The sequence below is a fragment of the Synechococcus sp. MU1625 genome, assembly GCF_020514205.1.
Taxonomy (GTDB): Bacteria; Cyanobacteriota; Cyanobacteriia; order PCC-6307; family Cyanobiaceae; genus Parasynechococcus.
This window is the reverse complement of sequence record NZ_VTLA01000011.1, coordinates 1-56,827: the sequence shown is the minus strand read 5'-3', so window position 1 is coordinate 56,827 and position 56,827 is coordinate 1. Positions and strand designations below refer to the sequence as shown.

The window sequence follows — 56,827 nt, the reverse complement described above, 5'->3', positions numbered from 1 at the left end:
TTCTGGCTGGGTCATGTCCGCAGCAGTGCTCGAGCAAACCGTGCTCGGCTCCCGTCGTCTCTCGAATTATCTGGTGGCATCTGCCGTCACCATTGGCGGAGTGGGCTTCCTTCTGGCTTCGCTGTCGAGTTATCTCGGTCGTGATCTCCTGCCTCTGGGCCATCCGGCTGCTTTGGTGTTCGTGCCGCAGGGGCTGGTCATGGGGTTGTACAGCCTCGCTGCGGCGTTGCTGGCCACCTATCTGTGGTACGTCATCGGTGTGAATGTCGGCGGCGGCAGTAACCGGTTCGACAAGGACGCCGGTGTGGTGACGATTAGCCGTCGCGGTTTCCGCAAGCCCGTTCTGGTGGAGATCCCTCTCAAGGACGTGAAGGCCGTGAAAGTCGAGGTGCGTGATGGCTTTAATGCTCGACGTCGTGTTGCCCTGAGAATTCAGGGAAGGCGTGACATGCCACTGACCCGTGTCGGCGAACCGCTGCCTCTGGCGCAGTTGGAGCAGGACGGTGCTGAGCTGGCCCGCTTCCTTGGCGTCAATCTCGAGGGGCTCTGATCCGATGCGTCGTTTTCGTTTGTGGACGCTGCTGTTTCTCATCCCCCTGCTGGTGAGTTGCAGTCCCTCTCCGCGTGCCTCCGTCGTGACGGGCTGCGCTGATGCTCAGGCGGCCTGCCTCCAGGGGCTGGCCACCATCACCATGCAGACGAGCCAGGGCGAGTTCACGATTGAAGTGAACGGAGATGCTGCACCGCTCACCTCCGGAAATTTTGTTGATCTGGTGAGGCGCGGCACCTACGACGGAACGATGTTTCATCGTGTTGTTCGCGAGCCTGTTCCCTTTGTTGTGCAAGGGGGGGATCCGCAATCCAGCGATCGATCCGTTCCCTTGGGGCAGCTCGGAACGGGCAGCTTTGTTGACCCCGCCAATGGTCAAGCTCGGATGATCCCCCTCGAAATCAAGTTTCGATCGGAGACGCAGCCCCGATACAGCAGGGTCAGCACCAATCCCGCTGACCTCGATGGTCTGGAGCTGACCCATGAACGGGGGGCCGTGGCCATGGCCCGTTCCCAGGCGCCGGATTCCGCTAGTGCACAGTTTTATGTGGCTTTGCGCCCCTTGCCGGAACTGGATGGTCGTTACGCCGTCTTCGGCCGTGTCGTGGACGGCATGGATGTGGTGGATGCGATTCAGCAGGGAGATCGCATTACCAAGGCAGCGCTAAAGGAGTGAACTCAGGCCGGGACCCTGCTCTGGCTCGGGGACACCTTCAGCATTTCTGTGTTCACCCCTGAAGCCCGCTCGAGCGCCACCTTGCCGGTGCGGGCAATTTCGAGAATTCCGAAGGGAGCCATTAACCGTTCCAGGGCTACCAGTTTCCCGGGATCTCCCACCACTTCCAGGGTCATGGCCTCATCGGCCACATCCACGACCTTGGCCCTGAAGACCTGAACGAGTTCGAAAACAGCGCTCCGGGATGCTGCCGGTGCTGAGACTTTCAACAGCATCAACTCCCGTTCCACAGCGGGTCGCTGGGTGAGGTCCAACACCTGAAGCACATTCACCAGTTTGTCCAGCTGTTTGGTCATCTGCTGGAGCGTCTGGTCATCGCCTTCAACAACCATGGTCAGTCGAGACTGCCCTTCCGCCTCCGCTGGACCGACTGCCAGGCTGTCGATATTGAAACCGCGTCGGGCGAAGAGTCCTGCGATCCGGCTGAGTGCTCCGGATTCGTCCTCAACCACCACCGAGAGGGTGTGTTTCATCGCCGCTGGTCGTCCCCTGCCGGTCTGGTCCTCCCAAGTTACGGTCCAGCCAGGGCAACAACACAGAAAGGAAGCGATCGGGCGCTTCGTCATGGGGGCAGTGACCGCAGCGATCCAGCACGCGCAGTACGAGTTGTGGATGCGTGGCTGCCAGGGATTCCCCGATAGCCAGGGGCACAAATCGATCCTGACGTCCCCAGATCAGAAGCATGGGGGATTGGAGCTGCTCGAGCAGTGCGGGGGCAGTGGCTCCTCTGGGGCGCTTCGACATGCCCAGGCTCATGCCCCGGAGGGCCTGAGCTGCCGTGGGCCTTCGGGCAGGACGGGCAACCAGCTGAAGTAGTTCTTGATCGGATTGGATCGAACTCCAGTAGGCCCCCTGTAGCCCGGCTTTGAGCAAACCTGTGCGCGCGATCAAGGGCACCACAAGCTCAAGAGGCAGAAGGTGCAGAACCAGCCAAAGCAGGCGCCGCTGCCAGCGCCGTCGCCAGGGCGAGCGACGTTTCGGTAGCGGTTGGATCAGGGCGGGGTCCGGTAGCGGAGCTGCAACTACCGCTTGCACCCTGTCGGGCCGCAGCACCGCTGCGGTGAGCGCAGTCAGGCCCCCCAAGGAGTTGCCGATCACCACCGCTGGTCCTTGAACCACTTGATCGAGGAACGCGCAGACCTGCTGCGCCCAGAGCCGGTTGTCCATTGGCCGCGCCGGCTGGGCGGATTGGCCGAAACCCAGCAGATCCAGGCTGTAGACCCGCCAGCCATGTTCAGCCAATCGCGGCGCAAAGTGGCGCCAGTGTCCGCTGGCGGCGCCGAAGCCGTGCAACAGCAGCAGAGCGGGTCCCGCTTCAGGGCCGCTGACGCGCCAGTGGCAGGGCCAGCCTCTCCAGCACCAGGTGCTTGGAACTCCCCACTCGGCAGTCTGGATGGCAGCAGACGGCACCCTTCTGACCTCAACCGATCATCACTATCGCGAAGGTCTGGCTGAGTTCAGCCTTGGCCCAGGGTTTTTCAGGCCTGAGTCACGCCCGGCACGCGATCTGTCGGTGTTGCTGGCCCGCTACCAGAAGGCAAGCGCAACGCAACCACTCCGTTGGCTTGATCTGATGGCCGGTTGCGGGATCAGGGCGCTGCGCTGGGGCCTGGAGGCGTTGGGCAGCGATGCCGCTGAGACAGAGCTCTGGATCAACGATGGTGATCCGGATCGGCTGCCGCTGATCCAGTCCAATGTGCAGGCATTGGGGTGCTCAACGCGGCTCAGCGCGGAGGCGGCAGATTTGTTGCTTTATCGGTCGATCCTTCAGCGTCAGCGGTTCGATTTCATCGACCTCGATGCCTTTGGGGCTTCGGGGAGCTTGATTCAGCCGGTCCTTCAGGCTTTGCGCTTCGACGGCCTGTTGTTTCTGGCATCGACGGATGGCCGTTCCCCCACCGGTCATGACCGTGTTGGTGCGATTCGAAGCCTTGGTGCCGCAGCCCGCGTGCATCCCGCTAGCTGGGAAATGGCCCTGCGGCAGCAGATCGGCCTGGTGGCCCGGCAGGCCTGGCTTCTGGGCCACGGTGTGCAGCCCCTGTTCAGCTTCAGTGAAGGGCGCACCTTTCGCCTCGCCCTGCGCTTGCTGCGTCAGATCCCAGCGGGCGATGAGAAGAAGCTTGGGCTGGTGGCGCGTTGTGAACGATGCGGTGCTCAACGGGTGCAGCCTCTGCTGAAGCTCAGCGGCTGGCCTGCTTGTCATTGCGTGGACGGTCAGGGGAGGTGGAGCATCAGTGGCCCTTTGTGGATTGGTCCTCTGCAGGAAGAGCCTCTTTTGCAGCAGCTCATTGCCGATGCCCAAGACCTTGGTCTTCAGCAGATCAGCCCTGTCACCCTGCGCTTGTTACAGCGCCTGCAGGCGGATCCGGGGGATTGCCCTACGGTCTGGCCTACAGATGAGCTGGCCTCGCGATTGGGAGGCGGTGGGCCGCCAGCCCTCGCTCGACTGGTGCAGGCGCTCCATGCCGAGGGCTACCGCGCAAGTGCCAGTGGAGTCATGCCAGCACAGGTTCGAACCGATGCGGAATTGCCGCAGCTGTTACAGATCTGCACCAGCCTGCGGGGGGAAGGGATTTAAATGGGCGTGCGATCGCTTTGCCCAGACCATGGCTGCTGAGATTTTTGGAACTGCTGCGATCTTCTGGGTGTTGATTCCCATCGGCCTCGCTGGTGGTGCTCTGCTGCTGAAACTGCAGGGCGACGACTAAAGCAGTCGCTTTGAAGCGGGGGCCATTAGGCTCCCCTCTTCGCGAGGAAGGCGCCGATGCAAGTGCTTGTGGTGGGTGGCACGGGCACCCTGGGACGACAGATCGCCCGTCGTGCCATCGATGCCGGCCACCAGGTGCGTTGCATGGTGCGGGCGCCCCGCAAGGCAGCTTTTCTTCAGGAATGGGGTTGTGAGTTGACCCGTGGCGACCTGCTCGAACCAGACAGCCTGGATTACGCCCTTGAAGGCGTCGATGCAGTTATCGATGCGTCCACAAGTCGGCCCAACGATCCACGCAGCATCTACGAGACGGATTGGGACGGAAAGCTCAATCTGCTTCGTGCCTGCGAAAGGGCTGGTGTCAAGCGTTTTGTCTTTCTCTCCTTGCTGGGAGCCCATCAGCATCGCGATGTTCCATTGATGGACATCAAGGCCTGCACGGAGAAGCTGCTGGAGTCATCGGATCTGGATTACACGATCCTGCAGGGTGCTGCGTTCATGCAGGGGGTGATCAGCCAGTTCGCCATCCCTGTTTTGGAGAGCCAAACCGTTTGGGTCAGTGGCAGCCCTACGGCCATTGCCTACATGAACACCCAGGACATGGCTCGATTCGCTGTTGCGGCTCTCGAGAGGCCGGAGACCGTTCGCAGTACCTATCCGGTCGTCGGGCCTAAGCCCTGGAACACCGGTGAATTGGTGCAGCTGTGCGAACGCTGCAGTGGCAAGACGGCCAGGGTGTTTCGGGTTCAGCCCTTCTTGATCAACCTGATGCAGGGTGTGGCCTCCTTCTTTGAGCCTGCCGTCAACGTGGCGGAGCGGCTTGCATTTGCCGAGGTCACCGGTAGCGGTCAGACCCTCGACGCTCCGATGCAAACCAGCTACGCAGCGTTTGGTCTCGACGAATCCGAAACCACCGAGATGGAGAGTTACATCAGTGAGTACTACGACACGATCTTGAAGCGTTTGCGTGAGATGGAAGCGGATCTCGACAAGGACGCGAAGAAAAAGCTCCCCTTCTGAACCTTGATGCTTCTTGGTTCTTTTGTACTATCGCCTTAATTGATCCTTTTCTGATGGCTGTCGCTCAGCTCAAAAATCTGCAGCGGCGTCTGCAGTTGTTGTCGGATGAAGCAGAACAGGGTCTCAACCGTGTTTGCGGTCATGAGTTGTGGAAGTCGGTGGGGCCCGATGCGGTTGATGGTGTGGCGGATCCGGACCGTCGCGCCGAGGCCAACTACTGGTACGGCCAGTGGAATGTGGTGCGTGAGCTGCAGGAGGCCATCGGCTGATGGCTGAGTCGTGTTGTCCTCCCTCTCAGCCCCAGTCTCTGGATCAAACACAGGCTGTTGAAGCCCGTTACGGAGCCGCTGCACACGAGCAGGAAGCTTGCTTGTGCACCCCGGTTGGCTTCGACCCTGCCCTGCTGAGAGTGATTCCCGATGCTGTTGTCGAGCGTGATTACGGCTGCGGTGATCCCACCAGATGGGTGAAGCAGGGTGATCGTGTGCTCGACCTTGGCAGCGGCAGCGGTAAAAACGCCTTCATCTGCAGCCAAATTGTCGGAAAGTCCGGCAGCGTCACCGGTGTCGATCGCAATGACGACATGCTTGTCCTGTCGCGGTCGGCGATCCCGGTCGTGGCGTCAGCAGTGGGGTTCGACAACGTCCGTTTTGTTGATGGAGCCATCGAAGCCCTTGATGCGCCTGCTGCCGGGGGAGAGCCCCTGATTGCCGATGCCTCAATGGATGTTGTGCTGAGCAACTGTGTGCTCAATCTGGTGAATCCATCCTCCCGCGACAGGCTTCTGGCAAACATTCGCCGGGTTCTTGCTCCCGGCGGACGGGTTGCCATTAGCGACATCGTCTGCGATCAGGTTGTGCCCCTGCGTTTGCAGCAGGACCCTGATCTTTGGAGTGGGTGTATCAGTGGCGCCTGGCAGGAGCAGGATTTCTTGGAAGCCTTCGAGGCCCTTGGTTTTGAGCAGGTTCGCTATGCAGAGCGCAGCGAAAAGCCCTGGCGCGAGGTGGAGGGCATTGCGTTTCGCGCGGTCACCCTCGTCGGTTCCCTCCCCGACGAGGGCCAGAAGAGATCGGCTTGCTGCTGATGAGCTTGTTGAGCCGCTCCTGTTCAGCACCTGTCACTGCACGCCAGTCTCCGGCTTGAAGTTCTTTCAGGTCCAGCGCTGGTCCATTGTCCATCAAGTCAATGCAGCAGCGCACCAAACGCAATGTCGGTAGTCCGACGGCTGCAGTCATGCGTCGCACTTGCCGGTTGCGTCCTTCGGTAAGTGACAGCTGTAGCCAGCTGGTGGGGATCTTGGCGCGGTAACGAATGGGAGGCCTTCTATCGGGGAGTTGCGGTTGGTCGAGCCCTTGAAGCCACTGTGCTTTCGCCGGCAGGGTGCGACGGCCTTGAATGACAACACCATCCCGAAGCTGTTGCAGCTGTTCGATGGTGGGCGTGCCTTCGACTTGCGCCCAGTAGCTGCGCCAATGGCCAAAGCGTGGGTCGGTGAGGCGCTGTTGCAGGCGACCGTTGCTGGTGAGGATCAGCAGCCCCTCGCTGTCGGCATCAAGACGCCCAGCGGCGTAGACCTGGGGCACGTCAATAAAGTCGCTCAAGCACCCCCAACGGCTCCCTTCCTCCGGCGTGAATTGACTCAAGACCCCAAAGGGTTTGTTCAGCAGCAGCGTCGTCAAGTCAGCTCGCGTTCTCTCGCATCCTCCACAGGTTGACCACGCCGACGGAGATCAGCAGCAGACCGAGATCCATGCTCAACGGGGGAAGAATCACGGCAGGGGGAGAGGGGTCGGCGTTGGAGCTTAAGGGCTCTGTTCTCTCGGCGGGGCGCAAGTGGCCTTCTAAACTGATACCAGCAAGACAGAATTGGCTACCGACGCATGATCGAAACCTCGGGCGTGATCGAGAAGGAACAGGGCAACGGGTTCTATCTGGTCACCCTCGAGCAGCCTGCAGGCCACCAATGCCTTTGCAGAGCGGCTGGAAAGCTCACCAAGTTTCGAATCAAATTGCTCGCCGGTGACAAGGTTCTGGTGGAAATCAGCCCCTATGACCTCACCCGTGGCCGCATCACCTATCGGGAGCGCAATGCGGGTGCTCCTGGTGGTCGTCCCGGTGGAAACCGCCCTGGTGGACCTCGCCGTCGTTGATGTCCGCTGCCCTCAGGCGGCAGCCTGAAGGCAGGATTCAATCGCAGCCTTGAATTCGCTGCGCTGCTTGACGCCGCGCCATTGCTTCACCATCGCTTTCTGGTGGAACAGCTGAACTGTGGGTGTGCCATTGACCCCTGCCTGTTCAGCGATCTGCTGATCAGCTTCGATGTCGATGACAACAGCCTGGGCAGATCCATTCAGCTCTTCAATCACCCGTCGCAGCTGAGGCTTCAGCACGTGGCAAGGGCCGCAGCTTGGTGAGGTATAGATCACAAGCAGAGGCTTCGTGCTGTCGTGATAAAGCTTGCGCAGGGCAAAGCTTCCCTTCTGCCACAGACCTTGAGGGTCATAGGTGGCTTCTGTGGTGACCTCCACGTTGACCGGACGTTCCGCCACCGCTGGCTCCACGTCTTGGCGTTGCACCCGGGTTGCCAGGTTGTGATGGCTTAGCCAGCGCTCTGCTGCCAAGGCTGCTTTGCAGCCACTTCCGGCTGCGGTGATGCCCTGACGCCATTCAGCATCAGCCACATCGCCGGCAGCGAAGACGCCCTCCAAGGACGTTTCCGGACGCCCCACTTCCGTTTTCAGATAACCCTTCTCATCGAGATCAAGTTGCCCCTGAAGCAGATCAGTGTTGGGGGTGTGGCCAATGGCATAGAAGAGCCCTTTGACAGCAAGGCTCTGAGAACTGCCTTCATTGCGATCCCGCAGGGTCATCGACTGCATCCATTCATCTCCGCTGACGTCAACGATCTCGCTGTTCCAGTGCACGGTGATGGCGTCATTGGCCAAGACCCGATCAGCCATGGCTGCGCTGGCACGGAGCTTGTCCGAGCGCACCACCAAATGGACGTGGCTTCCGTATTTGGTGAGGTACACCGCTTCCTCGCAGGCGGAATCTCCGCCGCCGACCACGGCAAGCTCTTCGTTGCGGAACTGCGGCGTGGCCCCGTCACAGATCGCGCAGGCGCTGATGCCCTTGCTCCAAAAGGCACTCTCTGAGGGAAGTTTGAGACGGTTTGCACTGGCTCCGGTGGCGATCACCAGGGCATGGGTGTGGATGGTTTGACCGTCGACCTCAATGCGATAGGGCTTCGACGTCAGATCAATGCTGTCGGCATCGGCTTCCAGCAGGTGGGTGCCCCAACGAACAGCCTGGGACTTCATCAGATCCATCAGGTCAGGACCGAGAACACCATCCGGAAAACCGGGAAAATTCTCGACATGAGTCGTGGTCATCAACTGTCCGCCGGGGATACCCCCGCGTTGAAAGCCGGTGATCAGCAGCGGTTGGAGGTTGGCGCGTGCTGCATAGATGGCTGCCGTGTAACCGGCTGGGCCTGAACCGACGACAACCAGATTTTCGATGTGACCCGCACCGCCTTGAACCACCGCTAAAGCGAACTGACTATGAGTTAAATCTAAAGCCCTGCTTGAGTCAGTGGTGGATTGCAACCCGAAAAAAGATGTATCAGGCTTGAAGGAATTTAAGGTTGTTTTTAGATTTCAACCTGGGAATCGTTGGACGTTGGGTCGTGAATCGGCCGACGCTTGCTTGGATTGCGCGGAACGGCCAAAACATTGGCCTCAAGCATCTCCATGTTTTCTCCTATGCAAGTGATCCACTCGCAGAATTCTTGGGTGATGGCATAACTGTCTTCATAGCGCTCTTCCTTGTCCAGGACAGCGATGCGCGTGGATGCCCAGCCGCTTGCAACGATGACCCGGCGTTCCATTGCGGCATCCATAACTGACTCCTCGATGTTGATCAGGTTGACGGATCGGGGGTCCCATTCGGCCCACCTATTCGCACAAGTTCGCATTTTTCTCTGACCAAAGCTGTGTTCAGCGCTGCAAAAAAGTGGGCAATTCGGGTGTTTTCAGGCGGATCACCGCACCGGCTCCATCTTCAACCGCTTCGAGGGGAAGGCTGGGGCCGCGCCATGGCCCAACACCCTGCAGGTCATCCTGGGAGTCCTGGCCCTGAGGGCGCAGAACGTAAGGCTCTGCCACCGACCATGACCGTGCGTAGTCCATGAGCAGTGGGTCTGCCGGAGCGAAGACGAAGGAGGCTTCTCGGGGGATGGCTTCGCAGGCGGCCAGTTCTGGTGTCATCCGCACGGCCCGGGTGATGCCCTGCACAAAACGGCTGCGGGTCACAACGGTGGTCAGATAGGCAACCACCCTTAGGCGTGGTGCATCAAAGCCTTCCGCGCACATGTCAATGCTCACAAGCCAATCGGCACTTCCGCTTTGGAAGGCGTTCAAGCGTTCCGTCGCTTGGGGGCTCTGGGAATGAATCAGCTCCACCCGGTTGCCGTCTTCAATCAACACCCGGCTGATGGCCTCGGCGTGATTGATGTCGCGTGCGATGACAAGGCCAGCTGACTGTGGCTGACGCTCCTGAAGTTGATTCAGTTTCTGCTGCGCTCTCAATAGCACCTGCTGGCCAATGCTGCTGCTGTCGGCTAGGCGTATGGCACGACGCAGGTTGCGAGCACGCCAGCTTTCCCGCTGTTCGGACGAAAGGGGGGAAACGTTGCGATCGGGTAGTCCCTCGCGGCTGTGTTCCACCCAGCCGTCTTGAAAGCGGAACTCCAGGGGGCGGACATCCCCTGCCGCGATCAGGTCCCTTGGTTCCACGCAGAGATCCGGACGGATCTGCTCGACCCAGCCACCGTCGTCCAGTTGAACCCGGATTCGACGGGCGGCGCAGAACCCCAGGTTGTCGGCACGAAAGGGGGTTCCTGTGAGTCCCAGACGCAGGCTGACGGTGTTGGTCAGCTCCAGAAAGGTCTGCCCCCAGGCTGTTGCGTCCGGTTCGTCGGGATTGACGCCGAGATGGTGTGCCTCATCGGCGATCGCCATGCAGGCGCTTGTGCCCCATTCCTCAAGACGTGCTCGTAGCGCGTCGCGTTGACGACCCGCACCCTGATACGTCACCAAAAGACCGTCTGCTCCAAGGCTCTGTTCCGGCGTGCAGGGCCACTCCTCCAGCCGCAAGCCGAGACGAGCAGCGGCTGATTTCCATTGATTCAGGATTGAGGTCCGGTGGCAGAAGACCACGAAATGGTTCAGCCGGCCTAGATCCCGCATCGCGCGGAATCCCAGCAGGGCACCCAGTGTTTTCCCCGCTCCTGGGCCTGCAAACACAAGAAGGTCGCGGCTGCTGCCCTGAAGCTCAAGCCTGCGTCGCAGGAGTTGGATCAGCTGTTGCTGCCACTGTCTTGGTTGGACAGGTACTGGGTCCTGATCGGTGTTGACCTTGGACGGGAGGTTGAAGCTGACGGCTGAGATATCGCCCCCCCGGGAAGATGAGTCTTTTTAACCATTCTTTTGCGCCGTGGCATCTCTACCGTCCGGCCATCAGCTCCATCGGGATCGGGTCCCGCCCATCGCCATGGCCCAACGCTCCTTCTTCAGCAGCCCTCTCGATCAGCATCGCGATCAACTGGATGGCTGTTGGGAACTCGATTGCGACATCGACCCATTGATTCTTCGAGCGCGCGTTCTGCATCGCCGCGGAGAGCTGAGCTGGGCCCTTGGACTTGAACAGGAAGTGCTGCCGATCGTTTGATTCGGCAGCACGTTTTGGCGCCAGAGCCTTGCTTCAGAGCGCTTCAGCGTGGTTAACCACCAAGTGTTCCACTTCCATTAAGGCCTCTTCTGAGGCGGAGCGAGCGGCCTTGAAATCCCCCTTCGCTGAGTTCAGCATTTGCTCAGCGAGCCGATCCAGCAGCTCTTCCCGGCGTTCCTCAAGCATCGCCACGATTTCGGTTTCCACAAGCGTGCGGACCGCCTGGATGCGCAGGTCATCGTTCTCCGCTTCTGCAAATGTGCCCTGCACGAGTTCCTGGATGAACAGGCGGTGCACTTCGCTGCTGCGCAGAAAGCTTTCCGTGGCGTTGATCATCCCGTCAACCAGGGTTCGATCGGGCTCGCATTCGCCGTCATTCAACTTGAATTCCCAGTCGAGGTGCCGCCGCTGCCAGCCGGCTGTGTGCAGGCTGGGCATCACGCTTTGGGAGAAGGTGTCGACGGAGATTTCATAGATCCGCTCCGCCAGCCGTTCACACCAGTCCTTGCCGTGCAACTGGAGGGTGGACTGCATGGTTTCCCGTTCAACGGCGTGGCCGCCGTGGTGGCTGTGACAGAGGCCGTCGGGACACTCGATTGCGCTGAGACCCATGAGGAGCACAGAGGATGCACTTCACGTAGCAAGAGCAACAGAAGAGGGGGGCTTTCTTCAGGAAGCTTCCTGATGGCGAGAGGGTGACCCCGTAAGTAACCTCACTTGGGTCGGTGGTTGTGTTCCCCTTGCCCAGACTTCTGATACCGGTGGAGTCGACACCGGAAGAAACCCGGGTTGCGGCAACGCCCGACACGGTCAAAAAATTCATTTCGTTGGGCTGCAATGTGGCAGTCGAACGCGGAGCCGGTACAGCCTCCGGCTACCTCGATGAGGCTTATGCCGAGCAGGGTGCTGATTTGATCCATGCTGGAGATGCATCGGCCTGGAGTCAGGCGGATGTTCTGCTCTGTGTCCAATCGCCGAGCGAAGCCGGCCTAGCCCGCCTTCGCCACGGAGCGTTGGTGGTTGGTCTGCTCTCCCCCTACGCCAACGAAGACCTAACGGCAGGCCTTCAGCGCGGCGGTCTCTCTGCCATGGCGCTCGAACTGTTGCCGCGGATCAGCCGGGCTCAGTCTGCGGATGCTTTGTCCTCCCAGGCCAACATCGCTGGCTACAAGTCGGTGTTGCTGGCTTCCGCTGCTCTGGATCGTTACTTCCCGATGCTGATGACGGCAGCGGGCACCGTTCAACCTGCAAAGGTTGTGATTCTTGGAGCTGGTGTGGCGGGCCTTCAAGCGGTCGCCACAGCCCGCCGCCTTGGTGCAGTCGTCTATGTCAGTGACATCAGGCCGGCGGTCAAAGAGCAGGTTGAATCGCTCGGCGCCCGTTTCATTGAGCCACCTGAGTTGGAAGACAAGCCGGCTGAATCCGGCGGTTATGCCAAACAGGCCTCCGATGCATTCCTGGCTGCTCAGCGACAGCAGCTGTCTGATCAACTGGCTGAGGCCGATGTGGCCATCTGTACCGCCCAGGTGCCCGGTCGCCGGGCTCCGCGCCTGATCAGTGAAGACATGCTCGATCGGATGCGTCCAGGCGCTGTGGTGGTTGACCTGGCGGTGGCCCAGGGCGGTAACTGCGCCGACACCGTTCCTGGTCAGACCGTGGACCGTAAGGGTGTGAAGCTGATCGGTGGCAATGATCTGCCCTGCAGCGTTCCCAATCACGCCAGTGCGCTCTATGCCCGCAATCTCGTGGCTCTGTTGGAGCCCACCATGAAGGACGGTGTCCTTAGCATCAATCCCGAGGATGAACTGATCGCCGGCTGTCTGATCGCCCAGGACGGCAGCATCCGTCGTGGCGACGTCCTTACCCCAGGTGCCAACTGATGTTTGTTGAATTCCTTTGGGTTCTCCTGCTTGGCAGCCTGCTTGGGCTGGAGCTGATCGGCAAGGTCCCCCCCACCCTTCACACTCCGTTGATGAGTGGTGCCAATGCCATCTCGGGCATCACCGTCCTGGCAGCGCTCACCGCGATCATCAAGGCGGGCGATAACACCGTGGTATTGCTGCTCGGCTCCGTCTCGCTGGGCTTTGCCCTGTTCAACGTGATCGGGGGCTTCCTCGTGACCGACCGCATGCTGGCCATGTTCAGCCGCAAGCCTGCTCGCAAGGAGAACCGCTGATGTCTGACCTTCTGAAATACGCGATTGAGCTGGTTGCGGTTCTTTTGCTGGCCCTCGGCATCAAGGGGCTCTCCAAGGTGCGTTCAGCCCGGGGTGCCAATCAGCTGGCGGCTGTGGCCATGGGCCTAGCGGTGCTTGGTCTGCTGATCAACTATCTCGGCACCACCGGCATCAGCAGCGCGGCCTGGGTCTGGATCATTGCCGGCACGCTGGTGGGTGGTGTGCTCGGAGCCATCACCGCCCAGCGGGTGCCGATGACCTCGATGCCAGAGACCGTCGCCCTCTTCAACGGCTGCGGAGGCATGTCCTCGTTGCTGGTGGCATTGGCTGCTGCGCTTTATCCGGTGGCCCTTGATGCGGCGGGCCCTGTGGCCGTGGTGTCCATCGTTGTGTCTGTCTTCGTGGGTGCGATCACCTTCACAGGCTCCATCGTGGCCATGGCCAAGTTGCAGGGCTGGCTTTCCACGCCTGCTTGGATGCAAAGCAAGGGCCGGCATGTCGTCAACATCGCGCTGGCGGTGGCATCCCTCGTGGGTGCCATTGAGATGCTGCGCAACGCTGATTCAGGCACGGGCCTCTGGCTTCTGATGGCGGCCTCCGGCCTGCTGGGGATCGGTGTGACGCTGCCAATCGGCGGGGCTGATATGCCCGTGGTGATTTCGCTGCTGAACAGCTACTCGGGTGTGGCTGCGGCCGCCGCCGGTTTCGTGGTGGGAAGCCAGTTGCTGATCGTGGCGGGTGCCATGGTCGGTGCCGCCGGCCTGATCCTCACCCAGGTCATGTGCAACGGCATGAACCGTTCTCTGGTGTCTGTTCTGTTTGGTGGAGCTCTTGGTGCGACCACTGCCACAGGCGGTGGTGGTGGCGAATACACCAACATCACCAGCTGCAGCGTCGAGGAATGCGCCCTCACCCTGGAGGCTGCTGAACGGGTGGTGATTGTTCCTGGTTATGGCTTGGCTGTGGCCCAGGCGCAGCACACGCTGCGGGAAGTGACCCGTGTGCTGGAGAGCGCCGGCATTGATGTGGCCTATGCCATCCACCCTGTGGCTGGTCGCATGCCCGGCCACATGAACGTGCTCCTGGCTGAGGCGGATGTGCCTTACGAGCAGCTCCAGGAGATGGACCAGATCAATCCCGAGTTCCCTGCCACTGATGTGGTGCTGGTGTTGGGGGCGAATGACGTGGTCAACCCCCAGGCCAAGAGTGATCCCAATTCGCCGCTGTACGGCATGCCAGTGCTGGATGTGCAGGATGCACGCACGGTGTTCGTCGTGAAACGGGGTATGAGTGCCGGCTACTCCGGCATCAAGAACGATCTGTTCGAGCTCGCTAACACCTCGATGTTGTTTGGTGATGCGAAAAAGGTTCTTGGCGACCTCTTGGTGGAACTCAAAGATTTGGGTCTGGGCAAGAAGTGATGGGCCGCGGCGTGGATAACCCCCAGCTGCGTGAGCGGCTGGGTGTTGCTTCGTTTCAACAGCGCTGGCCTTGGATTGGTGGCGATCTGCAAACCCTGCGAGACACCCTGCGCGAGGTGGATCTTCCCCACGATCAAGGGGTTCCGATTCCAATCCCTGTGCCTGCCTTGCCCAGTGGGGCTGCCGCTGCTGGGGCCTTGTTGGCGCTGCTTGATCAGCCTGAAGGGGAAGCCAGAGGGCTGGTGTTGCTTCTGCACGGGCTGGGGGGATCCAGCTCTCGTGAAGGCCTAAGGCGGATGGGTGTGGCTTTGCAGGCTGCAGGTTTTGCAGTGCTGCGGCTGAATCTGCGCGGTGCTGATCCCGGCCGGCATCTGGCGGGTGGTACCTATGCAGCGCGCTGCAACAGTGATCTGCTGCCGGTGATTGCGCGGGCACGAGCGTTGGCGGCGGGACGCCCGCTGCTGGGGGCAGGCATCTCCTTGGGCGGCACGATGCTTCTCAATGCCTGTCTGGCATCGCCCGGTGTGCTCGATGGCCTTTTTTGTGCAAGCAGTCCGCTTGATCTGGCGGACTGCAGTGCCTCGATCGAACGCCCGCGCAATCGGATCTATCAACGCTGGCTGCTCAAGCGTTTGGTGCGACAGACCCTGGCAGATCCCTTTGGGGTGAGCAGCCAGGAGGAGTCCACGCTGCTGAAGTCGCCACCACGCTCAATCCGTGCCTTCGATAGCGCCGTGACAGCTCCACGTTGGGGATTCTCGGATGTGGAGGCGTACTACCGCGAGGCCTCACCTCTGCAGCATTTGGTGCTTGCCTGCAAAGCGATGCCGCCCACTTTGCTCCTGCAGGCCCTGGATGATCCCTGGGTCCCCGCCGACTCTGCGATGGATCTTGCTGAGGCGCTACCGCAGGAGGCTGCGATTCGCACGTTGTTCACGCCACGGGGAGGGCATAACGGCTTCCATGGCCGTAACGGCTGCTGGGGCGACCAGCTGGCGGCGGCCTGGCTCAGGGACGTTATTGCTCATTAAGCCGTGATCCCCTCGGGTTGTGGGTTTCTCGCTCGTCAGTAATAGAAGGCTCGATCGCTTGGGTTCTGATACACAGCCCCACCGCAACGTGTGGCAATCCTCCACAGCGCTTTGTGGATCGGTGTCGAGTCATAGCGCACCAGCTCAGGAAACCTCTGCTTCAGCAGCTGATTTCCCCGCCAGGCGTTGTAATGCGGAATCGATGAATTGACGTGATGGCACACGTGGGTTGAGCCAATTCCATGGTGCAGCAGGTTGAGGATGGGCCCGTAGGGACGATCAACCGTTTGCAGTGCTCCCTTCGACCAAGTCCAGGTTTCGTTCGAGAAGTGAGGGATATCTGTGTTGGTGTGCTGCAGCCAGGTGTAGGTCGTCAGCCACATGTTGATCACCATGTAGGGCAGGCCGTAGACACACAGCACACGGAGCAGGGAAAACTGCACTGAGGCGATGGTCAACAGGGCAACCATGGCGAGCAATCCCAGGTTGGATCGCACCATCCACTTGCTGAACGACTGAGGGAAAAGGCGGCGTTTGCCGTTGAAATTACGCTTGCGATTCCAAAAATGGGAGGTTGAGGAGTCGTAGTCTTCGCCACCAGTGGCGCCCAGAAAGAGATACAGCTGCCAGCCAATCACGAGGTGATTGAACAGAGAAATGATCCCGAAGATGGTGGGATTCAACGTCTGCTGGAGCTGTTCGGTGGTTCGCCCCATCGGCGATGTTGCCCGTGGCGGAACATGGGTTTCTCCTTGTTCCAGGTGATTGCAGTGGGCGTGGTGCACCGCGTGGCTATGGGCCCAGCTGTAATACGGCACAAGCAAAATGCTGTGCAGCACAAAACCCACAACGCCTTCAATGCGGCGGTTGGGGTGGAAGGCGTGATGGCCGCATTCATGGGCGATGACCCAGCAGCCCATCGCGATGGTGCCGGTGATCACGCCGTAGAGGAGCCAGAGGGGGGTGGCGACTGCCGAGAGCGGAATCAGGGTCCCGAGGCCGACGGCCAGAAGCGAAAGACCAGCAGACATGGCCAGGCTTGACCATGACTTCGCTGGGTTCAGCTTGGAGAGCTCTGCTGGCAAGGCGTTGAGCAGCTCAGCCTTGCTTGGATAGGAGATTGAATCAGCGCTGTCTTCAGGGGCTGGATTTGCTGGTCGGGTCGCTGTTGCAAATGCCAAATGGAAGCCTCAAGACAAGCGCTCAGCAATTGGCGCTTAAGGTTTTCATCATAATTGTTTGAGCTGCGTCCTGTGGGAGCCATGGTGCTGCAGAGCCCAATGGTAATTGTTCTAATTTTGTTGTTTGGAATTCAGGTTGACTTTCAAGCTGCTTTTGCTCGCGGTCCAAGCGCAAAGGTTTTATTTGAACCTTTTGGTGATAATTTCCTGCGTTTTTTGGGGATCAAATCTTGCCTGAAGGGGCACCATTGATTGTCTCGAATGGTGTTCTTTTGAAAATCCATTCTTCGACAGGTTGTTGGCCAATGATGTGCTGTTCAATGATTCTTTTGACGCGGTCGGGTGAAACGTCGGCGTACCAAATCCCGTCTGGCCAGACCAAAAGAATCGGCCCTCGTTCGCACACCCTGAGGCAATCGGCTTTGCTGCGCAGAACAATCCCCTCGGGGCGTTCCGCGTTTTCGAGATTCAGTTCACGAACAACGCTCTTCAGTTCATTCCAGGTTTGTGCCCCAAGCGCTGAATCGCAGCATTTGGATTTGGTGGCGGTTGCGCAGAGCAAGAGGTGATGGCTGACCCGTTGCATGCCTAGGCGGCGAGCGCTCCCATGGGCAAACGGGTCACCCCGCGATTCACCTGTTCCCGCACGGCGGTTCGCGCCCACTGATCCACCCGCAGCACGTCGTCCAATTGGGGTTGGGCCATCAGATCGGGTTTATGACGCTCGCAGGCGGCCTCGATCACTGTGGGGATGTCGAGGAAGTGAATCTTCTCCTCGAGGAACTGCGCCACGGCTTCCTCGTTGGCAGCATTCATCACCGCAGGCATGGTGCCGCCGGCGCGTCCAGCGGCGTAGGCCAGCTCCATGCAGGGGTACTTGGCTGGATCAGGGGCCCTGAAAGTGAGCTGGCCGATTTCGGTGAGATCCAGGCGTCGCCACGGCGTTTCCAGGCGAGACGGCCAGCTCAGGCAATAGAGGATGGGCAGTTTCATGTCGGGCCAGCCCAGTTGGGCAAGCACCGAGGAATCCGCCAGCTCGATCATCGAATGGATGATGCTCTGGGGATGGATGACGATCTCGATGTGGTCGTAATCCAGGCCGAACAAATAGTGGGCTTCGATCACCTCCAGGCCTTTGTTCATCAGGGAGGCTGAATCCACGGTGATCTTGCGGCCCATGCTCCAGTTGGGATGACTGGTGGCATCGGCCACGGTTGCCTTCTCCAGGTCAGCTGCCTTCCAGTCGCGGAAGGCGCCGCCGGATGCCGTTAGCTGAATCCGGCGCAGCCCCGGTGTGGGCACTCCTGTAGAAAGCCGTGCGTTTTCAGCCCAGGGGGTTCCCTGCAGGCATTGGAAAATGGCCGAGTGTTCCGAATCAGCTGGCAGCAGCCTGCTGCCGCTCTTCTTCAACTCCGGCAACACCACGGGTCCGGCAGCAATCAGTGTCTCTTTGTTGGCCAGGGCCAGGTCTTTGCCTGCTCGGACCGCCGCCAGGGTCGGTAACAATCCGGCGCAACCAACAATGCCCGTCACCACGAGGTCAGCGCTATCCCATGCGGCAGCGACATTGAGCCCGTCAGCGCCCCCAACCAGCTTCGGCGTATGGCTGGCTGCAACACCCGCATCCGTAAGACGCTCTTGCAGATCCGGCAGCAGATCGGCATCGGCCAGGGCCACCACTTCAGGGCGATGCCTCTGGATTTGTTGAACCAGAAGATTCAGGTTGCGGCCGGCCGTGAGTGCCACAACCCGGAACTGATCGGGGAATTCCTCAGCGATCTGAAGGGTCTGGGTGCCGATGGAGCCCGTGGATCCCAGCACGCTGATGGCTTTCACGCTGATCCGGCAGTTACGACAAGTCTCCCACCAGGACTGTTAATCGCTGGCAAGCTGGCGGACAGCTTGTTGAGAGCGCATGGCGAAGGAACAGTGGAGATCGGGACTGGGCTTTGTCTTGGCGGCTTCTGGTAGTGCCGTTGGGCTGGGCAACCTCTGGGGCTTTGCCTACCGCGCATCTCAGGGGGGTGGCGGCGCCTTTCTGTTCCTGTATGTAGTGATTGTGCTCTTGGTCTGCCTGCCGGTGCTGGTGGCAGAAATGGTGCTGGGTCGCAGCACCGGCCAGAGCCCTCTTCTTGCGCCGGTGACGGCGGCTGGTCGTCGCTGGCAGCCCATGGGCTGGCTGTTCGTGCTGGCTGCCAGTGGAATTCTTGCCTTCTACGCCGTGCTGATGGGCTGGACCGGGGCGACACTTGTGCAGACACTGACGCAGGGACTTCCTGCGGATATCGCCTCAGCTGAAGCATTTTTCGCGGGTCTCAGTGGCGGACGTTCCGCCTTGATCGGCCAGCTTCTGAGTCTTGTGGCGACTGCCGGCGTGGTGGCTGCCGGCGTGCGCGGGGGAATCGAGCGTTTGTCCCGTTGGGGCCTGCCACTGCTGTTTGTTCTGTTGATTGGCCTTGCGGTTTGGGCCGCTGGCCTTGAGGGTGCCTCGGAGGGCTACCGGACCTTCCTGCTGCGCTGGGATAACAGCCAGTTGCGTGACCCCACCACGATTCGCAATGCCTTTACGCAGGCCTTCTTCTCCATTGGGACGGGAATCGGTTGCATCCTTGCCTACTCGGCCTATCTGAGCAGGCACGCCCACCTGCCGCGGGAGGCCGTGGCAGTGGTTGGTATGGACACCGCTGTGGGATTGCTGGCCGGAATGGTCACCTTCCCCGTGGTGATGAGTTTTGGCCTTCAGGATGTGATCAGCGGCTCGACCCTGGGCACGATCTTTATCGCTTTGCCCACTGGCCTGGGGTCGCTCGGCTCCACAGGCCAGGTGGTGGCTGTGTTCTTTTTCGCCTTGGCCCTCATTGCTGCAATTACCTCAGCTGTGTCGCTACTGGAGGTGCCGGTGGCATGTCTGATCGATCGACTGGGTTGGAGTCGTCCGCGGGCCGTCTGGGTGTCCACAGCGTTGATCTTTGTGGCCGGTCTTCCAGCGGCCACCTCCATGGAGGTTCTCGGCTGGATGGATTCCGTCTTTGGGGGCCTGTTACTGATTCTGGGGGGCTTGCTCCTGGCTCTGTTGCTGGGTTGGGTGCTCCCAGCCCGTTTTCAGGAGGAGCTAGGCCATTCGGGGAGCCCGATCTGGCTGCAGCGCTTTCTGTTGGTGATGCTGCGCTGGATTTCGCCGCCGGTGATCGCTGTTGGTCTTGTGATCAGCGTGATTGATCTGATCCCCAGCTGAAGGGTTCGTCTCGCGAGTGCCTACTGCTGGTCCGAGGAATTGAGCATGGATTCCATCTTGCGGATCCTCTGCAGCATCTTGTTCCACACCTCTGCTTTCCAGGCTTGCTCCGCATCGCCCGTGGACGCGGCCAATTGCTTCTGAGCCGCGAGCTTCGCCTCAAGATCCTCGCCGGCATCGAGGGCCTTCATCAGCTCCATCTCGAGCTTGGCGGTTTCCATGAAGTTCAGCTTCTTCAGCCAGAGCATGGGGAGCGACAGTATTGGGGTCCAGTCTGCCGGGATCAGGCGCGGATCCACTCCGTCACCCCGCCGGGTTTGTCGATCAGCTCAACCCCTTGGGCGGCGAGCTCATCCCGGATCCGGTCGGCCTCCGCGTAATCCTTCGCTGCTTTCGATGCCTTGCGCGCCGCGATGGCTGCATCAATGGCGCCGTCGTCGAGGCTGGTGGCGGCTTCCGCTTCTGAGCGCAGTCCCAGCACCGCCGCCAGGTGTCGAAGCAGCCGCCAACGCTCCTCCAGACCCTTTAACTCCGGCTCAGGCAGGGCGGCGTCTTCCCCCCGTTCCAGCCGGTTGGCGAGGGCCCGCAGGGGCTTGGCCAGATCGAACAGCACGGCCAGTCCGCCCGAGCTGTTGAGGTCATCGTCCATGGCGCTGATGAAGCGTTGTTCGAGCTCCACCAGAGCGGTGTCGGCTGGACCTCCATCGGCCGTCATGGCGCCCTCTGTGAGCGGTGCGGCCGTGCTCCAGCCGAGGCTCTCGCCGTGGCGATCGCCAAGGCTCAGGGCTGCATTCAGACCCTTCCAGCCGGTGGCTGCGGCCTCAAGGGCCTCAGCGGTGAAGTCAATTGGTTTGCGGTAGTGGGCCTGCAGTACAAACAGGCGCAGGGTCATCGCTGAGACACCGCTCTCCAGCAGCGCACGGATGGTGGTGAAGTTGCCGAGCGACTTGCTCATCTTCTGCCCACCCACATTGACCATGCCGTTGTGCATCCACACCCGGGCCAGGTCCTGACCGGTGGCGGCTTCGGATTGGGCGATCTCGTTTTCGTGGTGCGGGAACACCAGGTCGGCACCACCCAGGTGGATGTCGATCGTGTCGCCGAGTTCCGCCCGCACCATGGCTGAACATTCGATATGCCAGCCGGGGCGTCCCTCACCCCAGGGGGAGGGGAAGCTGGGTTCTCCGGGTTTGGCCCCTTTCCAGAGCGCGAAATCGAAAGGGTGCTGCTTGCGGGCCTCTTCGGCATCGGCCACCCGCCCGGCGGCGTTGTCCTGCTGTTCGCTCAGGTCGCGGCCGCTGAGCTTGCCGTAACCGGCATGCTTCATCACCGCGAAATACACATCGCCCTCAGCGCTGTAGGCCGCTCCCTTGGCTTCCAGTTCGCCGATCAGTGCGCGGATGCCATCCAGGCACTGGGTGGCGCGGGGCATCCGGTCGGGCCGCAAGATCCCGATGGCGTCCATGTCCTGGTGGAACGAGGCAATGTTTCGCTCGCTGACCTCCGTCATCGAGGAGTTCTCCTCGCCGGCCCGTTTGAGGATCTTGTCGTCGATGTCGGTGAAGTTCTGAACGAAGGTCACCTCGAGGCCGTGCCAGATCAGATACCGCCGCAGCACATCCCAGTTGATGTAGCTGCGGGCATGGCCCAGGTGGCAGAGGTCATAGACCGTCACTCCGCAGCAATAGATGCTCGCCTTCCCTGGGGTTAGGGGTGTGAAGGGCTCGGTGCGGCGGGTGAGGGTGTTAGTGAGCCGCAACAAGAACAATTTTCGCTGAAGTAACACAGTTTATACACACGTGGCCGCATGTAAGAGAAGAAAGATATTTCGTTGCTATATGATTTTTGAGTATTCTGTAAAACTAGAGCAGTTTGTTCGAGATTCCAGCCCATTGAGAAGGGTTAGTGTCTTCTAGTGAGTGAATGGAGCTAACAAATTCAAGCAATTGATTGGGTTTGATCTCTGGTTTTAGCGAATGCAAAATTTGCAACACAATCATTGCATCAGGAGATTCGCTAATTTCCTGGGTATCTTGCTCTGGCAGTGGAAGATTAATTGGATTTTTCGAGACAATAGATTCAGGTTTGATCAAAGCGCCCCCTTTTATGCAGAAATTAATTATTACATTAATAAAAGCGGATTGATGTTGTATCTGGTTTTGCGGGGAGTTAACGGATAAATCATTGATTAAAACAATCGTTTCAGGTGACTTTGTAGATTTATTTAGTGCATCTATCAAAAATGATTTAATCAGCAACGAATTTTTTTCTGCATCATTGGCATTGTATTGATTCGTTTGAATCTGCTCGAATAAGCTTGAGATGGTAATTAAAATGATTCCGTGCAGGGCTAAATGTTTTGTATATTTAGTTAGTCTTTTATATGTATCAATAGAAGACAATGGTGCATCAATTTTTATACATTTAATTTGAGTGCCCTGGAAAAGGCATTTGAAATCCTGAGAGGATTCAAGGTCGATGCAACCAGGAATACGATTTTCCAAAGATTCATTGAAGTCTTTTAATTCTGAATCTATTTTAATTTCGGAAAATGATTGATCAAGAGACTGTAATGTATTTGACCACAGGTATTTTATAACACGTGACTCAGTAATACTTAAATCTTGAATTAATTTTGTGCACATACTAGTTTTTAGATACTGACATCGTGCTTTTAGGCTAGTTTCTAGCAATCTTGGTTTATTTATGAATGCTTTACCCATAAACTTTATATAGTAATTTTCTTCGATAAACTTGTCTATATTCCATGGACTGCGCATCATCGATGCATCTGTTTTGTCGTAGATGTAGAATTTTTTGTTGCAGACAGGTATTGATTCGGCAAAGTGGAGCAATTGTGAATTGAAAATCTGATCTTCGCCAATATTAATCTTCTCTATGCTCCTCAGGGAGTTAATTTCTGAAAAAGATTTTTTAAAGATAAAACAAAATATACTTCCACATCCGAATGATTGGACAAATTCTTCTGGGCTATATATTGATAAGGTGTTGGGCTCACTTTTAAGAGTATTTATACTATCTTTGATCCATGACGTAGGCAGGGTTTGTATGTATTTATTGATGAACAGAAAATTCAGGCTGTGGCTATTTAAAATTTGTGCAATTTCTCCAACCGTTGTCTCGCTAATGAGCATGTCATCTCCATCAATTTGCCAGACATAGTCACCCGTGGCAGCATCTAGTCCAGTATTCCTAACGGAAGACAGACCTCTATTTTTTAAGTGGGATATCACTTTTGTTCTTTTTTTGGGGTCTGTTCGCGATAAAAATATTGCTAATTCAAGAGTTAAATCGGTGCTCTTATCATTGACAATAATAATTTCAATATTTGAATAAGTTTGCGCCTGCAAGGATCTCACGCATCGGTGTAAACTATCCTCAAGATTGTAAGCCGCAACAATGATTGATAGCTTCATTATTTTTAAGCTCAATATCCGCCGAAAAGAGAGCTAAATCTCAGCAATAAAAAGCGCAGGATTTTATTTTGGCATTTTAATGGAAGTATTTTTAAAAGAATTTTATAGCTGTTTGTGAGGGCGTATGCATAGTTGAGATATTGAAGCGCTTCCTTATACCTACATTTCTTGATGCTATTTTCCGCCTCCGCTTGTATTTGTTGAATGGATAAATGTTGAAGATTTTTGAATCCAAATGTTACAGCTTTTGCTGATTTTATTTGTAATCGAAGCTTTTTGATCTCTTCTTTAAGAAAAGTATGTTCAAGTTGGATTGATTCTAAGTGTTGATTTTTTATTGCAAGAGATTCTTTTACTTTGTCGTTATCTTCTTTAAGAAAAGTATGTTCAAGTTGGATTGATTTTAAGTATTGATTTTTTATTGCAAGAGATTCAATGACTTTGTCGTTATCTATTAAAATTGCCTCCAGTTCTTGATTTCTTTTTTTCTTCAGTTTAAGCAAATGATCAAGTTCTTGATTTCTTTTTTTATTCAGTTCAAGCAAATGATCAAGTTCTTGATTTCTTTTTTCCTTCAGTTCAAGCAAATGATCAAGTTCTTGATTTCTTTTCTTTTTTGTCTCAACTAGATCCGACATTTCCCTGTTTAAGGCTCTTTTGTAGGTGACTAATCTCTCATTTGCATCTCTAAAGTATTTAATGCATTGTAGTTCAGTTGATGTGGGAGCTAGTTGAGTGTGATGTTCGACGGATGGCTTGCTGAAATCAAAAGTTGTGTAGTCGTCAAGATAATACATATAAAGTTCATTAAGAGTTTCCTTGCTTAAAAACTTTTGAGCATTGGATATTGGGCTTTCATTGATTTTTGGAAAACCTAGTATTTCAATGCTGCTATTTTGTTTTGCTAGGTGCTTATTTATTGTAAGGCATAGATCGTTGAATCCGCTTGCGGAATCTATGCATTCTATTTTGTTGAAGTGTCGAAACAAGTCCCTTGGCACCAATGATGTTATCGGTTTGGAGTGAGATGGATGTTTACCATTCTTAAGTTCTCTTTTTGTTAGTAAATGGGCTATTGAGTTGAACCATTGTACGAATTCATCTGGAGTTTGATATTCTTCATCAAGGCCAGATGCAAAGTCATCTAGTTCTTCATGAAAAGAGCTATTTCTAATTAAATATTTTGACATGATCGCCGAACACATTCTCTTCACCGGATCTTTGACCACCAACACTTTTAAATAGGATTCATCAATAAATATCTCTTCGTAACACGATCTTTGGTGTATGGGTTGATTTTTTAGATATTCATGGATGCAAAGATTATTTGAAAACTCCTCCGACGTGTTAGCGCTCCAAAGGGCTTGCGACGTTTGAGACAGTGTTTGCTCAAGCTCGGTAAATATTGATGTAGAAGCGCACTTTGGGGGTGCGACCACTAAAATTTTAAATTCTTGATTGATAAACGAGCAATACCCAAGTGTTTGCTCTAAAAATTTGTCAATTATGTGTGTCATTAGAATTAGATTTAATTAAAGTAATCGCCAAAAATCTTGTAGTCTTCCGCATAATATGCTTCCAGTTTTGTTATGTTCTTTCTCGACAGCTCGTCTTTCTTGAGCTTGGCCCCCCCTGCTTGCTTTCGGTGAGCGATTGATTGAAGTTCCAATCCTGTCCAATCGGACAGGTCTGAAATGAGAGAGGTATTAACCTCTGATATTGGGTATATTTTTGAGAAGGTGTCTCGATCTCTCCCCAAAAATTCGACGATCGGAAGGGTGTGGTGTCGAACGCTGGCCACGTGCATTGAGTAGAACTCTAAATTAGAGGCAAATGTGTTGATATCAGGTCGTGTAGGAAGTCCGGCTTCTGAAATGACTTCACTCACCTTTGCGTTTTTGCTGATGTCGTCATGGTACAAAATCCTGTTGCTGTAGCATGAAACAAATCGAGCAATTGGTTCTCTAACGACAGCGACCATAAATGGATTTGAATGGCGGTGCTTGGCAAGTTCATCCCTCCATGCAGCATATTCTTTTGTAGGCGCTAGATTATGGATATGAAAATGCTTTTTGCCTACGTCAAAAACCTGGAACAAAAACTTGTTTTGGATGTAGAAGAAGTATTCTTTTATTGATGTGCATGCAATTTTTGGAACGGGTGCGTAGCCAACATTCAGGGCTTTTGAGAACAGCATCTTGCTTATTATTTAGTCTATCATACCATATATGAAGTCGTTTAATTCTTCCCTTGGTTGTTGATGCTATCGCCGAAGCTCAGATCAAAATCGGCTAACTCTCTTTTTCCTACTTATTTCGCTTCCATCCAGTTCGCGCCGACGCCGGCCTCCACCACCAACGGCACACTCAGTTCGACAGCTTGTTCCATGGTCTGCACCACGAGATCTCGAGTGGCCTCAAGGGCATGCGGTGCCACCTCGAGAACCAGTTCGTCATGAACCTGCAGCAGTAGTTGGGCCGGTAGGCCCTGACGCCGCAGGGCGTCTTGCAGCTGCACCATCGCCACTTTGATGATGTCGGCACTCGACCCCTGAATCGGGGCATTGGCAGCCGCCCGCAGTTGCTGCGCCTCCATGCCGCCGCGGCGGGCCACATCCAGGTCGATCTCCAGGGGGTCCTTGCCCAGCAGCCGCCCAAGGCCGTTGCGATCGAAGTGGAACGGCCGCCGGCGGCCAAGGATCGTCTCCACGTAACCGCGGCTGAGGGCGAGCCGCTCCTGCAGCTCGAGGAAGGCGAATACCTTCGGGTAGCGCTGCTTGTACTTGGCCAGGAACTCCTTGGCTTCGCTCTGGTTCACGCCGGTTTCCCGGGCGAAGCGCTGGGCTCCCATGCCATAGATCACACCGAAGTTGATCGTTTTGCCGAGCCGACGCTCGTCCGGGCTGACCTCGTCTTTGTCCAGCAGCAGCCTGGCGGTCAGCGCGTGCACGTCGTCGCCGCTGCGGTAGGCCTCCTGCAGCACCTCTTCTCCCGAGAGGTGGGTGAGGATGCGAAGCTCGATCTGCGAGTAATCAGCGCTGAGCAGGGTCCAGCCCTCCTGCGGCAGGAAGGCCTTGCGGATCCGCCGGCTGTACTCGGTGCGCACCGGAATGTTTTGCAGGTTGGGGTTGCTGCTGCTCAGCCGACCCGTTGCCGTTACGGCCTGGTTGAAATCAGTATGGACCCGCCCGGTTTCCGCTTCTACCAGCTGCGGCAAGGCGTCGATGTATGTGCTCTTGAGCTTGCTGAGCACCCGGTGTTCCAGCACCAGGGGCACCACCGGGTGGTCGTTGCCGAGTTTTTCCAGCACGGTGGCGTCGGTGCTGAAGCCGGTTTTGGTGCGGCGGGATTTCTTGCGATCCAGCCCCAGGGTGTTGAACAGCAATTCCCCAAGCTGCTTGGGCGAGGCCAGGTTGAAATCCACCCCGGCGGCCTCTTTGGCTTCTGATTCCAGCCTCTGAAGGGTGGTTCCCATTTCTTCCGAGAGGCCCTTGAGATAGGGCACATCGACACGGATTCCGGTCGATTCCATGAGAGCCAGCACCGGTTCCAGCGGCTGTTCCACCTGTTGGAGCAGCGGCAGTAGCTGGGGACCCATGGCCTCCAGCTGACTGTGCAGCAGGGGTGCCAGGCGGCGGGTGACGTGTACGTCCATGCCGCAGTACAGGCTGGCGGGCTCCAGCGGGACATCGGCGAAGGTTTGCTTCTTGCCCACCAGATCGGTGAAGGCGGTGGGCTGGAAGCCGAACTCCCGTTCGGCCATCAGCTCCAGACCATGCTTGGCTGCGGCATCGCGCAGGTAATCGGCCAGCAGCGTGTCGATCACGACGCCCTCCAGGGCAACGCCATGCCTCAGCAGGATCAAACGGTCGTATTTGGCGTTCTGCAGGGTCTTGGGGTGGTTGCTGCTGGCCAGCCACGGGGCCAGGGCGGTGAGCACGGTTTCCAACGGCAGCTGCTCAGGGTTGCTGTCTTCGCTGCCCTTGTGTCCCAGCGGGATGTAGGCGAGATCGTCCAGGCCCTCCCCCCAGCAGATGCCGACGCCCACCAGTTCGGCGCGGAACGGGTTCAGGTCTGTGGTTTCGGTGTCGAAGGCGACAGGCAGGCTGCTGTCGGTGCAGGCCATCAGCCTTTGCACGAGCGCGTCCAGGGTCGTTTCGGTCTGGATCAGCTGCGGTTTCAGGGCCGGCAGCCCCACGTCGTCGTTGGTTACCGGTTCGGTTGCGGCTTCGGCAGCTGGCTGGTCCGAGCTGGCTGAGCGGCGGGGGGGCTTGGCTGCAGCGGCCTCCGCATTGGCCCCATAGCCGCCTTCGGAAAAGGCCGCCACGAAGCCCCCCACCTGGCGCAGCAGGCTGTTGAGCTCGAGGTCTTCCAGGCAGTTGCTCAGGCCGTCGGCATTCACCGACGACAGCGGCAGGCTGGGTTCCTTGGGCAGGGGAACATCCACGAGAATCTCGGCCAGCTTGCGGGACAGGTAGGCGTTGTCGCGGTCGTCGCGCAGCTTTCCTTTCAGAGCTCCTTTGATGGCGCCCCGGCTGGCTTTCGGCCCTTCGGCTTCCACTTCCTCGAGGGTGGCGTACACCGCGTCGAGGTCGCTGTTGTCTTTAAGCAGGTTGATGGCTGTTTTGGGGCCAACCCCGCGCACGCCGGGGATGTTGTCGGAGCTGTCACCGGTGAGGGCCTTGAGGTCCACCACCTTGTTGGGCATCACGCCGAGCTTGCCGAGCACCCCTTCTTCGCGGATCAGCGTTGGGCCACTGCTTTTGGCGTAGGGGCCGCCACCCATGTAGAGCACCGCGATGTCGCGGCTGTCATCCACCAGTTGAAACAAGTCGCGGTCGCCAGACAGAATCCGAACGCCCCAGCCCGTGTCGGCTGCTCGGTTTGCCAGGGTTCCCAGAACATCGTCAGCCTCGAAGCCCGGTGCGATGCAGAGGGGGAGCTGCAGATGTGTCTCGAGGATCTGCTGGAGCTGCTCAAGGTCCTGGAAGAACACCTCAGGTGCTACATCCCGATGGGCCTTGTAATTGGCGTCCGCCTTGTGGCGAAAGGTGGGCTCGGCTGTGTCGAAGGCGATCGCGACACCTTCGGGCTTCAGAGATTTGCTGTTGTCTAAAAGGGCTTTGAGAAAGCCATAGGTCACGCTGGTGGGTCGGCCATCTTTGGTGGCGAGGCCACCCTCCCCTCCCTTGCTAAAGGCGTAAAAGCTGCGGAATGCCAGGGAGTGGCCATCTACAAGCAGCAGGAGGGGCTTGGCGGTGGCCTCAGGCATGGCGGTGTTAAAAAGTTGGTGGATTAATCGCGGCGATCAGCCCAGGGAGGCAGATCGATGAACACGCGGGTTCCTGACTCGAGACCGTTCAGGATCGCAGTCTGGTCGCCGCTGCTGTTGCCCAGTTCCACCGGCTGGAAACGTGGTTTCTGGTTGTCATCGACCAGCAAAACGCCAGGTTTACCCTCCTCCGTCACGATTGCCACGGTGGGCACCAGGAGTTTCGGTGCACTGCGCCCGGTTTGAAAATTGATGTCGGCGGTCATGCCGATCAGCAGTTTTTTGGGCGGATTGACGAAGTTCAGCTTCACTTCGAAGGAGGTGACGTTGTCTTCTTTCTCAGCGCGGGGGGCAATTTCACTCACCTGTGCGGAGAAGCGTTCATCGGGGAAGGCGTCAACGCGGATCTCGGCGTTCTGGCCAGTCACGATGCGTCCGATATCGCTTTCCGGAACGCGGGCGCTGACTTCCAATCCCTGCGACAGCTCAACAATCGACGCGCTCGTGGCACCTGCGGTTGCCGAGGCGGCGGTGGTGGGGGTTACAAACGATCCAGGTTCGGTGTAGCGGGCGGTGATGGTGCCGGCGAAGGGCGCGCGGATTCTCTGCTCACGGCTCTCCTGTTCCAATTGCTCTAAACGTTCTCGAGCTGCAGTCAAGCCCGCCTGTCGGGCCAGCATCTCGAAGCGCACGTCGCTGAAGTCGTCAGCGCTGATCACGCCACTGGCATACAGCTGGCTACGACGGTCGAAATCCTCTTTTTTGGTCTGGAAGTTGGCCTCTGCCTGGCGCAGCAGCGCCTGCCTCTCTTGCAACCGATCCTCGAGATCCGCTTGATCCATCACCGCCAGCACCTGGCCTTCCTCCACAACATCGCCTTCATCCACCAGCAGTTCATCGAGCACCCCCTGCTTGCGCGGACTCACGTTCACCTTCTGCTGGGCCTGCAGTTCGCCGCTGGCAGTAATGACCCCGGAGAGAATTCCCCGCTCAGCGGTGGTGGTGAACGGCGTTAAGTCCCTCTGACGGTTGCTCCAGGGACCGAACCGCATCAGCAGGACTCCTCCACCGCAGAGGGCCAGCAACAGCAGCCCAACGATCGCGGCTTTGGGTCGTCTGGATCGCGCTTTCGTTACTGAAGCAAGCTCTGCCTCAGGCGATTGGGACGCAGGGGAGCGCAAGGACTGCAGCATGGACCCACAAAACTTCATAACAGTCTCGCCGTTGGCCGGTAGATTCCGCCGATGCTTAAAGCCGGAATTGTCGGATTGCCCAATGTGGGCAAGTCCACCTTGTTCAACGCATTGGTGGCCAACGCCCAGGCGCAGGCTGCCAATTTTCCGTTCTGCACGATCGAACCCAATGTCGGCAGCGTGGCAGTCCCAGATGAGCGGCTGGATCGGCTAACCGAACTCAGCAACAGTCAGAACACCATCCCGACCCGCATGGAGTTCGTGGATATTGCTGGATTGGTGAAAGGGGCCAGCCAGGGCGAAGGTCTGGGCAACAAGTTTCTGGCCAACATTCGTGAGGTGGACGCGATCGTTCACGTGATCCGTTGTTTCGAGGACGATGACGTCATCCACGTCTCGGGATCCGTTGGACCGTCCCGAGATGCGGAGGTGATCAACCTGGAGCTGGGTCTGTCTGACCTGGCCCAGATCGAAAAGCGACGGGAGCGTCTGAAGAAGCAGATGCGTACCAGCAAGGAAGCACAGCTCGAGGATGCTGCGTTGGGGCGGATTCAGGCTGTGCTTGAGAACGGTGGCGCGGCCCGCAGTGTCGAGCTGGCAGATGAGGAGGCTGCCTTGATCAAGCCCTTGGGGCTGTTAACGGCCAAGCCAATTATCTACGCCACCAATGTGAGCGAGGAGGATCTTGCCGATGGCAATGCCTTCTGCACCGAGGTGAATGAGCTGGCGGCCAAAGAAGGGGCCGAAACGGTGCGGATTTCAGCCCAGGTTGAAGCTGAGCTGGTCGAACTGGGTGACGACGAGCGCGCCGACTACCTCGAAGGTTTGGGGGTGACTGAAGGGGGTTTGCAAAGTCTGATCCGCGCCACCTATCGCTTGCTGGGTTTGCGCACCTACTTCACCACCGGTGAAAAGGAAACCCGGGCCTGGACGTTCAAGGCTGGGATGACCGCACCGCAAACCGCTGGGGTGATCCATACCGACTTTGAGCGAGGCTTCATCCGAGCTCAGACGATCGGTTGGGAGAAGCTCTTGGAAGCTGGATCACTGGCAGAAGCACGCAATAAGGGTTGGCTGCGCAGTGAAGGAAAGGAGTATGTGGTGGACGAAGGTGATGTAATGGAATTTTTGTTCAATGTCTAATCAAGATCTGCTTCGGATTTATGAATATCAGAGTAGAAATATGTGCGTGGAATTGGATTTTGCTTCTAGGTTTTAATGGCAATATGTTTTGCGATTTTAATGTGCTGGCAATTTTTTGATGGATAAGTATAACTTCATGATGGCAAAAATATCTTCGGAATTGTTTAGCGGTTTGGGAAGATTAGATCGATCAATCGTTTCGGGGGTGAAGATTTTTCAGCGGATTGTTGTCGCATGATGCGGCCAAGCAATCGTTGCGCAGAAGCATGCATGCGCATTTCAGTTTCTATGGATCCTGGGGTATAAACAGATCGTCTGCGATGTTCGGCTTTGTTGGGTTTGGAGAAAGCTTCGTCCCAGCTGCAGTTCCACGCTGCTTGGGCGAATTTCGCGTTATTTTTCTCGAAATGTCGCGTCACTTTTTTGGTCAGTTTGCGTGAGTATCCCCAGAAAGATGGATCGCGCCAAAGCTGTCGTTGCTCCTCTTTGAGAATGATCTGAGAGGAATTTTCAATCACTTTTGGGGAGATATTACGCTCCTTGAGGAGTTGGCTTAGTAACCTGGCCAGCCAAACGCCTCTGGTTCCTGGGCTGCGGTTGTAGTGGCGCTGGGGACAGGGTTTCCATGACAGTTCTGTCGAGAGGTTGATCGCGAAAATGAACTGCTCAAAAGGATCCAGGTCCCCTTGGCGGAACGGAAGAAAACTCACCTTTAGGCCCTTGTCTCTCGCTTTGAGTAAGGGCTGGAAATAGCTCCAGAAATCAAACACATCCTGGCGGCGTTCGATTTTGCCTCGCTTGGTTTTCTCGTTCTGGAGCCTTCCCTTTAAGGCATCGTCAACAAACTGCTCAAAGGTTTGGTGGTGGTAAAACCGCCGCAGTGAATAGATGTATCTCGAGTTGATGTAGTCGAGCTGGCTGCGGATGAAAATTACAATGTGAAGCTCATAGCCTGCTTCATCCGCCATCGCCTCAAGTTGCCGGATGCAGTCGGGATCGGTGAGGGGGACGGCGAATTGCTCCGCACTGAGAAGGCGATGCGATCCCTTCAATTGTTGCTTGAAGAAAGCCTTCCAGCGTCCGCTCCTCTGTTTGCACAGCTCAGCTGCGAGTTTTTTCGGTTTGGGCTTGCAGTCCACTGGGTCCTGCAGGCTGACGCCTTGGCTCTTTAGGAGATCACGATTGCGGTGCAGCCGTTCTTGGATGTACGTCGAGGCTGTTTTGTGCGTGCCGGCATGCACGATCAGCTGAGGCCGTTGGATCCCTCGGGGCTGGCTGGCCGCGCCTGATGTTTGTTCCGTCATGGCTGATCTCAATCCTTCGATTGCCCGATTGGTGGCCTTCGACCTTCGCTTGCGTTCATTGTCGCCTCGCTATTGAACGATCAGAGACGGTTGCCTTGACTACCGAAGATTGCCTGGACTGCCTGCCACGGCATCAATGCGCTGTTGCTTTTTTCCAGGTAGGTGCGCATCAGTATTGATTGCTGTCGCTCGATACCGCGGTTTCAGGCTGCGAAGGGTCGGTACCACGACAATGCAGGCTCCTCCCATCAACAACCAGAGCACGAGGCCGTTGCTCTGAAGATCCAATAAGGCTCCTCCAGCGAGGGGCGCCACGATGGCGCTGATGGCGAAGCACTGGGAAAACAGTGCCATGGCCAAACCCCGGTGTTCCGGTGGAGTCTCTTCAATGACCGCTTCTGTGGCTGTGGGAAGGAACGCTGCCTGAGCGAACGCCATCGGCAGCAGAGCTGCCAGCACGAGTGCTGTTCCGCTTTCAAAAAGGGACGAAAGCGCGATTAAACCGCAGCCAACACTGAATCCCGCAAGGCTCAGGCCCAGGCCGAAGGCAACGCTTCGCTCCGCCAGCCAACGACCCACCGGCCACTGCAGGCTCACCAGCAGGGTCAGCTGCAGAGCGATGAGGGCACTGCTATGGCTTTCGCTCAGGGCCGGTCTCAAGAGCCCCCCGCGCACTAAATCCAGGGGAAGTGCACTCTGCTGAAGGGCAAGAATTCCTGTCGCCACCACGCTGATCACCAGCACCGGCAAAAGGGGAAGCAACCAGGGCAGACGGGAGGTTGGCAGTTGATCTCCAGGTTCTGGGCTGTTACGGCTGAGGACGCGATACGGCGGGCCATCTTGGAGCGGATAAAGGCTGATCAGCACCAGGACGGCTCCCATGCACACCGCCTCAACGCTGTACACCGTCCGCAGGGTGCCCAGGGTTGCGGCAGCGGTTCCGATCAACGTTCCGATGCCGATGCCGAGAGCATCGGCGCTGCGCACCAGGGCGTACCCCTTGCCTGAAGGCAAGCTTCCGCAACTCAAGGGAACGGCCAATTCGATCGCAGGCCAATACAAACCAGCTGCACAACCGAGAAGAAGTTGTCCAACGAGGTAGCTGTTGTAGTTGTCGGCCTGCAGCAAGATCAGATCCGCCGCAATCGCCAACAGCGTTGTGCCCCTGACTGGCCACGAGCAACGGATGCCTCGATCGAGCAGTGCACCGCTCAGAAGACGCACCACTGTTCCAATCAGGGCTGAGACGGCCAGCCCACTGCCAACCTCACGCGCAGAGAAATCGATCGCATGAAAGATCAGTGGTGTCATAAACATCACTCCGCCTGCACCGATGGAGGCCAGGAACCTCAGTCGGGTGACATTTCTCAGAGGTGATGGAAACTGGTTCCACCACCGCAGAGGGTCAGGCGTTGCTGCGCGGACGCTTAACAGGACGATGCATCGCGATGGGCTTGCTGGGCAGTCTGCTGCTCAGCACGGGCGGATCGTGGCCTGTTCGCTCCACAGAACACGTGGAGGTCAAGATCGATGGCGTGGTTTTACCTGTTTCCGTTGAGGAACTCGGTGCCTTTGTGCGGTCACCAGAGGGTGATCCATCGCAGTTCTCCCGATCGGAGCTGTCCACCTGGATGCGTCTCCTCGCTCCAGAAAGTAAAGAAGGGCTGATTCGTCTGTTGAAGGCTCCGGTTCTCTCCCGGCGCAGCCTCGGACGTCAAATGCTCAGCAGCTGGGGTGCCGGCCCACTTCTGGATGCGCTGGGGGAATTGATTCGGGTGGAAGACGGTGGGCGTCTTAACAGTGCGTTGGTTCTTTCCACGCTCGAACTGCTGCTTGAACAGCAGGAGACCGTTTCGACATTGGATGTGCTGGATGCTTTGCCAACCCAGCAGCTGCGTCTGGATCTCGATGCGCTCGTGGGTGCCGCCAATCGCTGGAAGCTGGAACTGAAGCGACATCACAGGCTGATGAACTCGCTTGGCCTGGAAGAAGCGCGTTTGCAGCCTCTCCCCCCAGGTGAGCGTTCGCCCTTGTCAGACGGGTCCCGTCCGTCAACGCTGTCCGTCGGCCATCGTCAGCGTCCATTGCAACTGGAACGCTGGATCCCCCAGTCGCCCCGTGACGATCGCACCTGGGTCTTAATCATGCCCGGCCTTGGCGGCGATCCCAATCACTTCCACTGGCTCGCTCGCTCGCTGATGAAGGCGGGCTGGCCTGTGGCGTTGCTTGAGCATCCCGGCAGTGATGCCACTGCCGTTCAGGCTTTGCTCGAGGGGCGTCAGTCGTTTGACGGCGCTGAGGTGCTCCAGCAGCGGCTGGCTGATCTTGAGGCGGTGCTGGATGCGCAACGACAGGGCGACTTGAACATCCCCGGAGACGAGGTCGTGCTGATAGGGCACTCCCTGGGAGCTTTAACAGCGCTGCTGGCCAGTGGGGCGGCAGTGGTGCCTGGGATGGATCAGCGCTGTGAAGGGGCGTTGGCTGGCTTGCCCCTCACCAACCTCTCGGAATTGCTCCAGTGCGAACTCGCTGCAGGGCGAGTGCTCGAAGGCAATGCGATGCTTCCGCTCCCTCGGGCGGTGGTGGGGCTCAACAGCTTTGGTGGTTTGATCTGGCCCCACCGCTCCAGCCAGGCGTTGTCACTTCCCATGCTTCTGGTCGGTGGCACTCTCGATCTGATTACCCCTGCTTTGGATGAGCAGGTGGCTCTCATGGTTGGACTGTCGCAGCATCCCGCCAGCAGAGTGGTTGTTGTTGAGGGGGCCAGTCACTTTTCGCCGATTCGTGTGGATGGCCAGGAGTCGGCCTCGCAAGGTGACGATCTCTTTCGACTAGGTGAGGAGCTGGTGGGGGTGAATCCCCTCAGCGTGCAACGGGTGATTGCCTTTGAACTCATCGGCTTCCTCAATTCCCTCAGCGCCGGACCTTCCCGCCAGGATTCCCTCCACCTCAAGGATTCGACGTCAATGACGCGGTGGCATCGCTTGGAGCGTCGGCGGGCTTTGGAACTGATGGGTCAGTAACGCACGCGCGGATCGAGGGCTGCCACCAGCAGGTCAACGGCAACACTCACCAGCACCACCAAGGCGGCGATCACCACCACGATCCCTTGAACGACGGGGTAGTCCCTTTGGTTAATGGCTTCCTGCAGGCGTAGGGCGATGCCAGGCCAGGAAAAGGTGACTTCAATCAGCAGGGCTCCACCAATCAACGATGCCACGGTGATGCCGGCGATGGTGAGCACGGGTAGCAAGGCATTTGGGAGCCCGTGGCGCAGGATGACCTGACGCTCACTCAGACCACGGCTGCGCGCCGCTTCCACGTAGTCGCCGCGCAGGGTGCGTCGCAGGTTCAGACGCAACGCTGTTGTGAAGGTTCCGCTGAGAAGCAGTGCCAGGGTTCCTGCGGGCAGGATCAAGTGACGCAAGGTGCCCCGGAAGGCTGACCAGTTGCTCTGCAGCGCGCTGTCAAGCAGGAAAAAGCCGCTTCCATCAGGGGGAAGAAGACTGGGTGGGAATCGCCCGCCCACCGGCAGCCACCCCAAGCTGACGGCGAACACCAATTGCACCAGCATGGCGACCCAAAAGGGCGGCAGTGCATAGGTGCCCAGTCCGTAAAGGCGGCCGCCAAGATCAAGGTTTCCTTCCGGTCTGGCGATGCCGCTGAAGCCAACGCTCAGCCCGACCACAGCGGCCATCACCAGTGCAATGACGCTCAGCTCCAGGCTGGCGGGCAAAGTTTTGCCGATGATCGTCCGCACTGGCTCCTGGTTGATCAGGGCCTGTCCCAGGTCTCCATGGAGTAAACCGTTGAGATAGCTGAGGTACTGATCCAGCAACGACTGATCCAGTCCCAGCCGAGCCCTCATGGCAGCTTTGGCGGCAGCAGGTGCCCGGCTGCCGAGGACCGCATCCACCGGATCCCCAGGGGCGACGCGCAGCAGCAGGAACACCAGGCTGGCGATCAGCCACAACATCAGAGGCGCCAGAGCGAGGCGGGTGGCGCTGTAGCGGGCTAGGTCTCGGGCACGTCCCATTAGTTGTTTGTCGTTCCTTCGAATCGGCGCTCCAGTTCAGCGAGCATCAACTGACCACTGCCATCAAATTTTGGAGGGCTGAGGTTCAGTTGGGCCCAGGCTCGAGGTGAATCCAGCCAGACGGGGATGTAGGCGGCACCGTTGGCCGAGAGATGTTCCACGCGATCCAGGGCGTTCCGACGTGCGTCGCCAACCAGCGTGTCGGTTTCTAGAAGAGTGGTCTGCAGACCCGGTGCACTCCAGAAGCTGCCGCTGATCGCCGCTTCACCATCGACACAGTGGTCGCCCTTCACCGATGTGCAGCTCAATAGCGGCGTCAGATACGCCTCAGGGTCGGGGTAGCTGCCACGCCAATCCAGCATCACCGCTTTGAAGGCACCCTCCCCCAGTTGGCGGTAGATGGTTGTGGACTCAACGCCATCAAGCTCCAACACCAGGCAGTCGGGGAGGTCACGTTGCACCTGGGCCTGCCAGGTGAGGGCTAGCAGTTTGTCGGCGGGCACATTGGAGCGGAAGGTGAGCGGAAAGCGCAGGGGGCGGCCGTTGCAGTAGCCAGCAGCCCGGAGCAGTTCGCGGGCCTGGTTGGGGTTGTGTTTCGGCCATGAGGCCAGGGCTCCGCCGGGAAGGCTGGGGGGCACGAGCGCCCGAAGCGGACGGCGGAGGCCGTAGCTCACCCTCTCACTGATCTCAGTTCGGTTGAGACTGACGGCCAGGGCACGTCTCAGGTTGGGGTCCCGGAATGGATCCTGATTGCTCAGCAAGGTGATGTAGCCGATCTCCATCGCCGGGCCAACAGACTCGTGCAGGTCTCCTGCGATGGCCTGTTGATGCAGGGTATGGCGTTGGTCTTCGTCGATGGAGGCGGAGAGCAGCAGATCCACCTCACCACTGCGCAGAGCCCCATACAGCGCCGTGGAGTTGCTCAGCGTGATCAGATCCAGCCCGTTGTTGCGTGGTGCCTCCCCCCAGTACTGGGCAAAGGGTTCCAGCCTTTGCTGATGTTCGCTGAAGCGGGTCAGTTTGTAGGGGCCTGTTCCAACAAAGCGATCGTGCAGAAACCGGTCCTGGTGACTGCTGTAGGCCTTCGGTGAAATGGGGGTGAGGTTGATGGACGTCAGTAACCCACGCAGTGAAGTGGATGGGCGACTGAGGAGTAGACGCAAGGTATGAGTGTCCGCTTCCTCCACCGATGCGATGCGATCGCCCACCACGTAGCTGAGGGTTCCAATGTTGAGGAAGCGCCGCAGGCTGAAGGCCATGGCTGCGGCGTTAAACGGCGTTCCATCGTGGAAGCGCACATCGGTGCGCAGTGGAATCGTGACGGTGCGTCCGCCATCACTCAGAACTGGAGCCGATGCCGCCAGGCGTGGCTCCAAGGATCCATCACGCTTGAGGCGGTAAAGCGGATCCCCCAGGGCGCTGATCAGTTGCGTGGCACTGAGGGTACTGGCCTGAGCTGGATCGAGAGAACTGATTCGTCCTGCTGATCCCACCGTGATGCGGGTGCTCGGGGGTGGTGCTTGGCAGCCCATCTGAGCGAGGGCCAGAACGAACCCTATGAGCACCCCACCGCACGTCCGTGTCGTGGGGCGATCGGTGCGCTTCAAAGGGCCTCGGGCATCAACTGGTCGGCCTATTCAACAGCGAGTTAGCCGACCTGGCGAATCCGCTCCATGGAGATTTCGAACACCGGTGAACCCTCGCTTCTTTGAAGAGGCCAGCGGCGCACCCAGCACCGATCGTGATCGCCATCGACGCCGATGACCTGATACGTGTTGTCATCACTGTCCAGGCTGACGCAATCCCCTTGATGCACAGTCATCGGGTTGATCCCCTCCTGCAGAGAGCAGCCTTGACCCGGGACCGAACAGATGAGGTTCTGCATGAACCGTTTCGTGCACAAATCCGTGGATCCGGACCTGGGCTGTGAAAGTTCTTGACATTCTGGCGTATGCCCGAACCCATCCGCCAGTTCTATTTGTCTCCCTGGAGGCAGCCGAGGTGAGCGGCCAGGCCTAAAACCTCAGGAAGGGCCTGGATCGCTTGGAGGGCCTCATCCATCTGGCGTTGACTCACTTCATGGGTGATCACAACGATCTCGGCTCCGGCGTCACTCGCATTGAATTGCACGATCGACTGGATGGAGACTTTGCGTTGGCCGAAGCAGCCGCCGACATTGCCGATGACTCCCGGGGCATCTTTTGTCTTAAAACGCACGTAATGGCGTTGGCGAATGTCGCCTGACTCGACCAGGGCGCAGGGCCGCCAACTCCCCGCAGCCAGTAGGGGGTCCACCTTGCCGGGGCCGTCGCTGGCCTGGCGAATTCCGGCGATGTTGAGAATGTCGGCAACCACCGCGGAAGCCGTCGGGCCAGCCCCCGCTCCAGGGCCGTAGAACATCACCCGGCCGATCGGATCACCTTCCACAAGGATGGCGTTGTTCACACCGTTGACACCCGCTAGGGGGTGGTCCTTAGGAACGAGAGTCGGCTGCACGCGCAGAGAGAGCGGCAGCGGATCGCCACTTGCCGCCATGCGCTCAGCCACAGCCAGCAGCTTCACGCCATAGCCGAGCTGGTTGGCGTAATCCACATCCACACCCTGAAGGCCACTGATTCCTTCGGTGGGAACCGCGGCGCGCTCCACACTGCCGCCGAACGCAAGGGTGGCCAGGATCGCGATCTTGTCGGCTGCATCGAGGCCATCCACATCCGCTGCCGGGTCGGCTTCGGCATACCCGAGGTCTTGGGCATCCTTGAGCACCGCGTCGTAGGCGGCTCCCTCCTCAGCCATCCGGGTGAGGATGTAGTTGGTGGTGCCATTGATGATGCCGCTGACGCGGTTGATGCGGTTGCCACCAAGGGACTGCTTCAGCGGCTCAATGATGGGAATCCCCCCACCGACGGCGGCTTCGATCAGCACGTACACCCCGGCGGCTGCAGCGGCTTCAGCGATTTCCTGGCCGTGGCGTGCGATCACGGCCTTGTTGGCGGTCACCACGGATTTGCCTGCTGCGATTGCCTGAAGAATCAGGCTGCGGGCTGGTTCCAGGCCACCGATCACCTCCACCACAACGTCCACCGCCGGGTCCTGAATCACCGCCGATGGATCGGTGGTGAGCAGGCTCTCGTCCAGGACCACGGGGCGGGGCCGGTTCAGATCGCGGACGGCAACCCGGATCAGCTCCAGTTCATTGACCAGCGGGTGGCGTTCGCCGGGACTCTGGAGGATTGAAGCCACTCCACCGCCAACCGTGCCCAGCCCCAGCAGACCCACGCCGACCTTTGCTGCCATTCCCTCTGATCCGTGTTGGAACGATTTTGAGCGACTCTATGTATTGGCGTGATTTCGCTTCAGTTCTCCAACTGCCTGGCCTGTTCCTGCATGGCCAGAAGGATGTTGAGGAAGCCATTGGCGCGCGAAGGCGTCAGGCTGGCCTGAAGACCAGTCGCAGCAATAAAGGCCGGGTCCACCGCCTGCACCTCGGCCGGGGTCAGCCCATCCAGACCCTGGATCAACAAGGCCAGCAGCCCCTTGGTGATCAGAGCATCGGAGTCTCCCCGCCAGCGCATCACCTCGTCATCCAGGGCGCCCCGTACAAAAACCTGAGACACACACCCCTTCACTTTGATGTCTTCGGTTTGCTCTTCTGCCGGCATAGGAGCGAGCTTTTTTGCCAGCCAGAGCACGTATTCGTAGCGGCGTTTTGGATCAGCAGTGCCGCCCAATCGCTCCACCATCCGGTCGAGGGCATCACTGCCAGTGCTAGTGGCCATGGCGGGCTCAGTCGTTTCGACGTCGCACGCTAACCAGCAGCCCCACCAACACCAGGCTGAAGGGGAACACGACCACCTCGTTCAGATTCACGGCGCCATCTTGAACCGGGAGCTCCAGGTAGTCGCGGTGGCCCGGACCACCGTCCACCTGAAGATCGACGGTGCCGTTGACCACCGTGCTGAGATCGAGGCTGAGGCGTCCGTCTGCATCGGTGCGGCCCAGTTCTTGCCCAGGGGTGCCATCGGCATTGAGCAATCGCACAACGGCACCTTGGGTGGGTTCCCCGTTGGAAAAGTTGCTGCTCAGTTGCAGATCACCATCGAGATAGTGCAGAGCGCTTTCGATCTGATGGGCTTTGGCGGGAGCCAGAACCGTGCCTTGAAGAACCGCGCTGAGTAGGACCAGTGGAGCCAGCAGACGCAGCATGGAAGGGCGATCAATGGAGCCCATGATGCGGTGAGTCAGGTCGGCCGACCAGCACCCTGCTCCGTGATCCACCCTGTGAAAGGAAGATCCCAGGGATCGCGGGGCAGCAGTTCGGTCGCCATGCAGGCTGAGGGCAGCACCACCCAGGCTGGTGTGGTGGCCCAGGCGGGATCAGCCCTGAGACGGTCGTAGTAACCACCGCCATAGCCCAGGCGGATTCCATCACGGTCAATCGCTAGCGCCGGCACCAGCAGCAGCGCTAATTGATCGGGCCGAAGAGCCTCTCCCTCGGCGGGCGCAGGAATGCCGCAGCCATCCGGCTGAAGAGGTGCTTTGGTCCAGCTCCGATAGATGAGTCCTCCTTCGCCATCGGCAACCGGCAAGGCCAGCGGCGGATGGAGAACATCACGCAACGGACGTAAATCCGCCTCACCCGGTAGGGGCCAGTAGATCCCCACATATCCGTTGCCACAGATTGACCTGCCGACCAGGTTCACCACCGCTTCCTGGATGGCGCGGGTGGCAACCTCTCCCAATTGGCGCTGCTCTCTGAAGTGATGGCGCAGCATCTGCTTTGCGCTCATCGCTGCAGCCACGCTGTCAGAGCGACCGCCAAGGCATCGGCCGCATCATCCGGCCTTGGTGGTTCATTCAGATTCAACTCCCGCATCACCGCCTCCAGGACTTCGTCTTTCTCGGCATGCCCAAAACCCGCCACGGCGAGTTTGATTTGCATGGGGGGGAATTCCACCATCGGGATCTTGAAGCGGGCCAGCGTCATGACCACGACTCCGCGTGCCTGAACCACGTTGATGGTGTTGCTCGATCGGTAGAAGAAAAACTTCTCCACGGCGGCCAGATCCGGTCGCCAGATCCGGATGAGTTGGCGCAGGTCACCAGCGATTTCAACCATTCGGTCACCATCCGAGCGACCCGGGTCGGTCTGGATGATGCCGCAGTCGAGCATGCGCTGGCATCCGTCGTCGATGTCGATCACCCCATAGCCCACCCTGGCCAGGCCCGGGTCGATGCCGAGGATGCGCATGGGCTGATTGTGGTGGGATCAGGCGGCGAGGGCCAGTTCGAAATCAGCGCGATCGCTGCTCTCACTTCGTTCAAACACCTTGCAGAACACCTTGACCACACGGTCGCCGGAATCCACCTGTTCGAGGGGGTCTTTACGCAAACGGTGCCGCAGGCAGCAGGAGGCGACGCGGGCGACATCTTCTTCACTGACTTCGGTGCGCCCCTCGAAGGCGGCCAGGGCCCGGGCGGCTCGGTTGGTGACGATGTCACCCCGCAGGCCATCCACATCCAGCTCACCGCAGACGGCGGAAATGCGCAGGCGCAGATCGTCGTCGATGGTTACCTGGTCCAGGCGCTGCTGGGCTTCCACCACGCGTTGCTGAAGGGCATTCTGATTTCCCTCCACAGCTGTGCTGAAGCCATCGGGATCACCGTCAAAGGCGGTGCGTTGGTCCACCACCTGAACCCGCAGCTCTGGATCGCGCACGGTGCGCACCTCAACGCTCATCCCGAAGCGATCGAGCAGTTGGGGACGTAGCTCGCCTTCCTCCGGGTTGCCGGAGCCGATCAAGACAAAACGAGCGGGGTGGCGCACGGACACCCCTTCCCGTTCCACGGTGTTCCAGCCGGAGGCGGCCGAATCGAGCAGCACGTCGACAAGGTGATCGTCGAGCAGGTTCACCTCATCCACGTAGAGGAGGCCACGGTTGGCCTTGGCCAGCAAACCAGGCTCAAAGGCGCGAACACCTTCGCTCAGGGCTTTTTCGATGTCGATGGTGCCGCAAAGACGGTCTTCCGTCGCACCCAGGGGGAGGTCCACCATTGGCACCTGCCGCGGCTCGGTGCTCAGGGTTTCCCCCTGTTGCATTCGCTCGCGCACCTCACTGCTCTGGAGGTCGGGATCGGTGGACGAACTGTTGTAGGGGTCACCAGCCACCACCTCGATGTCGGGCAGCAGATCCGCTAGAGCTCGGATCGTGGTGGATTTACCGGTCCCGCGGTCCCCCATGATCATGACGCCACCGATGCGTGGGTCGATCACGTTGAGAAGCAGGGCCAGCTTCATCTCCTCCTGACCGATCACTGCAGTGAAGGGGAAGACCCTGCGCTTCCGGGGTGCAGTCACGAGCAATTCTGTAGGCGTGCTCAGGATTGTTTCACAGGCTGCACGGTGAGGACCTGCGGCGGTGTGGCATCAGCGGGATAGATCAAGCGAACGCGCACTTGCTTGCCTTCCCCTGGTTTGAGCATCACCTGTCCCAGGGACGATCCCTGCTGACCCTGGCGCAACACAAGATGCTGCGTCTGGCGTCCCTGGGGAACACCCTCTTGATCCTCTAGACCCGTGGTCTGGATGGGCCCCCGGAACATGACCGGTCCGTTGAGGTCATCGCGGAAGCGCAGGAAGGAGGTTTGGCTGTTGCCTTTGAGGGGTGAATCCAGAGACAGTTGCAGCTTCACAGGGGCTGAACCTGTGTTCTTCAGGGGCAGGGTGAGGTCGTATTCCACCCCATAGTTCCCATGGGCGGCCCAGGCTGTTCCGGGATAAAACCTCTCGAGCTCAGCGGTTTGAACCTGGTTGGTGGCGAGGGTTCCGCGTTCCAAACTGCTGATCGGCCATGAAATGGGTGCCTTAGGTGCGGCCAGAACAGTGCTCCCTGGGTCGGTTAGGCGCGCCCGCCAGCTGCTGCCGATCTGAACACCACTCACCCGTGAATAGATGATCTTGCCTTTGCTGCCCCGAGGGGTTGGTTGATGCTCCTTGCTGCTCAAGCGTCGGCTTTTCAGCAGCTGAAGCCAGTGCTGATCGTTCGGAGCCTGTCCATCGTTTCCATGGGCAGCCAAGGTGGCTATCGCTACGGGGGCGGAGCTGTGGAACCGCAGTTGCAGATTGCGACCATTCAGCAGTGGGTCGAGACCTGCCACTGGAATGGGCAACAGCATCAGCCGTGTGGGTGAGCCTGGAGGAAGGGTCCAGCGACGGCTGGAGAGTTCCGGTGCGCTTCGACTTGCCAACAGATCTCCGGCGACGCGGCTGCCAGGTCCAGCGGCCACAACCTCGGTGGTCTCCTGCATCAGGCTCGGCAAAGGCAGGAAGGGAGCTTGGGTTTGGCCTGGTTCCGTCGCTTGAGATAGTGAGGTGCTTCCCGAGAGCAGCTGCAGGGTCACCGGAGCGTCTCCCAGGGGAGCCGCTAGAACCGCCAGCCATAGAGTCGACGTTGGAGTGCCTTCCGCATCACCGGCATAGACGTGGTGGCTGAACAGGTCAAAGCGGCCGTTCAGCACAACGGGAACGGACGCTGCATCCCCATCTGGAAATGTTGAAATCAGGATGCCGTCGTTCTGAATGAGTTCGGGGTTGTTGTCGTTCACCATCAACACGCTGTCGAGGGCTCCCGGTAAGGGGCGAACGCTCTGCTGACGCTCAATCACCTCTGCAGAGACGGGCATCGCCGCAACACTCACCAAAGCGGCGGACAACAGAGCGGCGAGCTTCATGGTTGTGGAGGGGCAGGGTTGGGTTTCAGATGAGGTGCCATGGCGGCGGATAGCTGACGAATCAGTTCCGTGGATCTGGGGTCGTTGAAGGGGCCTTTCACCAGAAATCCCGCCACAGCGCGTCTGCCGTCCGGCAGTTCGATCAGACCGGCATCGGCGTAGGCAAGTCCGATGTCACCGGTTTTGTTGTAAACGCGGTAGCCCTTGCGGGCCAGGCTGTCGTCGGGTGCACCCTGAGCACCACCCAGGCCGCGCATCAAGCCCGTGGGTAGAAGGGTGTTGGTGACTGACGTCCCCATTACCTCGCGAAATAGATCCCGGCTTCGGGGACCCAGAACCTCGCCGCTATCCACCAAAGCGATGGCACGGCTTAGATCCCGTGCACTTGTGGTGTTGGTTCCATCGAGATCCGGCAGCCAGTTGTTTACGACGGTTGCTGGGAGGTCCAGCTCCTGAAAGCGGGCATTGATCTGCTCCATTCCCCCCGCCCTGGCAATCATCAGATTGGTGGCGGAGTTGTCGCTGACCCGGATCATTTCTGTGGCGACCTCATAGGTGGGAAAGCGGCTGCCCAGCGGACGGGAGGCCATCCATCCGGCGCCTCCACCCACCAGTTCTTGCGTCAGCGTGAGGGGCTCGTTCCACTGAAGCGTTCCTTGGTCCAGCAGTTCCAGCACTGCCAGAAGGATCGGTGTCTTGATTGAACTGGCCGCTGGCATGGGGCGCTCCGCCTGCATGGCTGCAAAGCGACCGTCGTCCAGGATGAGCATGTAGGCGCTGGCCTGCAGATCGGTCTGTTGGTCGGCCAGTTCCACCCAGCGCTGGGATAAGGCCTTGATTTCCTGCTTTGGAGCAAATCGTGCCTGCTTGAGGACGTTCGCTGCTATTGGCGCAAGCTTCTCGTCCTTAGAGGCCTCCTCAGTGGTTTGGGGCTCAACGGCTTCACCGAGCAGCGTTGTGATCACCGCTTGATCGGCCAGCCAGCTGGGCAGTGGAATCTCCTGCTGCTGCACGCGCGGTGCCAGGAGCCGGAGGCCCGTGCCTGTGAGCAGTCCCAGGCCGACTCCCATTAAGACAAGACGCAGGATGAGCCGAGCCGGCCCTCCCCAGCCTGCGGAGCGACGTGAAGAACGACTGTTGGTCAACCTTTCAGCCGTGACTATGCGGCAGAGATTAGGGGCGCTCGGTGCGGATGGCCCAGCGCAGTTGGCGCACCATGCCCCGCAGGAGAGCCACTTCCTCGGCGCGCACCGTCGCGCGTTGCAGCAGATCCTGCACTTTGGCCATGCGCGCTGAGGCGGTGTGCTCCAACAGAAAACCAGCCTCCAGCAGGAGGTCTGTTGCATCGTCCAGCAACGCCGACAGCGCTTTTGCGGCTGCCGGGTCAGGTGATGGGGGGGCGATGCTGCGAGCTTCTGTCTCTGCACTGTTGAGACGGGCTAACTCATGCAGAACCACAGCCACGGCATGGGACAGATTCAGGGAGGGATAGGCCTCACCGCTCTGTAAACACAGAACTTTCTGGCAGAGCCTCAGCTCACTGTTGCTAAGGCCGCGGTCCTCCCTCCCGAACACGAGGGCCACGGGCGCCTTTGCGCTGGATGCGCTGCCATCGCTGGCCAACAGCCATCCAAGGGCCTGTTCAGGATCTTGTAGAGGAATCTCGCCGTGGTCCAGACGTCCGCAACTACCTACGGCGCGTCGGCAGTCGTTGATGGCTGTGAGCAAGTCAGGAAACACCGCTGCGGCGTCAAGCAGCGATTGCCCGTGAACAGCCATTTGCATGGCCTGCTCGCAGAGATGGTCACAGCGGGGGGCCACGAGCCGCAGTTCGCTCACACCGAAATTGGCGCAGAGCCTGGCCACGCTTCCAATGTTCAGAGGGCCGGCAGGCTCGACCAGCACAACGACGGCATTCAAGGCACCGGCTCAGCTGAGTGTGTGCAGGTAGGCCAGTAGGTCGGCCATTGATTGCGGCTCCATCTCAAAACTCGGCATGGGTGGTGTTTCGCCGCTGATGATCTGGTGAACCAAGGCTGGGTCCTTCACGTTGTTGCTGACGCCCTGCAGAGAAGGTCCGACCAGTCCTTGGCCGGCAAGACCGTGACAGCCCGCGCAATTGATGCGGAACAGCTGTCCGCCGTGGTCAACGGCACCCTGCAGTTCAAGGCTGGCCTTGATGTAGGGATCTCGCTGGGCACTCCCAAGAACCCAGAGCACCAGTACGACGCAAGCGGTCGCGGCCGAGACCACAAGAGCGGCGATCAGGCCGCGCCCTCGATCGGCCGAATCAGCTGATGCTGATTCGGCCGCAATTCGTGACGGCTGGACCACAGACCTTGAGTTCCAATGAGAGAATTCTGCTCAATTCTGATTGTTGACGCGACACGATGATCGAACCTCTGCTCTGCGGCATCGTTCTTGGTTTGATTCCCGTCACCCTGATGGGTCTTTTTGTGGCAGCTTGGAACCAGTACCGCCGCGGTGGCAGCGCTCTGGGGGGCTGAGCAGCAGCACGCCGCTGATGCCGTATCGGCGCTGATCAAGAACAGACCAGCCTGAGCCCGGTACGGGATTCAGGTTCGATCTGTGTTCGCAAACCACGAGAGAGTCTTGGTGAAGCCAATTCCCTTGGGCGAGCGCATCAAGGCCCGGTTCATAGAGGCCTTGGTCGTAGGGAGGGTCGAAGTAGACGATGTCGAAGGGGTCTTGGCTCCAGCCTCTGCGCAGCCATCCGATCAGTTCCCTGCGTTCTGTGCGCACTTCGGGCGTCGGAGAACAAACAGCTGCAACCGTGCTGAGGTTGGCGCGAGTGATGCGGATGCACTGCGGGTCTTGATCGACGGCCACCACGCAGCGTGCACCCCGTTGCAGCGCCTCGCAGCCCATTACCCCACTGCCGCTGCATAGATCCAGCCAGCGGCAATCTTGCAAGCGCGGCGCGAGGATATTCATCACCGCCTCACGGACTCGGGAGGTGGTGGGTCTTGTGGCGCGTCCTCCAGGGCTTTGCAGACGTCGACCGCCGCTGAGCCGAAGTTGCCCGCCACCGCTCATCGGATGGGCTCGGCCCCGCGCTGCAGCCAGGTCAACCAGCGTCGCAGCATTTGTTCTCCGGCATCAGACGACTTCTCCGGATGGAACTGACAGGCTCCCAACCTGCCTTTCCAGACAACAGCAGTGACCTCCTGATCGCCGAAGGCGGCCGTGGCTTTCAAATCATTCCGATCGGTGGGAACTGCGGCGTAGCTATGGACGAAATACACCCATTCAGAGGGGACATCGCTGTTGAGCAGTGGGCAATTGCCGTGATGCCTTAACGGGGCCCAGCCCATGTGGGGGATCCGTTCGCCGCTGCCACTGGGGAGACGTTTCACCCGTCCGGCCAGGAGGCCGAGGCCGGGATCGCTTCCTTCGTCGCTGTGTTCGAACAGCAGCTGCAGCCCGAGACAGATCCCAAGCAAGGGGCGATTGTCATGACCCCAACGCAGCAAGTGGGGCACCAGCCCCGTGGCCCTGAGGTTGGCCATGGCGGGATCAAAAGCTCCTACCCCCGGCAGGATCAGAGCATCAATGCCATCGAGCTGGTCAGCGTCGTTGATCAGCCTGCAGCTTTCACCAAGACGCTCTAGGCACTTCTCCACTGAGTGGAGATTGCCCATGCCGTAATCGATCAACCCGAGGTTCAGACTCAACCGATCTCTCCGATCTGGAGACAGATTCAGAGGTATTTGGAGATGGTGCCCGACAGGGTTGCCTTGGGAACAGCGCCCACAACCGTGTCGACCTTCTGACCGCCCTTAAACACCATCAAGGTTGGAATGCTGCGGATTCCGTACTGGCTGGCAACGTTGGGATTTTCGTCAGTGTTGAGCTTGAAGACTTTGATCTGTCCGTCAAATTCTTTGGCGATCTCCTCGACGATCGGAGCCACCATCCGGCAGGGTCCGCACCAGGGCGCCCAGAAGTCGACAAGAACCGGCACGTCGCTCTGGAGTACGTCTTGCTCGAAGGAAGCATCGGTAACGGCAGCGGCGCTAGACATATGAGCAGGAAGATTTAGGGAGAATTTAGCAACCGTTTCGAGCGAAAACACGGCCCTTCCCTGTCAAGAAGGGAACTTGTGACAGTCGCTCTCCATCAAGAGTGAAAGCCCGATCGCGCCGGGCTGGGGGGTGTGAGGAGTGTGTGGGCCTAAGCCCGCACACGCTTCAGCCTAGCTCTGCTCTATTTGCCCATCCCGAGGTGCTGGGCCTTTTGGTAAACCTTCCCTTCCGTCAGCAATGACGGCGCAACGACCACCTCGACCTGCTGCATTTCTTTGATGGTCCGGGCGCCAAGGGTTCCCATGGATGTTTTGAGACACCCCAACAAGTTGTGGGTTCCGTCGTCCAACTTGGCAGGGCCGCGGAGAATTCGTTCGATGCTTCCTGTGCTCCCAACATTGATGCGGGTGCCGCGAGGCAGCACCGGGCTTGGCGTTGCCATCCCCCAGTGGAAGCCCCGGCCGGGGGCTTCGTCCGCACGGGCAATGGGCGATCCAATCATCACCGCGTCGGCCCCGCAGGCGATGCATTTGCAGATGTCACCACCGGTCACGATGCCACCGTCAGCAACGATCGGTACATAGCGACCGCTCTCCTTTTCGTAGTCGGCCCTGGCGGCCGCGCAGTCTGAAACCGCGGTGGCCTGTGGAATTCCAACACCGAGAACGCCGCGGGAGGTGCAGGCGGCACCCGGACCGATTCCCACCATCACGCCCGCCGCACCAGCACGCATCAGTTGCAGGGCTACGTCATAGGTGACGCAGTTGCCGATCACCACGGGGACGCCCATGTCGCGACAGAGGGCTTTGAGATCAAGGGTCTCCTGGCCTTCAGGACCGATGTGATCCGTCGAAACCACGGTGGCCTGCACAAAGAAGAGATCGGCTCCTGCTTCGGCGATGGCCTTGCCGAAACGCAGAGCAGCTACCGGGGTTCCGCTCACGGCGGCAATGCCTCCTTGGGCCTTGATGTCTTGGATGCGTTTGCGGATCAGCGCTTCTTGAACCGGTTGGCTGTAGATCTCCTGCATCAGTGGGACGAACTCGTCTTTGCCGACGGCTGCGATGCGATCCAGAACCTGGTTGGGATCCTCATATCGGGTTTGCACCCCCTCCAGATTGAGAACGCCAAGGGAGCCGAGCTGGGACAGACGGACGGCCATGTCCACATCCACCACGCCGTCCATGGCGCTGGCGATGATGGGGATCTCCCGCTCGATGCCCCCGAGTTTCCAACGGGTGTTGGTGACCTCGGGGTCAACCGTGCGACCCCCAGGCACCAGAGCGATTTCATCGATTCCGTAGGCCCGGCGAACGGTCTTTGAGCGTCCGAGCTGAATGTCCACCGCGCGACTTAATGAAGTCTGATCAAGCTACCAATCGGGATGATCGCTTCAGCTCGAGCGGCCCGTAATACGGCTCCAGGTTGACCGGGTGGCCGTGATGAATTTGTCCCGGTCGCTGTTCCTGATCAAGTTGCGAACAGCAAAATTCATCAACCAGATCAGGCCGGCGAGCTCTAGAAGGCCTGGAGCCAGAGGAAGGCTGTCAATGGTGTTGAGCACACCGGAGTACACCTTCGCCACCAGGGCGAAGGCAATCAACCCTCCAATCACCCGCAGCGGTAACTGGGCTTTGGTCCAGAGCTGAGCAAGATCGTTCTGCTCCACCCAGGCTTTGGCCTTGCCCACCAGCAGCTCCCATTCACCTCCGTCTTGATCTGAGCCGTCCTGATCTGAAGCGTCCTGCGCAGGGATGGAGACGGTGGAAGCGATCACAGGGTCCGGCGTAGGCGCGGGGGTTGGTGCCGGTGCTGGCGTGGGCTTAGGTGTTGGTGCTGGCGTAGGCGCGGGGGTTGGTGCCGGCTCCGGACTACTTACGGGGGTAGCAGCAGGAGTTGGCGTGGGGTCGCTGCCTGTGGTTTCGGCTTCAGGGCGAGGCTCGTCGACAGGACCCATCACGTCAGTGCAAAGCGGTTGGGATTTTATCCGGAGTTTTCCTGTTGCTTCCACTGTCCGAGATAGACTGTTAAAGGACGTCTGATGCACGTATGACGGATTCTGTGGGGCCTGTCGGCGGCGGTCCTGGCGGTTCCGACGATCGAATTATTCAGACGGACCTACGCAACGAGATGTCGCGCTCCTATTTGGAGTACGCGATGAGTGTGATCGTTGGCCGGGCCCTGCCCGATGCCCGCGATGGTCTCAAGCCCGTGCATCGACGGATTCTTTATGCGATGTATGAGCTGGGCCTCACCAGCGACAGGCCATATCGCAAATGCGCCCGTGTGGTGGGCGAAGTGCTCGGCAAATATCACCCCCACGGCGACACCGCTGTGTATGACGCCCTGGTGCGCATGGCCCAGGACTTCTCCATGTCGATGCCCCTGATTGATGGGCACGGCAATTTCGGCTCGGTGGACAACGATCCACCGGCAGCCATGCGTTACACCGAATCGCGGTTGCGGGCGCTGACCACCGACAGCCTGCTGGAGGACATCGAGGCGGAGACGGTTGATTTCGCCGATAACTTCGACGGCTCCCAGCAGGAGCCGACCGTGCTTCCTGCTCGCATCCCGCAGCTGCTGCTGAATGGTTCGGCAGGAATCGCGGTGGGGATGGCGACCAATATTCCGCCTCACAACCTCAATGAGCTGATTGATGGTTTACTCGCGTTGATCGCGAACCCGGAGATCACCGATCAGGAGTTAATCCAACTGATCCCTGGCCCGGATTTCCCCACCGGCGGTCAAATCCTGGGGCGTGAAGGCATCCGCGAGACATACCTGGGCGGCCGCGGCTCGGTGACCATGCGCGGAGTGGCCAATATTGAAACGCTCGAGGTGCCGGGACGCCCCGATCGCGATGCCGTGATCATCACGGAGTTGCCGTATCAGACCAACAAAGCGGCGCTGATCGAGCGCATCGCAGAGCTGGTCAACGACAAAAAGCTCGAGGGCATCTCGGACATCCGCGACGAAAGCGACCGCGATGGCATGCGGATCGTTGTGGAACTGCGCCGTGACGCCTACCCGCAGGTGGTGCTGAACAACCTGTTCAAGCTCACCCCGCTGCAGAGCAACTTCAGCGCCTACATGTTGGCGCTGGTGAATGGCGAGCCAATCCTGCTCACCCTGCGCAAGATGCTCGAGGTGTTCCTCGACTTCCGGGTCGAGACGATCGAGCGCCGCACCCGCTACCTGCTGCGCAAGGCCGAAGAGCGCGACCACATCCTGCTGGGCCTGCTGCTGGCGCTCGATCAGCTGGATCCGATCATTGCCTTGATCCGGGCTGCTCCCGATACGGCCACGGCACGCCAACAGCTGCAGGAGCGCCATGGCCTCTCCGACATCCAGGCCGACGCCATCCTGCAGATGCAGCTGCGTCGTCTGACGGCTCTGGAGGCCGACAAGATCCGTCTTGAACACGAGGATCTGGTCACCAAGATCGCCGACTACAAGGACATCCTTGGCCGCCGTGAGCGGGTGTTCGGCATCATCCAGGACGAGCTCGGTCAGCTGCAGGAGCGCTACCCCATCCCTCGTCGCACGGAGATCCTTGACCTCGGCGGTGGGCTCTCCGACATCGATCTGATCGCCAATGAGCGTTCGGTGGTGCTGCTCACTGAGACCGGTTACCTCAAGCGGATGCCGGTGAGCGAATTTGAGGCCACCAGCCGCGGCACCCGCGGCAAGGCCGGAACCCGCAGCCAGGGTGAGGATGCGGTGAAGCTGTTCATCAGCTGCAACGACCACGACACCTTGGTGCTGTTCAGCGACCGCGGTGTGTCGTACGCGCTTCCCGCCTACCGCGTGCCCCAGTGCAGCCGCACGGCAAAGGGCACCCCGGTGGTGCAGCTGTTGCCGATTCCCCGGGAAGAGGCGATCACCACGTTGATTCCGGTTTCGGAGTTCAGCGACGACACCGATCTGCTGATGCTTACCCGAGGCGGCTTCATCAAACGCACCCGCCTTTCGGCCTTCAGCAGCATCCGCTCCAATGGTCTGATCGCCATCAACCTGGAAGAGGGCGATGCCCTCACCTGGGTGCGCCTGGCGGTGCCCGGCGACAGCGTCTTGATCGGTTCCAAAGCCGGGATGACCATCCACTTCCGCCTCAGTGATGAGGAGTTGCGGCCCCTGGGCCGTACGGCCCGCGGCGTGCGCTCGATGAACCTCCGCGATGGCGATGCCCTGGTGAGCATGGATGTGCTTCCGGTGGAACTCGCCGATCAGGTGGCCGCCAGTGCAGAGGAAGAAGAGGATGCCGCCAGCGAGGGTCCCTGGGTGCTCGTGGCATCGGCTTCGGGTCTGGGCAAGCGGGTGCCGGTGACGCAATTCCGCTTGCAGAAGCGGGCCGGCATGGGCCTGCGGGCGATGAAGTTCCGCACCGATGCCGATCAGCTGGTGGGGCTGAGCGTGCTTGGCGCCGGTGAGGAGTTGTTGCTGGTGAGCGAGAAGGGGGTGATCGTGCGCACCAGCGCCGATGCCATTCCCCAGCAATCCCGTGCTGCTACGGGTGTGCGTCTGCAGAAGCTCGACAAGGGCGACCGGCTGCTGAAGGTGGTGCTGGTGCCGCCGGAGGCGGAAGACGACTCTGCTGACGGAGACACCGAAACGAGTGACACCGAAGCGATGAATCCTGAAAACAGCACGCAGGACAGCTGACCTTGGCTGAGCCGGTGGATGTGCTGGTGCTGGGGGGCGGTCCTGCCGCCCTTTGCATCGCTTCTGAACTGAATCAACGGGGAGTGGCTGTTGCCGGCATCGCTCCCGAATCGGTCGAAGCTCCTTGGCCAAACACCTACGGCATCTGGGCCGATGAACTCAAAGCGGTGGGACTCGAGCAGCTGCTCGAGCACCGCTGGAAAGACACCGTCAGTTATTTCGGCGCAGGCGGCACAACGGCTCAGGATCAGAGCTATGCCCACGGCATTGACTACGGCTTGTTCGATCGGGCTGCTTTACAGCACTACTGGCTGGAGCGGGCTCAAGGGGTGACATGGCGTCAGGACAGCGCAGAACGTCTGGAGGTGAGTGGACCAACAACCAGCGTCAGATGTGTATCGGGAGCCATGTTGACGGCGCGCTTGGTGATCGATGCCTCCGGCTCGCGCACACCCCACATTCGCCGCCCGGATCAGGGGCCGGTGGCGGGCCAGGCGGCCTATGGCGTGGTCGGGCGTTTCTCCAAGCCGCCCATTGAGCCGGGCCGGTTTGTGTTGATGGACTACCGCTGCAATCACCTCAGCGAAGCGCAGCGCAGCGAACCACCCACGTTCCTCTATGCGATGGATCTGGGTGATGGGGTGTTCTTCGTGGAAGAAACCTCGCTTGCCTTGGCCCCGGGCGTTCCCTACGACGTGCTCAAGCAACGGCTCCAGCAGCGTTTGGATCAGCGCGGTGTGGAGATCACCGAGGTGATCCATGAAGAGTTCTGCCTTTTCCCGATGAACCTGCCACTGCCGGATCGCAGCCAACCGGTGCTGGCCTTCGGTGGGGCGGCGAGCATGGTGCATCCGGCTTCGGGCTACATGGTGGGATCGCTGTTGCGGCGCGGGCCAGATTTGGCCCAGGCCATCGCTGAATCCATCGCCAATCCAAGCCTTGGTTCAGCGGCATTGGCACAAAGGGGCTGGCAGGCGCTCTGGCCGATCGAGTTGGTGCTACGCCATCAGCTGTATCAGTTCGGGCTGGGCCGGTTGATGGGATTTAACGAAGCGTTGTTGCGCACCCACTTCGCCACCTTCTTTTCCTTGCCGCGGGACGACTGGTTTGGCTTCCTCACCAACACCCTGCCGCTGCCGCGCTTGATGGGCGTGATGCTCCGTTTATTTGCACTTTCACCTTGGGAATTGCGGCGGGGGCTGGTGCTGGGGGCGGTTCAGGATCAAGCCCCGCGCTTTTGAGATCCGTAGAAAGCTTGGTTTATTTCTATAGATTTGCTCAGTGCTCAGGCTGAAACAAACTTGGCCAAATCTCTTGCGACGCGTTTGAGTCCCGCTTGATTTGTACCAATTGATTTGTTTTTTGTCTCTAGAATTTAAAGGATATTCCTATTAAAATGTTCAAGAAAGTAAGCTCAAGCTTCGCGGCAGGTGTTGCTCTTACTCTTTCGCTTCCTTCCTTTTCTTGGGCCGTTGATAAGCCGGGTTTGATTACCTTTACGGCTGACAATGCAGCGCAGATTTTTGTAAATGGAGAATCGCTGGGTCAGACCGATAATTGGAAAGAGCCTTTTACGTATGAGGTTGAAGATCTCAATCTTCAGCAAGGACTAAATGTAATTGGTATAGCGGCTTGGGATCAAGAAGGTATTGCCGCAATGTCAGGTGAATTTGTGATGCCAGATGGCACAGAGTTTGGGACAAGTGATAAGGGATGGCTTGCATTTCCTGCTGACAAGAATCCAAAAAAAAATAATCAAAAAGATGATCCTTACAAAGCAAATAAGCAAAACCCTTTGGAGGCTTACGCAGGCAAGTTAGATGTTCCGCTTGGCTGGAATACGATAGATTATGAGGCTTCAGATGGTACTGTTTACGAAAATAAGAAATGGAGCATCCCTGGTTTTGTGAATCAAAAAAATGTTTCTGGCCAGCATTATCCTTGGGGTACTAATACCACGGGTGATTCAACTTGGATATGGATTGGGGAAAACACTAATACTGGTAAAAACGCTAATCAAGAGCCTGGTCCTTGGTACGTCAATAACTTTGTGCTATTTCGCTATGAATTTGTTTGTGCAGATGATTACTGTAATAGCGATGTCGGTTGGGAGCAGAACCAGACTATTGACATGGTTTCTAGACTCTGGGATGACATAAAGGGTTCAAGCCAGGCAGATGAAAATGCGAAAACATATCCTTATTTTGAGGGCGGCACCCTTTCGTTTGAAGGATTTGATGGTGGAAAATATGATTCTGATTTTTATCTTGGTGATTTTGCTGACAATACGATCGATAATGCTGGAATTAATCCGGAGCTGACGGGTATACTTTCTGGCCCCGGCGGAATGATTTTTAAAGGCCAGGGAACAACGATTCTTTCCGGTGTGAATACCTATGAAGGCACAACGAATATCACGGAAGGGACATTGCAAGTAACTGGAATGCTCAGTAATAATACGGCAGTGTCTGTTGCTGAGGGTGCGATATATGAGGTTGATAATACCGATGAGGTTGGATCAATTGAAGGCGATGGTGATATTTTTATTGACGATGACCAGGTGCTGACTGCTGGTGGTTTGGGAACGGATACGGAATTTTCAGGTGAGATTTCCGGTGATGGCGGATTCACCAAGGTTGGTGATGGAACAACAACGTTCTCAGGTGATAACACCTATCAAGGTACAACGAATATCAGTAAAGGGACGTTAAAAGTAACGGGAACGCTCGATAATGAGACGGCGGTATCTGTTGCTCAGGGTGCTGCATACCGGGTTGCCAATACTGATGAGGTCGGATCAATTGAAGGCGCTGGTGCCATTGTTATTGACGATGACCAGGTGCTGACTGCTGGTGGCTTGGGAACGAATGCGGAATTTTTAGGTGAGATTTCCGGTGATGGTGGATTCACCAAGGTTGGTGATGGAACAACAACGTTCTCAGGTGATAACACCTATCAAGGCACAACGAATATCAATAAAGGGACGTTAAAAGTAACGGGAACGCTCGATAATGAGACGGCGGTATCTGTTGCTCAGGGTGCTACATACCGGGTTGCAAATACTGATGAGGTCGGATCAATTGAAGGTGCTGGTGCCATTGTAATTGACGATGACCAGGTGCTGACTGCTGGTGGCTTGGGAACGAATACGGAATTTTCAGGTGAGATGTCTGGTGATGGTGGATTCACCAAGGTTGGTGACGGAATAACCACCTTTTCTGGTATGAACTCCTATCAGGGCGAGACGACGATTGAAGATGGTGTTCTTTCATTGGCTAACTTCTCGGGTATACCCCAGGGCTCTTCAACATTGGTAACGGGGGTTGGCCGACTTAATTTGCTCTCTGGGCCAACAGGCAAGGGGCAATTTAAGATTGATCGTTTAAGTATTAGGGAAGGAGGTCGGGTTCTTGTCTCGCCCTCTAATCCATTGGTGTCCGAAACAATTACATTGGATGCTAATCCTGCGAGACATTCCAGGGCTGGTGGAATCGTCACCTTTTTGGATGCAAGGGACAATCCACCTTTGCGTGTATCTGATTCATTTGATTACAAAAGCGGTAGTTTGGTCGTCGCTACTCCAAATCCTGAAGACCCGGAAGGTGTTTGGCAGATCATAGAAGGTGAGGTTGAAAACATTGATGAGCTTGCAGCTAATATCTATATTCTTGTTACTGATGATCAAGTCTATCCATTTGAGGGGATTGGTGAAGAATTTGGCTTTGATGGAACTGCTCTTTATAAAGGGTTTTTGGCCAAAGGTTCCTTGAATCTTGTGATTGAACAAAAGCAAACTGAGGAACTTCTTTGCGACTTACACCCTGAAGCTGATGGTTGCGATGATGAAGGACCTGATAAGCCTGTTACGCCGCCGATTTGTGAAGGTGACGATTGCAAAGAGGTTAAGCCTGAACCACTTCCAGGCTGTGAAGAGGGTGATGATTTGTGTGATGTGATTAGTGATATTGATGGCGATGAAGATGAGGCTTGGGAAGCAGAAGAAGAGATTGCAATAGAAATTATTGAGGGTCTGATTGATGGCTTGGAAGATGAAAAAATTGATTTTCCGCTGAGCTTTGATTACGGGCAGTTGGCCACGTTGGTGGGTAGTGGCTTAGCCCCGCGGAATGTGGATGCGGCGGGCCGTGGTTTGGCGCTGCACAACAACTTGTTGGTGGACACGTTGTTTGATCGCCAGCCGCTGCGTCAGTTCGAGG

General features: G+C 58.3%; 56 protein-coding genes and 1 pseudogene. 21 read left to right on the top strand and 36 right to left on the bottom strand.

Going from position 1 to position 56,827, the window contains the following annotated elements:
• The first annotated feature begins 13 nt into the window (after positions 1–13).
• Complete coding sequence (locus FZX13_RS12600; RefSeq protein WP_115025401.1) at positions 14–550, top strand: photosystem I assembly protein Ycf4; 537 nt, start codon at positions 14–16, stop codon at positions 548–550.
• A 4-nt stretch (positions 551–554) separates the two neighbouring features.
• Positions 555–1,226 (top strand): peptidylprolyl isomerase, encoded by a 672-nt coding sequence (locus FZX13_RS12595; protein ID WP_166017331.1) that lies wholly within the window; start codon positions 555–557, stop codon positions 1,224–1,226.
• A gap of 2 nt (positions 1,227–1,228) precedes the next feature.
• Here FZX13_RS12595 and ilvN read toward each other — a convergent pair whose 3' ends face one another.
• Together ilvN and FZX13_RS12585 are read right to left on the bottom strand one after the other, a co-directional pair.
• Positions 1,229–1,759 (bottom strand): acetolactate synthase small subunit, encoded by a 531-nt coding sequence (gene ilvN / locus FZX13_RS12590; RefSeq protein ID WP_115025349.1) that lies wholly within the window; start codon positions 1,757–1,759, stop codon positions 1,229–1,231.
• Positions 1,731–2,696 carry an alpha/beta fold hydrolase gene (locus FZX13_RS12585; RefSeq protein WP_226398890.1) on the bottom strand — a complete coding sequence of 322 codons (966 nt, stop codon included), beginning with the start codon at positions 2,694–2,696 and terminating at the stop codon, positions 1,731–1,733. Before FZX13_RS12585 ends, ilvN begins: the two co-directional genes overlap by 29 nt.
• Between FZX13_RS12585 and FZX13_RS12580 the strand changes: the two genes are divergently transcribed.
• From FZX13_RS12580 to FZX13_RS12560, 5 genes are read left to right on the top strand one after another with little or no spacing between them, the layout of a single operon-like run.
• The gene (locus tag FZX13_RS12580) at positions 2,680–3,864 is read left to right on the top strand and encodes a N2,N2-dimethylguanosine tRNA methyltransferase (RefSeq protein ID WP_226409833.1); all 1,185 of its coding nucleotides are present in this window, start codon (positions 2,680–2,682) and stop codon (positions 3,862–3,864) included. The genes FZX13_RS12585 and FZX13_RS12580 overlap by 17 nt on opposite strands.
• Positions 3,865–3,892: 28 nt before the next feature.
• Entirely contained in the window at positions 3,893–3,994 is a 102-nt protein-coding gene (petM, locus tag FZX13_RS12575; RefSeq protein WP_038553686.1) for a cytochrome b6-f complex subunit PetM, read from the top strand.
• A 56-nt stretch (positions 3,995–4,050) separates the two neighbouring features.
• Entirely contained in the window at positions 4,051–5,013 is a 963-nt protein-coding gene (locus FZX13_RS12570; RefSeq protein WP_226409832.1) for an NAD(P)H-binding protein, read from the top strand.
• Between the two features lie 53 nt (positions 5,014–5,066).
• Complete coding sequence (locus tag FZX13_RS12565; RefSeq protein WP_006851288.1) at positions 5,067–5,282, top strand: hypothetical protein; 216 nt, start codon at positions 5,067–5,069, stop codon at positions 5,280–5,282.
• Positions 5,282–6,097, top strand: coding sequence for a methyltransferase domain-containing protein (locus FZX13_RS12560; RefSeq protein WP_226409831.1), 816 nt, complete (start codon positions 5,282–5,284; stop codon positions 6,095–6,097). Before FZX13_RS12565 ends, FZX13_RS12560 begins: the two co-directional genes overlap by 1 nt.
• On the opposite strand, the gene FZX13_RS12555 is transcribed toward FZX13_RS12560, so the two are convergent.
• Positions 6,042–6,692, bottom strand: a complete 651-nt coding sequence (locus FZX13_RS12555; RefSeq protein WP_226409830.1) for a pseudouridine synthase — start codon at positions 6,690–6,692, stop codon at positions 6,042–6,044. The genes FZX13_RS12560 and FZX13_RS12555 overlap by 56 nt on opposite strands.
• Positions 6,693–6,893: 201 nt before the next feature.
• Between FZX13_RS12555 and infA the strand changes: the two genes are divergently transcribed.
• Positions 6,894–7,163: a translation initiation factor IF-1 gene (gene infA / locus FZX13_RS12550; RefSeq protein WP_006041809.1), complete on the top strand. Its 270-nt coding sequence runs from the start codon at positions 6,894–6,896 to the stop codon at positions 7,161–7,163.
• Between the two features lie 12 nt (positions 7,164–7,175).
• Here infA and trxB read toward each other — a convergent pair whose 3' ends face one another.
• The 3 genes from trxB to FZX13_RS12535 all read right to left on the bottom strand — a co-directional run bounded on the left by trxB (position 7,176) and on the right by FZX13_RS12535 (position 10,373).
• Positions 7,176–8,558, bottom strand: a complete 1,383-nt coding sequence (gene trxB, locus FZX13_RS12545; RefSeq protein ID WP_226409829.1) for a thioredoxin-disulfide reductase — start codon at positions 8,556–8,558, stop codon at positions 7,176–7,178.
• Positions 8,559–8,665: 107 nt separating this feature from the next.
• Positions 8,666–8,914 carry a hypothetical protein gene (locus tag FZX13_RS12540; protein ID WP_115025341.1) on the bottom strand — a complete coding sequence of 83 codons (249 nt, stop codon included), beginning with the start codon at positions 8,912–8,914 and terminating at the stop codon, positions 8,666–8,668.
• A gap of 97 nt (positions 8,915–9,011) precedes the next feature.
• Positions 9,012–10,373: a DEAD/DEAH box helicase gene (locus FZX13_RS12535; protein ID WP_370630826.1), complete on the bottom strand. Its 1,362-nt coding sequence runs from the start codon at positions 10,371–10,373 to the stop codon at positions 9,012–9,014.
• A gap of 136 nt (positions 10,374–10,509) precedes the next feature.
• Here FZX13_RS12535 and FZX13_RS12530 point away from each other — a divergent pair, with 136 nt between their 5' ends.
• Positions 10,510–10,743: a hypothetical protein gene (locus FZX13_RS12530; protein ID WP_166016973.1), complete on the top strand. Its 234-nt coding sequence runs from the start codon at positions 10,510–10,512 to the stop codon at positions 10,741–10,743.
• A 33-nt stretch (positions 10,744–10,776) separates the two neighbouring features.
• Here the strand turns inward: FZX13_RS12530 and FZX13_RS12525 are convergent, their stop codons facing one another.
• Complete coding sequence (locus tag FZX13_RS12525; RefSeq protein ID WP_115025339.1) at positions 10,777–11,355, bottom strand: EF-1 guanine nucleotide exchange domain-containing protein; 579 nt, start codon at positions 11,353–11,355, stop codon at positions 10,777–10,779.
• Between the two features lie 128 nt (positions 11,356–11,483).
• On the opposite strand from FZX13_RS12525, the gene FZX13_RS12520 reads away from it, so the two are divergent.
• The 4 genes from FZX13_RS12520 to FZX13_RS12505 are packed head-to-tail and all read left to right on the top strand — an operon-like array spanning position 11,484 to position 15,371.
• Positions 11,484–12,623 (top strand): Re/Si-specific NAD(P)(+) transhydrogenase subunit alpha, encoded by a 1,140-nt coding sequence (locus FZX13_RS12520; protein WP_226409828.1) that lies wholly within the window; start codon positions 11,484–11,486, stop codon positions 12,621–12,623.
• A complete protein-coding gene (locus FZX13_RS12515; protein WP_115025338.1) occupies positions 12,623–12,919 on the top strand; it encodes an NAD(P) transhydrogenase subunit alpha in 297 nt (98 codons plus the stop codon). Before FZX13_RS12520 ends, FZX13_RS12515 begins: the two co-directional genes overlap by 1 nt.
• Positions 12,919–14,340, top strand: a complete 1,422-nt coding sequence (locus tag FZX13_RS12510) for an NAD(P)(+) transhydrogenase (Re/Si-specific) subunit beta (protein ID WP_115095226.1) — start codon at positions 12,919–12,921, stop codon at positions 14,338–14,340. Before FZX13_RS12515 ends, FZX13_RS12510 begins: the two co-directional genes overlap by 1 nt.
• Positions 14,340–15,371 (top strand): alpha/beta fold hydrolase, encoded by a 1,032-nt coding sequence (locus FZX13_RS12505; RefSeq protein WP_226409827.1) that lies wholly within the window; start codon positions 14,340–14,342, stop codon positions 15,369–15,371. Before FZX13_RS12510 ends, FZX13_RS12505 begins: the two co-directional genes overlap by 1 nt.
• Positions 15,372–15,406: 35 nt before the next feature.
• Here FZX13_RS12505 and FZX13_RS12500 read toward each other — a convergent pair whose 3' ends face one another.
• Entirely contained in the window at positions 15,407–16,552 is a 1,146-nt protein-coding gene (locus tag FZX13_RS12500) for a fatty acid desaturase (RefSeq protein ID WP_370630824.1), read from the bottom strand.
• 54 nt (positions 16,553–16,606) lie between these two features.
• Here FZX13_RS12500 and FZX13_RS12495 point away from each other — a divergent pair, with 54 nt between their 5' ends.
• A complete protein-coding gene (locus FZX13_RS12495; RefSeq protein ID WP_226409837.1) occupies positions 16,607–16,804 on the top strand; it encodes a hypothetical protein in 198 nt (65 codons plus the stop codon).
• A 336-nt stretch (positions 16,805–17,140) separates the two neighbouring features.
• On the opposite strand, the gene FZX13_RS12485 is transcribed toward FZX13_RS12495, so the two are convergent.
• Complete coding sequence (locus FZX13_RS12485; RefSeq protein ID WP_226409824.1) at positions 17,141–18,388, bottom strand: 1-deoxy-D-xylulose-5-phosphate reductoisomerase; 1,248 nt, start codon at positions 18,386–18,388, stop codon at positions 17,141–17,143.
• 79 nt (positions 18,389–18,467) lie between these two features.
• Between FZX13_RS12485 and FZX13_RS12480 the strand changes: the two genes are divergently transcribed.
• A complete protein-coding gene (locus FZX13_RS12480) occupies positions 18,468–19,787 on the top strand; it encodes a sodium-dependent transporter (RefSeq protein ID WP_226409823.1) in 1,320 nt (439 codons plus the stop codon).
• Between the two features lie 20 nt (positions 19,788–19,807).
• Here FZX13_RS12480 and FZX13_RS12475 read toward each other — a convergent pair whose 3' ends face one another.
• From FZX13_RS12475 to FZX13_RS12445, 7 genes are all read right to left on the bottom strand, one after another.
• Positions 19,808–20,086 carry a hypothetical protein gene (locus FZX13_RS12475; protein WP_226409822.1) on the bottom strand — a complete coding sequence of 93 codons (279 nt, stop codon included), beginning with the start codon at positions 20,084–20,086 and terminating at the stop codon, positions 19,808–19,810.
• Positions 20,071–21,555, bottom strand: a complete 1,485-nt coding sequence (gene cysS / locus FZX13_RS12470; protein ID WP_226409821.1) for a cysteine--tRNA ligase — start codon at positions 21,553–21,555, stop codon at positions 20,071–20,073. Before cysS ends, FZX13_RS12475 begins: the two co-directional genes overlap by 16 nt.
• A gap of 94 nt (positions 21,556–21,649) precedes the next feature.
• Entirely contained in the window at positions 21,650–23,224 is a 1,575-nt protein-coding gene (locus FZX13_RS12465) for a glycosyltransferase family A protein (protein ID WP_226409820.1), read from the bottom strand.
• 11 nt (positions 23,225–23,235) lie between these two features.
• Complete coding sequence (locus FZX13_RS12460; RefSeq protein ID WP_226409819.1) at positions 23,236–24,741, bottom strand: sulfotransferase family 2 domain-containing protein; 1,506 nt, start codon at positions 24,739–24,741, stop codon at positions 23,236–23,238.
• Between the two features lie 11 nt (positions 24,742–24,752).
• Positions 24,753–25,421, bottom strand: coding sequence for a sulfotransferase family 2 domain-containing protein (locus FZX13_RS12455; RefSeq protein ID WP_226409818.1), 669 nt, complete (start codon positions 25,419–25,421; stop codon positions 24,753–24,755).
• 113 nt (positions 25,422–25,534) lie between these two features.
• On the bottom strand, positions 25,535–28,495 hold the full coding sequence (gene polA / locus FZX13_RS12450; protein WP_226409817.1) for a DNA polymerase I: 2,961 nt from the start codon (positions 28,493–28,495) through the stop codon (positions 25,535–25,537).
• 23 nt (positions 28,496–28,518) lie between these two features.
• A complete protein-coding gene (locus FZX13_RS12445; protein ID WP_226409816.1) occupies positions 28,519–29,688 on the bottom strand; it encodes an efflux RND transporter periplasmic adaptor subunit in 1,170 nt (389 codons plus the stop codon).
• Between the two features lie 51 nt (positions 29,689–29,739).
• Here FZX13_RS12445 and ychF point away from each other — a divergent pair, with 51 nt between their 5' ends.
• A complete protein-coding gene (ychF, locus tag FZX13_RS12440; RefSeq protein WP_226409815.1) occupies positions 29,740–30,831 on the top strand; it encodes a redox-regulated ATPase YchF in 1,092 nt (363 codons plus the stop codon).
• A 164-nt stretch (positions 30,832–30,995) separates the two neighbouring features.
• Here ychF and FZX13_RS12435 read toward each other — a convergent pair whose 3' ends face one another.
• The gene (locus FZX13_RS12435; RefSeq protein WP_226409814.1) at positions 30,996–32,072 is read right to left on the bottom strand and encodes a hypothetical protein; all 1,077 of its coding nucleotides are present in this window, start codon (positions 32,070–32,072) and stop codon (positions 30,996–30,998) included.
• 162 nt (positions 32,073–32,234) lie between these two features.
• Positions 32,235–33,488 carry an MFS transporter gene (locus tag FZX13_RS12430; RefSeq protein WP_370630825.1) on the bottom strand — a complete coding sequence of 418 codons (1,254 nt, stop codon included), beginning with the start codon at positions 33,486–33,488 and terminating at the stop codon, positions 32,235–32,237.
• 23 nt (positions 33,489–33,511) lie between these two features.
• Here FZX13_RS12430 and FZX13_RS12425 point away from each other — a divergent pair, with 23 nt between their 5' ends.
• Entirely contained in the window at positions 33,512–35,158 is a 1,647-nt protein-coding gene (locus FZX13_RS12425) for an alpha/beta hydrolase (RefSeq protein WP_226409813.1), read from the top strand.
• On the opposite strand, the gene FZX13_RS12420 is transcribed toward FZX13_RS12425, so the two are convergent.
• From FZX13_RS12420 to FZX13_RS12360, 13 genes are all read right to left on the bottom strand, one after another.
• On the bottom strand, positions 35,152–36,171 hold the full coding sequence (locus tag FZX13_RS12420; protein WP_226409812.1) for an ABC transporter permease: 1,020 nt from the start codon (positions 36,169–36,171) through the stop codon (positions 35,152–35,154). The two genes, FZX13_RS12425 and FZX13_RS12420, sit on opposite strands and share 7 nt — an antisense overlap.
• On the bottom strand, positions 36,171–37,703 hold the full coding sequence (locus FZX13_RS12415) for an ABC transporter substrate-binding protein (protein WP_226409834.1): 1,533 nt from the start codon (positions 37,701–37,703) through the stop codon (positions 36,171–36,173). The genes FZX13_RS12420 and FZX13_RS12415 overlap by 1 nt, the downstream gene beginning before the upstream one ends.
• A 116-nt stretch (positions 37,704–37,819) precedes the next feature.
• The gene (locus FZX13_RS12410) at positions 37,820–37,993 is read right to left on the bottom strand and encodes a hypothetical protein (RefSeq protein WP_370630823.1); all 174 of its coding nucleotides are present in this window, start codon (positions 37,991–37,993) and stop codon (positions 37,820–37,822) included.
• Between the two features lie 152 nt (positions 37,994–38,145).
• Positions 38,146–39,465 (bottom strand): homoserine dehydrogenase, encoded by a 1,320-nt coding sequence (locus tag FZX13_RS12405; protein WP_226409810.1) that lies wholly within the window; start codon positions 39,463–39,465, stop codon positions 38,146–38,148.
• A 59-nt stretch (positions 39,466–39,524) separates the two neighbouring features.
• Positions 39,525–39,947, bottom strand: coding sequence for a SufE family protein (locus tag FZX13_RS12400; RefSeq protein WP_226409809.1), 423 nt, complete (start codon positions 39,945–39,947; stop codon positions 39,525–39,527).
• A 7-nt stretch (positions 39,948–39,954) separates the two neighbouring features.
• Entirely contained in the window at positions 39,955–40,374 is a 420-nt protein-coding gene (locus FZX13_RS12395; RefSeq protein ID WP_226409808.1) for a hypothetical protein, read from the bottom strand.
• Positions 40,375–40,409: 35 nt separating this feature from the next.
• Positions 40,410–40,958: a 5-formyltetrahydrofolate cyclo-ligase gene (locus FZX13_RS12390; RefSeq protein WP_226409807.1), complete on the bottom strand. Its 549-nt coding sequence runs from the start codon at positions 40,956–40,958 to the stop codon at positions 40,410–40,412.
• Positions 40,955–41,419, bottom strand: a complete 465-nt coding sequence (ruvC, locus tag FZX13_RS12385; RefSeq protein WP_115025320.1) for a crossover junction endodeoxyribonuclease RuvC — start codon at positions 41,417–41,419, stop codon at positions 40,955–40,957. Before ruvC ends, FZX13_RS12390 begins: the two co-directional genes overlap by 4 nt.
• A gap of 18 nt (positions 41,420–41,437) precedes the next feature.
• Positions 41,438–42,526 (bottom strand): magnesium chelatase ATPase subunit I, encoded by a 1,089-nt coding sequence (bchI, locus tag FZX13_RS12380; protein ID WP_226409806.1) that lies wholly within the window; start codon positions 42,524–42,526, stop codon positions 41,438–41,440.
• A 20-nt stretch (positions 42,527–42,546) separates the two neighbouring features.
• The gene (locus tag FZX13_RS12375) at positions 42,547–43,899 is read right to left on the bottom strand and encodes a DUF3370 domain-containing protein (protein ID WP_226409805.1); all 1,353 of its coding nucleotides are present in this window, start codon (positions 43,897–43,899) and stop codon (positions 42,547–42,549) included.
• Positions 43,896–45,044 (bottom strand): serine hydrolase, encoded by a 1,149-nt coding sequence (locus FZX13_RS12370; RefSeq protein WP_226409804.1) that lies wholly within the window; start codon positions 45,042–45,044, stop codon positions 43,896–43,898. The genes FZX13_RS12375 and FZX13_RS12370 overlap by 4 nt, the downstream gene beginning before the upstream one ends.
• A gap of 28 nt (positions 45,045–45,072) precedes the next feature.
• Entirely contained in the window at positions 45,073–45,819 is a 747-nt protein-coding gene (locus FZX13_RS12365; protein ID WP_226409803.1) for an RNA methyltransferase, read from the bottom strand.
• Positions 45,820–45,828: 9 nt separating this feature from the next.
• Positions 45,829–46,233 (bottom strand): cytochrome c, encoded by a 405-nt coding sequence (locus tag FZX13_RS12360; protein ID WP_226409802.1) that lies wholly within the window; start codon positions 46,231–46,233, stop codon positions 45,829–45,831.
• Between the two features lie 56 nt (positions 46,234–46,289).
• Here FZX13_RS12360 and petG point away from each other — a divergent pair, with 56 nt between their 5' ends.
• Positions 46,290–46,406 (top strand): cytochrome b6-f complex subunit V, encoded by a 117-nt coding sequence (gene petG, locus FZX13_RS12355; RefSeq protein WP_071823076.1) that lies wholly within the window; start codon positions 46,290–46,292, stop codon positions 46,404–46,406.
• A 16-nt stretch (positions 46,407–46,422) separates the two neighbouring features.
• On the opposite strand, the pseudogene rsmD reads toward petG, so the two are convergent.
• From rsmD to FZX13_RS12330, 5 genes and pseudogenes are all read right to left on the bottom strand, one after another.
• A pseudogene (gene rsmD / locus FZX13_RS12350) lies at positions 46,423–46,956 on the bottom strand (16S rRNA (guanine(966)-N(2))-methyltransferase RsmD); the annotation flags it as partial.
• Positions 46,953–47,594 carry an imidazole glycerol phosphate synthase subunit HisH gene (gene hisH, locus FZX13_RS12345; RefSeq protein WP_226409801.1) on the bottom strand — a complete coding sequence of 214 codons (642 nt, stop codon included), beginning with the start codon at positions 47,592–47,594 and terminating at the stop codon, positions 46,953–46,955. The gene hisH and the pseudogene rsmD, both read right to left, overlap by 4 nt.
• A gap of 26 nt (positions 47,595–47,620) precedes the next feature.
• Complete coding sequence (gene trxA / locus FZX13_RS12340) at positions 47,621–47,944, bottom strand: thioredoxin (protein ID WP_006851354.1); 324 nt, start codon at positions 47,942–47,944, stop codon at positions 47,621–47,623.
• A 182-nt stretch (positions 47,945–48,126) separates the two neighbouring features.
• On the bottom strand, positions 48,127–49,290 hold the full coding sequence (locus FZX13_RS12335; RefSeq protein ID WP_226409800.1) for a GuaB3 family IMP dehydrogenase-related protein: 1,164 nt from the start codon (positions 49,288–49,290) through the stop codon (positions 48,127–48,129).
• 48 nt (positions 49,291–49,338) lie between these two features.
• On the bottom strand, positions 49,339–49,902 hold the full coding sequence (locus tag FZX13_RS12330) for a CAAD domain-containing protein (protein WP_226409799.1): 564 nt from the start codon (positions 49,900–49,902) through the stop codon (positions 49,339–49,341).
• Positions 49,903–49,994: 92 nt separating this feature from the next.
• On the opposite strand from FZX13_RS12330, the gene gyrA reads away from it, so the two are divergent.
• From gyrA to FZX13_RS12315, 3 genes are all read left to right on the top strand, one after another.
• Entirely contained in the window at positions 49,995–52,610 is a 2,616-nt protein-coding gene (gyrA, locus tag FZX13_RS12325) for a DNA gyrase subunit A (RefSeq protein ID WP_226409798.1), read from the top strand.
• Between the two features lie 2 nt (positions 52,611–52,612).
• Positions 52,613–53,851 carry a lycopene beta cyclase gene (crtL, locus tag FZX13_RS12320; protein WP_226409797.1) on the top strand — a complete coding sequence of 413 codons (1,239 nt, stop codon included), beginning with the start codon at positions 52,613–52,615 and terminating at the stop codon, positions 53,849–53,851.
• A 155-nt stretch (positions 53,852–54,006) separates the two neighbouring features.
• On the top strand, positions 54,007–56,827 hold a 2,821-nt coding region (locus FZX13_RS12315; RefSeq protein ID WP_226409796.1), incomplete at its 3' end, for an autotransporter-associated beta strand repeat-containing protein.

Excerpts from the sequence above, each read along its gene's own strand:
- FZX13_RS12445 (WP_226409816.1), bottom strand. The coding sequence starts at position 29,688 with ATGCTGCAGTCCTTGCGCTCCCCTGCGTCCCAATCGCCTGAGGCAGAG.
- FZX13_RS12560 (WP_226409831.1), top strand. The coding sequence starts at position 5,282 with ATGGCTGAGTCGTGTTGTCCTCCCTCTCAGCCCCAGTCTCTGGATCAA.
- FZX13_RS12600 (WP_115025401.1), top strand. The coding sequence starts at position 14 with ATGTCCGCAGCAGTGCTCGAGCAAACCGTGCTCGGCTCCCGTCGTCTC.
- FZX13_RS12540 (WP_115025341.1), bottom strand. The coding sequence starts at position 8,914 with ATGGATGCCGCAATGGAACGCCGGGTCATCGTTGCAAGCGGCTGGGCA.
- FZX13_RS12460 (WP_226409819.1), bottom strand. The coding sequence starts at position 24,741 with ATGACACACATAATTGACAAATTTTTAGAGCAAACACTTGGGTATTGC.
- FZX13_RS12580 (WP_226409833.1), top strand. The coding sequence starts at position 2,680 with ATGGCAGCAGACGGCACCCTTCTGACCTCAACCGATCATCACTATCGC.
- FZX13_RS12410 (WP_370630823.1), bottom strand. The coding sequence starts at position 37,993 with ATGACTGTGCATCAAGGGGATTGCGTCAGCCTGGACAGTGATGACAAC.
- FZX13_RS12415 (WP_226409834.1), bottom strand. The coding sequence starts at position 37,703 with ATGGGCTGCCAAGCACCACCCCCGAGCACCCGCATCACGGTGGGATCA.
- FZX13_RS12505 (WP_226409827.1), top strand. The coding sequence starts at position 14,340 with ATGGGCCGCGGCGTGGATAACCCCCAGCTGCGTGAGCGGCTGGGTGTT.
- FZX13_RS12515 (WP_115025338.1), top strand. The coding sequence starts at position 12,623 with ATGTTTGTTGAATTCCTTTGGGTTCTCCTGCTTGGCAGCCTGCTTGGG.
- FZX13_RS12480 (WP_226409823.1), top strand. The coding sequence starts at position 18,468 with ATGGCGAAGGAACAGTGGAGATCGGGACTGGGCTTTGTCTTGGCGGCT.
- FZX13_RS12465 (WP_226409820.1), bottom strand. The coding sequence starts at position 23,224 with ATGAAGCTATCAATCATTGTTGCGGCTTACAATCTTGAGGATAGTTTA.
- FZX13_RS12330 (WP_226409799.1), bottom strand. The coding sequence starts at position 49,902 with ATGGGTCCTGTCGACGAGCCTCGCCCTGAAGCCGAAACCACAGGCAGC.
- FZX13_RS12395 (WP_226409808.1), bottom strand. The coding sequence starts at position 40,374 with ATGCTGCGTCTGCTGGCTCCACTGGTCCTACTCAGCGCGGTTCTTCAA.
- ychF (WP_226409815.1), top strand. The coding sequence starts at position 29,740 with ATGCTTAAAGCCGGAATTGTCGGATTGCCCAATGTGGGCAAGTCCACC.
- FZX13_RS12565 (WP_006851288.1), top strand. The coding sequence starts at position 5,067 with ATGGCTGTCGCTCAGCTCAAAAATCTGCAGCGGCGTCTGCAGTTGTTG.
- FZX13_RS12455 (WP_226409818.1), bottom strand. The coding sequence starts at position 25,421 with ATGCTGTTCTCAAAAGCCCTGAATGTTGGCTACGCACCCGTTCCAAAA.
- FZX13_RS12425 (WP_226409813.1), top strand. The coding sequence starts at position 33,512 with ATGGAAACTGGTTCCACCACCGCAGAGGGTCAGGCGTTGCTGCGCGGA.
- FZX13_RS12595 (WP_166017331.1), top strand. The coding sequence starts at position 555 with ATGCGTCGTTTTCGTTTGTGGACGCTGCTGTTTCTCATCCCCCTGCTG.
- infA (WP_006041809.1), top strand. The coding sequence starts at position 6,894 with ATGATCGAAACCTCGGGCGTGATCGAGAAGGAACAGGGCAACGGGTTC.
- gyrA (WP_226409798.1), top strand. The coding sequence starts at position 49,995 with ATGACGGATTCTGTGGGGCCTGTCGGCGGCGGTCCTGGCGGTTCCGAC.
- ruvC (WP_115025320.1), bottom strand. The coding sequence starts at position 41,419 with ATGCGCATCCTCGGCATCGACCCGGGCCTGGCCAGGGTGGGCTATGGG.
- trxA (WP_006851354.1), bottom strand. The coding sequence starts at position 47,944 with ATGTCTAGCGCCGCTGCCGTTACCGATGCTTCCTTCGAGCAAGACGTA.
- FZX13_RS12525 (WP_115025339.1), bottom strand. The coding sequence starts at position 11,355 with ATGGGTCTCAGCGCAATCGAGTGTCCCGACGGCCTCTGTCACAGCCAC.
- FZX13_RS12420 (WP_226409812.1), bottom strand. The coding sequence starts at position 36,171 with ATGGGACGTGCCCGAGACCTAGCCCGCTACAGCGCCACCCGCCTCGCT.
- polA (WP_226409817.1), bottom strand. The coding sequence starts at position 28,495 with ATGCCTGAGGCCACCGCCAAGCCCCTCCTGCTGCTTGTAGATGGCCAC.
- FZX13_RS12390 (WP_226409807.1), bottom strand. The coding sequence starts at position 40,958 with ATGAGCGCAAAGCAGATGCTGCGCCATCACTTCAGAGAGCAGCGCCAA.
- FZX13_RS12570 (WP_226409832.1), top strand. The coding sequence starts at position 4,051 with ATGCAAGTGCTTGTGGTGGGTGGCACGGGCACCCTGGGACGACAGATC.
- ilvN (WP_115025349.1), bottom strand. The coding sequence starts at position 1,759 with ATGAAACACACCCTCTCGGTGGTGGTTGAGGACGAATCCGGAGCACTC.
- FZX13_RS12510 (WP_115095226.1), top strand. The coding sequence starts at position 12,919 with ATGTCTGACCTTCTGAAATACGCGATTGAGCTGGTTGCGGTTCTTTTG.
- petM (WP_038553686.1), top strand. The coding sequence starts at position 3,893 with ATGGCTGCTGAGATTTTTGGAACTGCTGCGATCTTCTGGGTGTTGATT.
- FZX13_RS12405 (WP_226409810.1), bottom strand. The coding sequence starts at position 39,465 with ATGGCAGCAAAGGTCGGCGTGGGTCTGCTGGGGCTGGGCACGGTTGGC.
- FZX13_RS12400 (WP_226409809.1), bottom strand. The coding sequence starts at position 39,947 with ATGGCCACTAGCACTGGCAGTGATGCCCTCGACCGGATGGTGGAGCGA.
- petG (WP_071823076.1), top strand. The coding sequence starts at position 46,290 with ATGATCGAACCTCTGCTCTGCGGCATCGTTCTTGGTTTGATTCCCGTC.
- FZX13_RS12375 (WP_226409805.1), bottom strand. The coding sequence starts at position 43,899 with ATGAAGCTCGCCGCTCTGTTGTCCGCCGCTTTGGTGAGTGTTGCGGCG.